Origin of the sequence: Pseudomonas sp. URIL14HWK12:I12 (assembly GCF_003097135.1) — a bacterium.
Classification (GTDB): domain Bacteria; phylum Pseudomonadota; class Gammaproteobacteria; order Pseudomonadales; family Pseudomonadaceae; genus Aquipseudomonas.
Window position 1 is genome coordinate 170,542 of record NZ_QEQL01000004.1, and the last position, 56,044, is coordinate 226,585.

The window sequence follows — 56,044 nt, forward strand, 5'->3', positions numbered from 1 at the left end:
CAGGTTATTGAAATCGTGGGCCAGGCCACCGGTCAGCTGCCCTACCGCCTCCATTTTCTGCGCCTGGCGCAGGTCGGCCTCAGCCCGCTCGCGCTCGGCGATCGCCGCGCTCACGCGTTGTTCCAGGCTATCGGTGAGGGCGCGCAGCATGGCTGTGGCACGGTCACGCTCAGCTTCTATGGTACGGCGGTGCTCGATATCCAGCAGCACGCCTGGAAAGCGCCAGGGGTTGCCCTGCTCGTCGAACTCTACGCGGCCGTTGGCCTCGATCCAGTGGTAGCAATCGTCGGCACGGCGCACACGGTACTGATAGGCATAGCTGCCACCGCGGGCGATGGCAGCGTTGATGGCCTCGATCAGGCCGGGGCGATCGTCGGGGTGGACGGTTTCGATAACCTGCGCCAACGGTAACCCATGCCGCAGGCCGCCGGGCGGCATGCCGAAGGAGGCAGCGAACTGCTCGTCGATGGTGAAGCTGTCGCTGGGCAGGTGCCAGAACCAAGTGCCAATGATGGCACCCGCCGCCAAGGCCAATTGAACGCGCTCTGCATCGCTGCCAGTGCCGTCCTGAAAACCATCGGGCGCTGCGTCGGGCGCAGAGGCCGCCTGGGTAGAAAAAATACTCATTCGATGCGCACTGAAAAGGCAGGCCGTTCCTGCCATGATGTTATACCGCCACTGCGCTTATCTAGCCAGTGACAACTGACGGCCGTGCCTCAGCACAACTGCACGCCACTCGCTGCTGGAGCCTATGCGGGGCTGGGATTACGAAACCTGACGAATTCTTGCCGGGGACGGTTGTGCCGGCGCTTGAACCGGCCGATGCTCGGGGTTCTGAACACTCGGAGCTCGCTTGAATGCCCTTTGCCGGAACCCTGCGCGATGCTCGCGCCGACGATTTGCCTTCGATCCAGGCCATCTACGCCCACCATGTGCTGCATGGCACCGCCAGTTTCGAGCTGGAACCGCCCAGCCTCGAAGAAATGCACAAGCGCTGGCAGACGATTACCGGCGCCGGCCTGCCCTATCGGGTCGCCACCGAAGGCGGCCGAGTCGTCGGGTATGCCTACGCCACCCCTTACCGCCCGCGCCCCGGTTACCGCTTCAGCGTGGAGGATTCGATCTATGTGCGCCACGACGCAGCCGGCCAGGGTATTGGCCGGGCACTGCTGGCCGAGTTGATCGCCGACTGTACTGCGCAAGGCTATCGGCAAATGCTCGCCTCCATCGGCGACAGCGGCAATGCCGCCTCCTGTGGCTTGCATTCCGCCCAGGGCTTCGAGCGAGCCGGGGTGTTCCGTTCAGTAGGGTTCAAGTTCGGCCGCTGGCTGGATGTGGTGCTGATGCAGCGCCCGCTCGGCGATGGAGACCGCAGCGCGCCGAAAGATTGAGGCTCTAGGGTGATGAAGATTTGAATAATGTTACTATATAACATATAAATTCATTCCTTCTTTGCCATAGGCCTTTCCGTCGAGCCGCCCCATGAACTTGCCTCTCCCTGATGTTGCCCGTTATGAACAACCCGTGCCGCTCGCTGCATTGGACGCCGTGGGCATGCGGGGTATCGACCTTCCGCTGTGGTTGGCCGAACCCTGTGCCCAGCATCCGGTGCACGCTCGGGCCGACTTGTTCGTCGACCTGCCCGACCCGCGAATCAAAGGCATCCACATGTCGCGCCTGTACCGCCTGCTGGCGCCGCTCGGCTCAGGCCAACGCCTGAGCCCGGCGGTGCTGAGCGAGCTGACGGCTGAAATGCTCCACAGCCATGCCGACTGCCAGGCCGGCAGCGCCCAAGCCTGCTTTCGCTTCGATTGGCTACGCCAGCGACCGGCGCTGGTAACCCCAGGGCTGGCTGGCTGGGCCGCTTACCCCATAGCGCTGACGGTCAAGCGCCAGGGGGCTTCACTGTCTCTGACCATGGAAGCCTGCGTGACCTACTCCTCCACCTGCCCCTGCTCAGCAGCCCTGGCCCGCCAGGTCATCGAGCAGCGGTTTCTGGCGGACTTCGCCGGGCAGAACACGTTACCCACCGAGTTCGTCGCCAACTGGTTGCGTGCCCACGCCAGCGCCGCCACCCCGCACAGCCAGCGCAGCGTGGCGCGTATCCGCGTGGCCGTGGCGCAGGATGCGCCAGGCTTTGGGCTCGAAGCGCTGATCGCACGGGCCGAACAGGCGCTGGGCACGCCGGTGCAAACGGCCGTCAAGCGCGCCGACGAGCAAGCCTTCGCTCAGCGCAATGGCGAACACCTGATGTATGTCGAAGATGCCAGCCGCGTGTTGCTGGAAGCCCTGCGCCCCCACTACGAGGGTTTGCAAGTACATGTCAGCCACCAGGAAAGCCTGCATCCGCATGACGCCGTCGCCTGGGGAGGCGCCGCATGAGCGCCCTGGCCGCGCCCCAGGCGCACACCCTGCAAGTAGTGGGCGACAACCTGCTCACCTTGACGCGTATTTTCGAAGACGACGTGAACCTCGCCGCCTGGCAGCGCTGCCTGAGCGAACCGGTGCAAACCTTCGCCCGGGCGTTGTCGGCACAGAGCCCGGGTTGGGGCGACAGCCTGAGCCTCGACGTCGCGGCCGATACCGCCTGTTGCGACTTGAGCCCCCTATTGCGCCACGCCGAGCACCTGCCCGGGCACGCAGCGTTTCTCAACGACCTGCAATGGGTCGCTGATGCATTCTGCTGCCTGCTTGGCGTGCGGCGGCTGGGCGTACGCCTGCGCGTGCTGGAAAAGGCCATGTGCCCACGCTGGCATGTCGATCATGTGCCGGTGCGGCTGATCACCACCTACACCGGCAGCGCTACCCAGTGGCTGGACGCGAGCGGGGCCCAGCAGCACCTGGCAGCTGGCGACCTGGCCCTGCTAAAAGGCGAGAAATGGATCGGTAATCAGGGCCGCGGCGTGCAGCACCGCTCCCCACCGCTGGCAGAAGGCGAACGCCGCTTGATCATGACGCTGGACTGGCTCGCTTGAGAAGATGGGCCGCAGGTGCTTAGATCAACAGCTGTTACCCCTTGATCGGAGCGCTCATGAGCCGCCCACCATTGCCACCTTTCACGACCCTGGAACAGGCCGCGCTAAAAGCACGCATGGCCGAAGATGCCTGGAACACACGCGACCCGGCCCGCGTAGCCCTGGCCTATACCGAAGACAGCCGCTGGCGCAACCGCGACCGGTTCATCCAGGGCCGCGCACAAATCGAGGCGTTCCTGCGCGCCAAATGGGTACGTGAGCAGCAATATCGGCTGATCAAAGAAGTCTGGGCCTATTGCGATAACCGCATTGCCGTGCGGTTTGCGTATGAATGGCACGACCATCAAGGCCGCTGGTGGCGCAGCTACGGTAACGAGAACTGGGAGTTCGACGAGCACGGCTTGATGAGCGCCCGCCACGCCAGCATCAACGACCTGGCGCTGAGCGGGGCGCATCAGCGGTTGTTCCTGTGGGAACAAGGCCCGCGCCCGGCTGACCACCCTTCTCTTTCCGAACTGGGCCTGTGAGCCAGGGAGCAGCGCCATGCCGAACCAACTCAGCGCCAAAGACCTGTCCCCTGAACTGCTCGAAATCTACGACGGCTACGTGCACGGCAGGGTGAGCCGCCGGCAGTTTCTCGATGGCGCTGCGGCGTTCACGGTGGCCGGCCTGACCGGCCCGGCCCTGGTAGCGGCATTGGCACCCAACTACGCACAGGCCGAACAGGTCCCGTTCACCGACCCGTCGATCGTCGCCGACTACCTGTACTACCCCTCGCCACAAGGTCATGGGCAAGTGCGGGCCTACCAGGTGCGCCCTGCTCAGGCCACCGGCAAAGTGCCGGCGGTGGTGGTGGTCCACGAGAACCGCGGGCTCAACCCCTATATCGAAGACGTCGCCAGGCGCCTGGCCAAGGCCGGTTACCTGGCCCTGGCACCCGATGGCTTGAGTTCGGTCGGTGGCTACCCCGGCAACGACGACAAGGGCCGCGAACTGCAAGCCAAGGTCGACCCACAAAAGCTGATGAATGACTTTTTCGCCGCCATCGACTGGCTGCGTGTGCACGAAGACAGCAGCGGCAAGGTGGGCATTACCGGCTTCTGCTACGGCGGCGGCGTGGCCAACGCGGCCGCCGTCGCGCACCCGGAGCTGGCAGCTGCGGTCCCCTACTACGGCCGCCAGCCTAAAGCCGAAGATGTGGCACGAATCAAGGCGCCCTTGCTGCTGCATTACGCCGAACTGGACAAGCCTATCACCGACGGTTGGCCGGCGTATGAGCAGGCGCTGAAGGCTCAAGGCAAGGTGTACGAGGGGTTCGTCTACCCAGGGGTGAACCACGGGTTTCACAACGATTCGACCCCACGTTACGACAAGGCCGCGGCGGAGCTTTCCTGGCAGCGTACGCTGGCGTGGTTCGGGCGCTATCTGGCCTGAGGCTGCCCTGTGCTGACGAGGCTCAGAGCAGCCGGTGTCATCGCCCCGGTACCTAAGCCGGATGATGAAACTGAACACGAAGGGCAGCGCGGGCCAACGGATGGATCTATCAGGATTGGCCAAGCGAAAAGACATTTTGCGAAGGCTGGCCCTTGAGCATCGGCAACGCCAGCACCACCTGCAACCCATCGGCCTGCGGCTGAAAACGCAATGCCCCCCCACAGCGGTGCACGATCGCCTTCACGATCGCCAGCCCAAGCCCGCAGCCGCTGCTGGTACTGGACCGCCAGAAGCGCTCGGTCAGGTGCTGCAGATCTTCATCACTGATGCCCGGGCCGAAATCGCGCACTTCGAACAGCGCCTCAGCGCCCTCGGTGCGCAGTGTCAGGTGCACATTGGTATCGGCGGGGCTATGGCGCAGGGCGTTATCGAGCAGGTTACGCAAAGCCGCGATTGCCAGTGCCGAGGGCAGGCCCAGTGCGGTGTCGGCCAGGCTACCCGGCAGCTCCAGCCGGATGCGCTCGCGGTCGCCGGCGCAGGCGTCATGGATCGCCGCACGGGCCACCTGCTCAGGGCTCAGCTGTACGCCATCGTCGAAAGAGAGGCTGCCTTCGACCCTGGCCAGCAGCAGCAACTGCTCCAGGGTGCTGTGCAAGCGGTCAGTGGCCAGCTCGGCATGCTCCAGGGCCTGGTCGCGCACCCTGGCATCGGTCATGCGCGCCACCTGCAGGTGTGTCTTGATCGCGGTAAGCGGGCTACGCAACTCATGGGCGGCATCGCCAGTCAGGCGGCGCTCGCGCTCCAATGTGCGGCCGATGCGCTGCAACAGCTGGTTCTGGCTTTCCAGCAAAGGCTTGAGCTCACTGGGCAGGTGGCCGATGGCAAGCGGCTCGAGTGCATCGGGGCTGCGTTTGAGCAAGGCATCGCGGATACGGTTGAGGGACGCCAGGCCCCGGCCCAGGCCCATCCACAGCATGCCCAGGCTGCCCAGCAGCGCCACCAGCACCGGGGCGGACGCCGCCAACAGGATCGAGCTGTTGAGCGCCTCGCGCTCCTGGGTGCGATCGGCGGTGGTAATGCGCACATCGCCTCGGTCCAACGTGTAAGTGCGCCAGGCCTCACCTTCGATGGTCTGATCATGAAAACCGCTGTGGGAAGCCAGGTCAGGCTCGGCGCCCGTATGGCTACGGGCGAGAATCTCCCCGCGCAGCGAGCTGACCTTGCAGGCCATGCCATCGGGGATGGTCAGGGCGCCGGCGGAGAAACGCGTGGTTGCACCACCTTGCGCTTTGGGCGGCAGTTGGTCGACCAGCCCGGCGACCATCCGCGCAGAGGCCACCAGCCGTTGATCCAGGGAAAACATCATCTGGTTGCGCAGGTCACGGAACATCCAGGCTGAGGCCAGTACCCAAATGAGAATGAAGCCCCCGCCCAGGATCAGCGACAGACGCAGGCGCAGGCTCATGGCTGCTCACCCTTGCCGGCGGGGCCCAGGCGGTAGCCCAGCCCGCGCACGGTTTCGACAATGCCGTTGCCCAGTTTGCGCCGCAGGTGGTGGATGTGAACGTTGAGCGCGTTGCTCTCGACGTCATCATCGAAGCCGTACACGCAGTCTTTGAGCTGGTCGGTGGACAGCACTCTGCCGGGGGCCTGCAGCAGGGCATGGAGGATGGCCTGCTCGCGCCGCGAGAGGTCTACGCCCACCCCGTCGAGCCAGGTTTCCCGGGTGCTGGGGTCGTAGCACAACGGGCCGTGCTCGATGCGGTTCTGCGCGCGCCCGGTAGTTCGGCGCACCAAGGTGTGCAGGCGCGCGGCCAGCTCGCGCAGGTCGAAGGGCTTGAGCAGGTAATCGTCTGCGCCGGCCTCCAGGCCCGCTACCCGGTCGGTGACCGCGTCACGGGCGGTGAGCACAAGCACCGGCAACAGGTTGCCAGCCTGGCGCTGGCGCCGTAGCAGCTTGAGGCCATCTTCATCGGGCAGGCCCAGGTCGAGGATCATCACATCGAAATGCCCAGCCTTGAGCAGCGCCTCGGCGGCGCTGGCGGTGGCGACCCGGTCGACTACTGCACCCTGGGCGGTAAGGCCGGCGGCGATCCCGCTGGCGATCAGGTCGTTATCTTCGCAAAGCAGTACGTGCATGATGCTCTCGGCGCGGGCCATCAGGGAACAGGCATCCTGTGCCTGGGGTATTAACGCCATATTATGCCCGGGGTGTCGATTAATAGCCGCTTAACCCGTCAGCGACATGATCCCAGCACTTTCGATGAGGACACCGGCATGCTGAGCCTGGCCCTGGGGCCCTTCACCCTTTCGATGCAGCACCTGGCGCTGTTGCTGGCCCTCGGCGCCGCGTTGTTGCTGGCCGCCAGGCTCGGCCCCCGCGGGCCGGGCGATGCCCAGGCCTGGGTATGGCGCCTGTTCCTGCTGTCGCTGGTGGCGGCACGGGCAGTGTTCGTGGTGCAGTACTGGCCGCAGTACAGCGGCCACGGCTGGCAGGTGATCGACCTGCGCGACGGCGGCTTCAGCCCGTTCAGTGGCCTGGCGTTCGCTCTGGCTGCCGCAGCGCTGTTGCTGTGGCGCCGCCCGGCGTTGCGCCGTGGCGTGCTGGCCGGTGGTGGCCTGGGTATAGGCCTGTGGCTGGCGGCAGGGGCGGCCCTGCCGTGGTGGCAACAGGGCTCGGCGCTGCCGGCCAGCGTGTTGCAGCAGGCCGACGGCCGCACCACACGCCTGGCGGCCTACCAAGGCAAGCCACTGGTGGTGAACCTGTGGGCGACCTGGTGCCCGCCCTGCCGGCGCGAGATGCCGGTACTGGTGGCCGCGCAGCAGGCACACCCCGAGGTAAGATTCGTGTTCGTCAACCAGGGCGAGAGCCTGGGGGTGGTGGCCAACTTCAGCGCCACCACCGGCCTTTCGCTGAGCCAGGTGCTGTTTGACCCCGATGGCGCGTTGGCCGCTGAAGTAGGCGCCCATGCCCTGCCCACCACCCTCTTTTACGACGCCGAAGGCAAGCGGGTGGGCAGCCATTTGGGTGAGCTGTCCGAAGCCTCACTCGCACACGCGTTGAAGATGCTCAAGCCGTCAATGCCCTGAAGACGAAGGCCCCGCCTTGGCCGTGAACGGCGGCTTGGCGAAAAACACCAGAATGATCAGCCCGGCGAAGATCCAGCCCAGCATCGTGAAGTAGTCCACGGTGGAGAACATGTAGGCCTGGCTGTTGACCATCTGCTCCAGCTGCGCATAGCTGCGCCCGCCAGCGCCCCCTAGCTGTGCCAGCGCCTGCTGGGTCTGCGGGTCGTAGACACTGACGTTTTCGGTCAGGTACGCATGGTGCATATCGGCCCGGCGAATCCAGATCCAGGTGGTCAGCGAGGCCGCGAAACTGCCACCGAGCGTGCGCAGGAAGGTCGCCAGCCCCGAGCCATCGGCAATCATCTGTGGCGGCAGGTTCGACAGCAGGATGCTGAGCGTCGGCATGAAGAACAACGCTACGCCTATCCCCATGAACAACTGCACCAGGGCCACATGAATGACATCCACCTCGGTGGTGAAGGTGGCGCGCATGAAGCACGAAAGCCCGATGGCGGTGAACGACAACCCCGCCAGGATGCGCAAGTCGAACTTATGCGCATAGCGCCCCACGAACGGCGACATGATCACCGGCAACAAACCGATCGGCGCCACTGCCAGGCCCGCCCAGGTAGCGGTGTACCCCATCTGTGTCTGCAGCCACTGCGGCAGCAGCAGGTTGATGCCGAAGAACCCGGCATAGCCGAACACCAGCACCAGGGTGCCCACGGCGAAGTTGCGGTTGGCGAACAGCCGCAGGTTGACCACCGGGTGCTCGTCGGTCAGTTCCCAGATCACGAACACCGCCAGCGCCACGGCCGAGATGGCAGTGCCGACGACGATGAAGGTGGACTCGAACCAGTCCAGGTCATTGCCCTTGTCGAGCACTACCTGCAACGCGCCCACGCCGATCATCAGGCTCACCAGCCCTACGTAGTCCATCGGCTGGCGGCTCAGGGTAACCGGCCGCGCCGCCAGTTGCTGGCGCACCACGGCGGCGGCAAACAGCCCTACGGGAATGTTGATGAAGAAAATCCACGGCCAGCTGTAGCTGTCGGTGATCCAGCCGCCGAGGATAGGCCCCGCGATCGGCGCCACCACCGTGACCATCGCCAGCAGCGCCAGCGCCATCCCGCGCTTGGCCGGCGGGTACACCGCCAGCAGCAGCGTCTGGGTCATCGGGTACAGAGGCCCCGCCACAGCGCCCTGCAACACGCGAAAGCCCACAAGCTCAGGCATCGAGGTCGAAATCCCGCAGAGAAACGAAGCCAGCACGAACAGCAAGGTTGCCCAGATGAACAGCTTGACCTCGCCCACGCGCCGGCTCATCCAACCGGTCAACGGCAAGGCGATTGCGTTGGCCACCGCGAAGGAGGTAATGACCCAGGTGCCCTGCTCCGAGCTCACGGCCAGGTTGCCCGAAATGGTAGGCAGCGCCACGTTGGCGATGGTGGTGTCCAGCACCTGCATGAAAGTCGCCAGCGATAGCCCGATGGTACTGAGCACCAGGCTGGGCGGCTTGAAGTAACCGTTATTGCTCATGTTCGATACCTGCGCGGGCCCCGCGGGCGGGGCCATGGGCGGCTCAACGCTGGGCGGCTTTGCCCATTGCGCTGTTGTCGTGGATCAACCGCGCGATCAGATCGTCGGCCTCGCCCAGTTGTTTGTCATACACCTGAGTGGTGAACGAAGCCTGCTGCGGCGGTTGCTGCGCCAGCATCGGGCCGCTGGTGTCATGCAGGTCCACATCCACCACGGTCGAAAGGCCTATGCGCAGCGGGTGGTCACGCAGGTGGTCGGGCTCGAGCTTGATGCGCACCGGCACCCGCTGGACGATCTTGATCCAGTTACCGGTGGCATTCTGCGCCGGCAGCAACGAAAACGCGCTGCCGGTGCCTGCGCCCAGGCTCTCGACGGTGCCCTTGTACTCCACGTCGTCGCCGTAGATATCGGCGGTGATGGTCACCGGCTGGCCGATGCGCATCTGGCGCAATTGGGTTTCCTTGAAGTTGGCGTCGATCCACACCTCATCCAGCGGAATCACGGCCATGGTGGTGGCGCCAGGCTGCAAGCGCTGGCCCAGTTGCACGGTGCGCTTGGCCACGAAACCGGTGACCGGCGCGACGATGGTGGTTCGTGCCTGTGCCAGGTAGGCATCGCGCACCTGCGCCGCGGCGGCCTGCACCTCAGGGTGCGAGGCAATCTGGGTGTCGTCCACCAGCGCCTGGGTGGTCGCCAATTGCTGCTGGGCGTTGTTCAACGCATTCTGCGCACTGGTCAGGTCGTCGCGGGCATGGGCCAACTCTTCCTGGGAGATCGCCCCGCTGGCGGCGAGGTTCTTGCGCCGGTTGAAGTTCTCCTGCGCGCGCTGTACATCGGCCTTGCGAGTGCCGACCTGTGCCTTTTGCGCATCGACATTGGTGTACAGGCCACGCACCTGCCGGACGGTGCGGGCGAGGTTGGCCTGGGCGCTCTGCAGCGCAATGCGCGCATCGGACGGGTCGAGCACGATCAAGGTTTGCCCTGCGTGCACCAGGTCACCGTCATCGGCGCCGATGCTGGTGACCGTGCCGCCGGTCAGCGGGGTGATCGACACCACGTTGCCGTTCACATAGGCATCGTCAGTGCTTTCGTACCACTTGCCGTACAGGCTGTGCCACAGCCATACGCCGGCGATGGCCAGCACCACGACCAGCACCAGGATGATCAGGAACAGCTTGCGCTTGCGCGGGTTGCTCTTGGGTTGCACGGAGGCATTGTCATCGGCCATGTTCAGTTACCTTGGGTGTCATTGGCGGCGAGCCCCTGGGCGGAGAAGCCGCCCCCGAGTGCCTGCATCAGTTGAATCGAGGTGTCGATGCGCTGGGCCTCAAGGCTCGCCAGCTGGCGCTGGGCCTGCAGCAATTGCTGCTCGACGGTCAATACGTCGAGGTAGTTGCCGATGCCTGAGGAGTAGCGCTGCGTCGCGGTGTCGAACGAGTGCTGGGCCACGTCGGCAGCATGGGCCTGGGCGGCCACCTGCCTGCCGATACCGTCGAGCTGGTTGATCGCATCGCTCACATCCGCCAACGCCTGGTTGAGCACTTTGTTGTACTGGGCGACCGCCAGGTCGTAATCAGCGTCACGGGCATCGAGGTTGGCGCGCAGCCGGCCGCCATCGAAAATCGGCAACGACAACGCCGGGCCAATGTTCCAGAACTTGCTGGCGCTGCCGAACAGCGCATCGCCCAGCACCGCCTGGGTACCGGCAGCGGCGCTCAGGTTGAGGTTGGGGTAAAAGCGCGTTGTGGCGGCCTTGATATCCTTGCTGGCCGCCTCTACCCGCCAGCGTGCAGCGGTCAGGTCGGGCCTGCGGCCGAGCAGGTCGGCCGGCAGGCTTGAGGGCAACTGCACTGCAGCAGGCACCAACACCTTGGGCCGGGCGAGCTCGGCGCTGCGGTCAGGGCCCTTGCCCAGCAGCACTGCCAAGGCGATCCGCGCGCTGCGCAGCTGGCGAGCGGTTTCCAGAGCCTGGGCCTGCGAGGTGGCTTGCAGGCTCTCGGTTTGTTGCAGTTGATACTGGCTGTCAATGCCCGAGGCCAAGCGGCGCTGGCCTAACTCAAGCAGCTGGCTGGTACGCTTGAGGTCTTCCTGGGCCAGGTCGTCCAGCACGTAGGCCTGGGCCAGGTTGCTGTAAGCGCGAGCCACATCGGCTGCCAGGGTCAGGCGCGCCGCCTGGCGGTCGACCTCGGCCGCGCGGGCCTGGCCCAGCGCCGCCTCCCAGGCAGCGCGCTGGCCGCCCCAGAGGTCGAAGGTGTAGCTGAAGGTCAGCTCGGCACTGCGCAGGGTGCCCAGGTTGCCGCCCTCGCCTCTTGGGTCTTGATAACGCGACACTCGCGAGCGCGTCACGCCGGCATCGGCGTTCACTTCAGGCATGCGGTCGGCATCGGCGGCGTAAGCGGCCGCCATGGCCTGGTGGGCGCGGGCGCTGGCCGCTTGCATGTCGGGGTTGTCACGCAGCGCTTCGTCGATCAGCCCGTCAAGCTGTGGGTCGCCCAGGGCCGCCCACCAGTTGGGCTGCGGCCAAGCGGCCGGGCTCAGGGCAACGCCGGAGAGCGTCTTGCCAGCGGCCAGGTCACCGGGTTGGTTGAGCTTCGAATCAGTGTGCAGGCCGTGGGTGCTGGCGCAACCGGCCAAGGCCATGGCCAGGCACAGCGGCGCGAACGTATGCAGCGAAGCTGGCAATTTCATGGTCGTTCATTACCCGGAAAACTGCAGGCGACCGAATCGCCGGCATGGATGAGAATCTTGCGCAGAATGCGCTGCAGCTCGTTGAATTCCGCAGGCTCCAGCATCGAGACCAGCTCATTGAGCGCTGCTGCGCCGATTTCCGGCAGGCGATCAGCCAAAGCCTGGCCTGCAGCAGTCAAGGCAAGGTGCACTTGGCGCCGGTCGGCAGCGCTGCGGGTTCGTTCGATCAGTTGCTTCTGTTCCAGGCGGTCGAGCATGCGGGTCATTGAGCCGCTGTCCAGCGCCAGGTAGCGACACAATTCAGCGGGCGTGTCGACATAGCCCCGGGCCACGATGATCAGCACCTTGAACTGCGCGCTGGTGATCTCGTAAGGCTCCAGGTGCCGGTCAAGGGTACGGTCCTTGAGAATGGCCGTGCGGCCGATCAGCATCGGCAGCTGGCAATCGCCAAAGGTTGCAGGAGTGAAATGCAGCATAAGTGTATGGGCAGTAACTGCCATGGCAGCGAATGTGTAACGTGATATTACTGCCTAGGCAGCGAATGTCAAGCACCGCTACCCCAGCCGACGAACGATGGCTTATTGCGTGAGGCCTGGCAGCCAGAGCGCGGCCTCAAGGCCGCCCCCTTGTCGATTGTCCAACTGCAAGCGCCCACCATGGGTGGTGGCGATACGCGCGGCGATACTCAAGCCCAGCCCATAGCCCCCTTGGCCTGAATTACGCGAGGCCTCGCCTCGGACGAACGGCTGCTCGATGCCGGGCAGCTGCGCCGGTGGGATGCCTGGGCCGCGATCAAGCACGGCGATACTGACCTGCGCACCCACGCGCCGCAGCTCGATACGCACATCACGGCCATAGCGCAGCGCATTCACCACGAGGTTCTGTACCGCACGTTGCAACAGCACCTCATTGCCCAGCACCTGCACCTCGCTGCCTTCGATCGGCAAGGGCTCAGCCGTGCTGGCCAACTCCGCGCCCAGCTGCACCAGCAGTGGCCGAACGGCCACAGGGCGCATCATTGGGGGTTCGGCGCTGTGCAGGTAATCCAGCACCTGGCCGATCATCCGGTCCATCTCGCGCACGTTGCGCCCCAGGCGTTGGCGTTGCTCGGGGTCGGCGACCTTTTCGATGCGCAGCCGCAGGCGCGTCAGCGGCGTGCGCAGGTCGTGCGACACCGCTGCGAGAAAGTGCCTCTGCTCACGGACCATGGCTTGCAGGCGTCGCTGCATGCTATTGAAGGCGCGCGACGCCTCCCGGACCTCGCGCGGCCCCTCTTCTGCCAGGGGCGGCTGCTCGAGGTCACTGCCCAGTGCCTTGGCCGCGCTGGCCAGGCGCCGCAAGGGGCGCAGGCACAAACGCGCGGCGATCAGGCAGATGCCCAGCACCGCCAGCAGCCGCAGCGCATACACCCGCAGCAGATAGTCGGCCAGCAACACCCAGGTCGACTCGCCGCTCCAGCCCTGCATCTCCTGGCCTTCGATCTGCAGCCAGCGGCCATCGGCCATTTGTACGGCAAAGCCCACATGCGCCCAGGCACTGCGGGGGGCGAACAAGCTGCGCCAAACCACCGGCTGGCCGGCCGCGTCGGTGAGGCTGGCGTCGGCCAGGCGTACCGCCCGCGTTTCGTGCATCTCGTAGGCGAGCGCTTCCTGCAGCAGGCGATTGATACGCCGGTGGCCAGGGCGGGCGTCCAGGTCGGTGCGAGGAGGCTCGGCGCTGCAGCGCCGGGTGTAGTGTGCGGGCATTGCCACGGGCTGCTCGCAGCCTGCGCGGATCAACGCGACGCTGCGCGCGGCCATCAGGCGCACCGGGGCTTCGAGAATCTGGGCGAAGCGCACATCGAACCAGATACTGCTGGAGAGGAGCTGGATCGCCAGCGTGCCGCCAGCCATGATCAGCGCCAGTTGCCCAAGCAAGGTGCCGGGCCATAGGCGGTGCCAACTCACTGCGTGCTGCCGGGCAGGCTCAGCAAGTAGCCTTCGTTGCGCACGGTCACGATCTCCACCCCTGCCACCGCGCCGCGGCGAAGATGCTGGCGCAAACGGCTGATGCACATGTCTACCGAGCGGTCTTCAGGCAGGAACTCACGCCCCAGGGCGGCGCGGCTGAGCCGGTCGCGGCCGAGCACCCGCCCAGGGTTGGCCAGCAGGTCACGCAGCACTCGGTAATCCGAGCGTGGCAGCACGGCCCTGGCGCCCCCGGGCAGCACCAGCTGGCGCCGTGAGTGCTCGAGCACAAAGCCGCAGAAGCGTTCGCCCGCAGGCGACCGGGCTGCGGGTGCGGGCGCGGCCACCTGTGCCCGGCGCAGAACAGCCTTGACCCGCGCCAGCAACTCGCGAGGCTCGAAGGGTTTGCACACGTAGTCATCGGCGCCCACCTCCAGGCCGACAATGCGGTCCATTGCCGAACCACGCGCCGACAGCATGATCACCCCTAGCCCCGGCCATCGTTGCAGCTGCCGGCACAGGCTCAGGCCATCCTCACCGGGTAGCATCAGGTCAAGCACCACCAACTGCGGCACGCTTTTGCGCAGGTGCGCCCACATCTGCTGGCCGTCGGCGGCCTCGAGCACGTGATAGCCCGCGTCGCTGAGGTAATCGGCCAGCAGCTCGCGGATTTCGTCGTCATCGTCGACCACCAGAACGGTGCTACGGGGGGTGAAGGCAGGCGCCGAGCCAAGGCTCGGTATCTCGTTACATTCCATTACATGCCCATACAAATGCGCGGTACAGCGGCGGGGAAAAATCCGAAGAATGATATCAAGAATCATACTCAAACACGACATTACCCCTCATGACCCATTCGATCCCGTTCGCCCGTTGCCCGCGCTACAGCGCCTTGACCCTCGCCCTCGCCCTGTCTGCCAGCGCCGCCGCTCATGCCGAGGAGCCAGCGCTTGACCTTGCGCCGATAGACGTCAGCGGTACCGCGCTGCCCAGTACCCCAGCCAGTGAGCAACGGGGCTATACCGTCAAGCGCACCACCAGCGCTACCGGCCTGAACCTTACGCCCCGGCAAACCCCGCAGTCGGTCAGCACCATCACTCAACAACAGATGACCGACCGCCAGATCGGCACCCTGGAACAGGCACTGGAAACCACGCCGGGGGTGAGCATGAGCAAGTCGGAGGTCGGCGGCCGCACCGATTACCGGGCCCGTGGCTATTCGATCAGCAACTGGAAAGTCGACGGCCTGCAGTACCAGGGCGCGACCGGCTTCTCCGGCGGCGGGGCGGCGATGAACATGGACCTTTACGAGCGCATCGACATCGTGCGCGGGGCCAACGGCCTGCTCGGCGGCACGGGCGACCCCTCGGCCACTGTCAACCTGATCCGCAAGCGGCCAACCCGTGAGTTCGGCGGCAGCGCCTGGGCCACCTACGGTAGTTGGGACAAGCAACGCACAGGCGCTGACCTGAACCTGCCCTTGTCGGCCGATGGGCGCCTGCGCTCACGCCTGGTAGTGACCGAGCAGCAGGCCAACGCCTTCCGCGACCAGCAGTCGGACCGCTCCCGCGCAGCGCTGGCAAACCTGGAGTTCGACCTCACCGAGAGCACCACCCTCGGCGCTGGCTTTCAGTACGAGTACTACAAGATCGTCGGCGGCGGCTGGGGCGCGAACATTCCCCTGTGGTACGGCAACGGGCAAAAGACCGACTTGCCGCGCAGTACCAATGTGGCGCCCAGCTGGAGCTTCGGCGAGTACACCACGCGCACCGGGTTCGCCTCGCTGGCGCACCGTTTCGACAACGACTGGTCGTTGAACCTGCGTGCGGCGCAAAGCGAGAGCGACGTGCTCAACCACCGTGGGGTCGCCAAGGTGAACTCCGCTGGCGCAGGCCGCTACGGCGGTTACTGGAACCAGGACGGTACCGGGGCGGTGCTCAACGCCTTGCACAGCTCTACCGACAGCACCCAGCAGTCAGCCCAGCTGGACCTCTCCGGGCCCTTTCAGGCCCTGGGCCGCGAGCACCAGGCAATGTTCGGCTACAGCGACAGCCGCACCGTCGACTGGACCCCGCAGTACAACTGCCGGATGTTCAACGCCACGCGCACCAGCGCCGTGTCGACCAACTGCCAATTCCGCGCCAACAATGGCTTTGCCATCAGCGACTGGGGCAATGGCGTAGATGACGACATCCGGCTCGACGCCTGGAAAACCGGGCTGCACAGCAAAACCGTGACCCGCCTCAGCGGCCTCTACGGCGCCACTCGCCTGAGCGTCACCGACCCGCTGTCGATCATCATCGGCGCCCGGGTCAGTGATTACAGCGCCACCACCACCGCCACCAGCGGCAGCCGTGCCACCGGCCATGAAAGCGGCATCGTCACGCCTTACCTGGGCGCGGTATACGACCTGAACGCGCACTACTCGCTCTATGCCAGCTACACCGACATTTTCACCCCGCAAACCTCGCAGACCACCGGCGGCAGCCCGGTGGAGCCCATTCGGGGTAAAAGCTACGAAACCGGCATCAAGGGTGAATGGTTCGATGGCGGGTTGAACGCACAGGTCGCGTATTTCCGCACCCAGCAGCAAAACAAAGCGGTGATGGACGGTGCCAATACCACCCCCAGTGGCGCACAGGCGTATGTGGCCGGTACAGGCGTGGAAACCGACGGCATCGACCTGGAGCTTTCCGGTGCGATCACACCGGCCTGGAACGTTTACGCCGGCTACACCTGGCTGCACTTCAGGCGTGTAGACAGCGACGGGCGCAGCGACCCCTCGCACTTGTTCAAGCTCTCGAGCACTTACCGGCTGCCGGGCAGGCTCGACCGCCTCACACTCGGCGCAGGCGTCAATGCCCAGAGCAACATTCGCGCCCTTTCAAGCCCGGCTGGGCAGCCGGCCAATGGTACGAGCTCAGGAACCACCGAGGTTAACTGGTCCGGCTATGCGATCTGGAATGCCATGGCCCGCTATGACCTGACCGACAACACCACCGTAACGCTCAATGCCAACAACCTCTTCGACAAGCATTACTACACCCAATACGGGTTCTATGCCGGAGCGATCTATGGTGACCCGCGCAACCTGCAGGTGACGGTACGCACCCGCTTCTGAACCGCGCACCAGGGTGCAAGGCGGCGCGATGCGCCGCCTTGCACACCCTCAGGGATGCAGCCGCCCAAGGCCCGGCGGCACGCCGCTGCTGTCGGTGCCCTGCCACGGGCCGTTCGGGCTGGTAGCCCAGGCCCAGCCGTTGTCGTACCGGTAATAAGTACGCTGGCGGTAATACAAGCCGTCAGTGCCCTCCAGCACATACACCCCCAAGCTGGCATCCCAATGGCTGGGCCCGCTCGGCGGCGGCGCAAAGCTTGCGGAAGTGCGCGGCGCGGGCTTGGCCGGTGTGGGGGTGGCTGGGGTTGCCGGGCCACCCGGTGTGACCGGTGTGCTGGGCAGGCTGCCCGGGTTCGGCGGCACACTGGGCACCGGCGGTGCCGGTTGCTGCATGGGCTTGTGCACGGAGCAGGCCGACAGGCCCATGGCCAGGCAGATCAGCGCGGCGCGGGCGTAACGGTCAAACGGCAAGGCTAGGGTCATGGGTCTGGGCTGTCGATGATCAGGAATTGAAGCGCCTCCTCGCGAGGGGCGACCGTTGCGCCGCGCCCGAGCCATTCACCCTGGGTGGGCTGGCCCTGTCGGCTGATGCGCGCACCGAGTTGGACTTGCGTGGCGCTCGACAGTTTCAGCGAAGGCTGCATGGCATCGGCATCGCTGAGGGTGAGCGTAGCGGGCAGCTGGGCAACCGTCAGGCGCTTGACCGCCAACGGCAGCGGCGGGCCGTTCAATGCGCGGGCGAAGACGAACACGGTGTCTGTCGGCTGCACCGCCCTGGCCACGGCCGGCGCCAGGCTCACCCGTACTCGCAAGCCTGGCGCTCCGCTGACGCCCGCGCGCTCACGGGCGCGGTCTATCCCGCCTTGCAGCGCGAGGCGGGCCGGGTCGTTCGGCGCCATTTGCGCCTGCAACCGCGCCCACCAACCGGCAGCGTCGGCGTAGCGCTGGCTTTCGAATGCGGCGATGCCGAGCAGCCCGAGCGTGGTGGCCTCATTGGGGTTCGCCCGCAGAGCTTCGTCGGCCAGGGCCTGAAGCGCCGGTGACCACTGTTTGTTGGCGGCAAAATAGCGAGCCTGCGCCCACTGGCCCAACAGCTCGGGGCTACGACCGGTCAGGGCCACTGCGCGCTCGAACAGCGCCGCCGCATCGGCAGGGCGATTTTCGGCCATGTAGGCGCGCGCCAGATAATAGAGCGCCTCTACCCCGTCTGGCTGCGCCCTGACCACCGCCTCGAGGCGTTCGCGCATGTCTGCCGCCGAGGTGGGCGGGGTGGCAAGCCGCTCACTTAAGGCCACCTTGGCGCCGGCCCCTACACCGGCGTACAACCCCGCCGCAACCAGTGGCATCAGCAGTGCCAGTACCACCGGCAGGCGACGGTCAGCGCGGCCGGCCGGGCTATCCACGGCGGCGCTGTCGGCCAACAAGGCACGCGCTGCTTCTACCTTTGCCGCTTCCAGCCCTTGCGGGTTGACGCTGCCCTCAGCCGCCTCAGCTTGCCACTGCGCCAATTGCTCCCGATACAGCGCTACGTTCTGCGCCTCACGCGCTGGCGCCGGTAACGGGCGCGGCGCCTGCAGCAGCGGCAGCAGCACAAAGCCCATAGCCAACAAGGCCATCGCCGCCAGGGCGCCCCATAACAGCATCATCGTGAGTGCTCATCCAGCAAGCGTGCCAGACGGCGCTGTTCATCGGCAGACAACGGCACCGGCCCGGCGGCCATACGGCGCCGACGCACGATCAGGGCAATACCACCGGCCCCTATCAGCAACGCGATCAGCGGCCCGAACCAGAGCAGCCCGGTGCGCGCCTCCAGCACCGGGCGATAACGAATGAACTCGCCATAGCGCGCTACCAGATACGCAACGATCTGCTGGTCACTCTTGCCCTCGCTCATCAGCCGCTGAATCTGCTTGCGCAGGTCGCCGGCAATGGGCGCATCGGAGTCGGCCAGGTCCTGGTTCTGGCATTTGGGGCAGCGCAACTGGCGGGTCAGGTCGGCAAAACGCTCGCGCTGCGTTTCACTCTGGAAGGGTGTGGCATCGATGGCCGCTTGCGCCCACGGCAGGTTCAGCAGCAAAACCGCCGCCAGCGCCCCATCACGAAGCCTCATTGGGGCGCCTCCAGCAACGCCTGGTAACGGCTGGCCAGCTCGTCGCGCCAGACCTGCTCGGTAATCGCCCCCACATGCTTGTAGCGGATGATGCCCTGCGCGTCGATCAGGTAGGTTTCGGGAGCGCCATACACGCCCAGGTCAAGCCCCAGGCTGCCGTCTGCATCGTCGGCGTTCAGCGTATAGGGGTCTTGGAATTCGGCCAGCCAGCGGCGGGCGGCGGTGTTGTCGTCTTTGTAATCGATGCCGTAGATCAGCACGCCCTGGGCCTTCAACCCGTTCAACACCGGATGCTCCTCGCGGCAGGCCACGCACCAGGTACCCCACACATTAACCAGCGCCGGCTTGCCCAGCAGCGCCTGGCGGTTCACTGGCGGCCCGCCCTGCACCGCCGGCAACTCGAAGGCCGGTAGCGGCTTGCCGATCAGCGCCGACGGCAATACCTCAGGCTGGCCGTACAGCCCTCGGTAGAGAACGACCGCCAGCAACAGAAACAGTGCCAGCGGCACCAACAGGACCGCCCGCTTCATTCGGTGCCCTCCAACGGTTGAACGCCACGCCGCAGGCGAAGGCGCTGGCGGTAGCGGCCATCGGCGGCGGCAAGCAGGCCCCCAAGGGCAGTGAACAAGCCGCCCAGCCAGATCCAGCGCACGAACGGCTTCACATGCAAGCGCACCGCCCAGGCGCCGCCGTCGAGCGGCTCGCCCAGGGCCACGTACAGATCACGCCACAGCCCAGGGTCGATCCCCGCCTCGGTCATCACCGAACCCTGAGCGTCGTAGTGGCGCTTTTCCGGGGCCAGCAGGGCTACTGGCTTGCCGCCCTGGGTCACGCGGACCAGCGCGCGGTCGGCCATCCAGTTCGGCCCGCGCACTTGCTGTGTGCCTTCGAAGCTGAAGCGGTAGCCGCCAAGCTCCACCGCCTCCCCCGGCGCCATGCGTACATCGCGCTGGGCGTTGTGCTGGCTGCTCAGCACCACGCCCAGGGCGCACAGTACCAGCCCCAGGTGTGCCAGGTGCATGCCCCAGTAGCTGCGGCGCAGCCCACCCAGGCCGACATGGCGGCACTTGGCAGCGATGTCGCGCAGGCTTGCGCCGACCACCCAGAAAGCCAGGGCGAATACGCTCAGCACTGGCCAGTCGAAGCCGCCGACCAGCCCGCCTACGAGCAGCGCCAGCGGGGCCGCCGCACCCATCACCGGCAACAGCAGGCCAGCAAGCCAGCGCCCAGGGGTCTGCTTCCAGCGCACCAGCACACCCACCGCCAAGAGCACCATCAACAGTGCCATCAGCGGCAGGAACAGCAGGTTGAAATAAGGGGGCCCGACCGACAGCCGCGCGCCGGTCAGGGTCTCGATCAGCAGTGGATAGAGAGTACCCAGCAAGATGGTCGCGGCAGCCACCACCAGCACCAGGTTGTTGCCCAGCAGCAGGGTTTCCCGCGACCACAGGCCAAACTGCGCCCGGCTGCGCACCACCGGCGCGCGCACAGCGAACAAGGCAAGCGAGCCGCCCACCACCAACAGCAGAAACGCGAGGATGAACACCCCTCGGGTCGGGTCTGCGGCAAAAGCATGCACGGAGGTCAGCACGCCCGAGCGCACCAGAAAGGTGCCCATCAGGCTCAACGAAAATGCGCCGATGGCCAGCAGCACGGTCCAGCTCTTGAACACCCCGCGCTTTTCGGTGGCGGCCAACGAGTGGATCAGCGCCGTTCCCACCAGCCAGGGCATGAAGGAGGCGTTTTCCACCGGGTCCCAGAACCACCAACCGCCCCAGCCCAGCTCGTAATACGCCCACCAGGAGCCCAGGCAGATGCCAACGCCCAGGAAACTCCAGGCGACCAGCGTCCACGGCCGTGACCAGCGCGCCCAGGCCGCATCCAAACGGCCGCCCAGCAGCGCCGCAATGGCGAAGGCAAAGGCCACCGAGAAGCCGACATACCCCATGTAGAGCATCGGCGGGTGCACGATCAGGCCGAAGTCCTGCAGCAAGGGGTTCAGGTCACGGCCCTCCAGCGGCACCTGCGGGAGGATGCGCGCAAACGGGTTGGAGGTCAGCAGCACGAAGAGCAAGAACCCCGTGCTGATCAGCCCCATCACCCCCAATACCCGCGCCAGCATCTCCCGCGGCAACTGCGCCGAGCACAGTGCCACGGCAAGCGTCCAGCCCGCCAGGATCAACACCCACAGCAGCAGCGAGCCCTCGTGGGCACCCCACACCGCGCTGAGGCGGTAATACCAGGGCAGCGCGGTATTGGAGTTGGCCGCCACGTAGGCCACTGAGAAATCGTTGGCCATGAAGGCGTGCGCCAGGCACACGAAGGCCCCCAGCACGAACGCGAACTGCCCCACGGCCAATGGCCGGGCCAGCGCCATCCAGTGCACCTGCCCACGCCAGGCGCCGAGCAACGCGAGCGTACCCAGCAATGCCGCCAGGCACAGCGCCAGGATCAATGCCCATTGCCCCAGTTCCGGGATCATCGCTGCACCTGCACGGCCTTGGCATCCTTGAGTGCCTTGTTCACTTCCGGCGGCATGTACTTCTCATCATGCTTGGCCAGTACCTCGTCGGCCTCTACCTCCCCTGCGGCGTTCACCTGCCCCAGGGCAACGATACCCTGCCCCTCGCGAAACAGATCCGGCAGGATGCCGCGGTAGGTGACCGTGACGGAGCGATTGAAATCGGTGACCACGAAGCGCACCGCGAGCGAATCGGCAGAACGCACCAGCGAGCCGCGCTCGACCATGCCGCCCGCCCGTATACGCACCCCCGGGGGCACCTCGCCGTCGGCGATCTGCGTGGGGGTATAGAACAGGTTGATGTTCTGCTGCAGCGCGCTCAGGGCCAGTGCCAGTGCCCCGCCCAGGCCGGCCAGCAGGCCCAGCACGAGCAACAACCGCTGCTTGCGTTGGCGGTTCATGGCCGGCGCTCCCGCCGCGCATGGCGAGCCTGTTGCTCAAGATAACGGCGCCGCGCTCGCCATTGGCTGGCGATGTTCCAGGCCAGCACCAGCACGAACAGGCCATAGGCCGCCCATACATAGGCCCCGTGATGGCCCATGGCGAAGAACTCGCCCATCGATCCGAAGCTCATTCCCGCCCCTCCAGCGCCTGGCGCACCACCGCCTGCGCCCAACCGCTGCGCGCCTCGCGCTGCAGCACTTCAAGGCGCATGCGCGCCAGCAACAGCGCACCGAACAGACAATAGAAGCCCAATACCGTGAACAGCAACGGCAGCCACATCTGTGCCGGCATCGCCGGCTTCTCGGTCAGGGTGAAGGTCGCGCCCTGGTGCAGGGTGCTCCACCACTGCACCGAATACTTGATGATCGGAATATTCACCACGCCGACGATGGCCAGCACCGCACAGGCCTTGCCGGCGCTGTCGCGGTTGCCGATGGCGTTGCCCAGGGCGATCACCCCGGCATAGAGAAACAGCAGGATCAGCATGCTGGTCAGGCGCGCGTCCCACACCCACCATGTGCCCCAGGTCGGTTTGCCCCAGATCGAACCGGTAACCAGCGCCAGCGCGGTCATCGACGCACCGATGGGTGCAGCACAGCGCAGCGCGACATCGGCCAGCTTGAGCTTCCACACCAGGCTGACCACCGCGGCCACGGCCATCAACACGTAGCAGCTTTGCGCCAGCATCGCGCTGGGCACATGAATATAGATGATGCGAAACGCGTTGCCCTGCTGGTAATCGGGCGGCGCAAAGGCCAGCCCCCACACCACGCCCACCCCCAGCAACAGCGCGGCACCCAGCGCCAGCCAAGGGTGCAGGCGCCCGGCCAGTGTGTAGAACCACTTGGGCGAGCTCCAGCGGTGGAACCACGCCCAGCCCTTGCTCGAAATGCTCATCAGGGTTTCTCGGTCATCGTTCTAGTCACTCAGCCACGCTGATGCGCAAACCGGCGGCGATCGCCAGCGGCGCCAGGGTTATCGACAGCATCGCCAGGCAGCCCAGCCAAAACAGGTACCCGGCCACCGGCAAGCCTTGCAGCGCAGCGCGCAACGTGCCGCTGCCGAGGATCAGCACCGGGATATACAGCGGCAGGGTCAACAACGCCAGCAACAGGCTGGCGCGCTTGAGGCCCACCGTCAGGGCGGCGCCTACCGCGCCGATCAGGCTCAGTGCCGGCGTACCCAGCAAAAGCGACACCATCAGCCACGGCAGGCAATGGTGCGGCAAGCCCAGCATCAGCGCCAGCAGCGGCGCGACCAGCACCAGCGACAACCCGCTGAGCAGCCAGTGCGCGAGTATCCGCATCAGCACCAACAAGGCCAAAGGCTGCGGTGCCAGCACCATCTGCTCGAGCGAGCCGTTGTCGAAGTCGGTGCGAAACAGCCCGTCCAGCGACACCATCACGGCAAGCAGCGCCGCTACCCAGATCAGGCCGGGGGCGATGTCGCGCAGCATCGCAGGCTCGGCGCCCATCCCTAAAGGGAAGAGCGTGATGACCAAGGCGAAGAACACCAGCGGGTTGAGCCAGTCGCCTGGGCGGCGGCACAGCAAGCGCAGCTCGCGGCGCAGGGTGGGCAGCAGGGCACTCATGTGGCCAGCTCCCGCTCGCTGTACAGCGCCGGCCGCACAGCCAGGGCGTGGTGAGTGGTCAGCACCACCGCCCCGCCCCGCTCGCAATGCGCGGCCAGGTGCGCTTCGAGCGCTGCAATCGCCTGGGCATCGAGCGCGGTGAAAGGTTCGTCGAGCACCCAGAGCGGTGCGCCGGGCAAGTGCAGGCGCGCCAGCGCGACGCGGCGCTTCTGCCCGGCTGACAGCGTATGGCACGGCGCATCTTCGTAGCCGGCCAGCCCGGCAGCCGCCAGTGCCCGCCACAGTGCTTCGCGCCCGGCACGCTCACCTGCCAAGGCGGCGGCCCAGGCGAGGTTTTCCTCGGCGCTCAAGTGCTCATTGATGCCTGCAGCATGGCCCAACCACAGCACCGGGCACAGCCGCACTACCTCACCTTCGGTGGGCGGCATCAGCCCGGCCAGCACGCGCAGCAGGGTGCTCTTGCCGGCACCGTTGGGCCCGCGCACATGCAGCAGGGCACCAGCCGGCAGCGCAAGGCTCAGCGAGTCGAACAGCAGGCGGCCGTCGCGTTCGCATGCCAGCTGATGGGCTTTGAGGTACGTCGTCACGAAATGGCCTTTGGATCAGGGCGGGCGGCTCAAGGCTTGGGCACGCGGGCCGATACAGGTGCATCATGTAGCGGCCGGCAATGATACCCGAGCCGGGCCCTGAACAGGGCGCAAATCAGCCCCCAGGTAAGCCGATGACTTCAGAAATAAGCAGCGTAGCGGCCTCCGCCTCGGCCCTGGCCTCCGCCCAGCGCGGCGCGGCGCTCACCGGGCAGCTTCTGAACCTGCTGCAGCCGGCCGCAGGTGCGCTGGCACCGGGGCAGACCGCCCGCGCCGATGTGCTGCAGGTCCGCCAGGGTGCCCAGGACTTCCAGGTACTGCTGGCGCTGACGCTCGACAACGGCAAATCCCTGAATTTGCAGGTGAGCACCAGCCAACCGCTGGCCCAGGGCACGCAACTGCTGGTGCAGAAGCTGTTCAGCAACCAGTTGGCAGTCACCAACCCGGGTGCCGGCAGCCTCACCGAGCTCGACACCCGCCAGGTGCCGCCGGGCACGCTGCTCCAAGGCAAAGTGATCACCAGCGTGGCACTGCCCGCTGACCTCCCCGGCGCCCCGATGCAGTACCGGGCCACGGTTGCGCTGCTGGGCAGCGCACTGGCCGGGCAGAGCCTGACCCTGGACAGCCCCCAACCCCTGCGCCTGGGCAGCCTGCTCAGCGCTGTGGTGCAGGGGCCGCAGGCGCTGCGTTTCGTGCAGGTGGGCCAGCAGTTCGACCAGTTGGCGCTGAGCCAGCAGCTCAACACCCAGCAAAGCCGCCAGGCCTCGTTGCCCAGCCTGCTCGGCCTGCTGCAAAACGCACAGGCAGGTGGGGCGCTGCCGCCGGCGGTAGCCAGCCAGGCCCGGGCGCTGCTGGCCAGCCTGCCCAGCCCAGCCGACCTCACCGACCCCAAGGCCGTGGCCCAGGCCTTCCAGGCCAGCGGCCTGTTCATGGAAAGCCGGCTGCTCGCCGGCAGCCTGGCCACCGAGCAACCGGCGCCTGACCTCAAGAGCGCGCTGCTGCGCCTGGTCGCGCAATTGCTGCCGAACCTGCCTGAGGGCGGGTCGATCAACCCGGCCACGCTGGCGGTCATCGCCCAGAACCTGGCCCGCGCGCAGCAATCGAACCGGCTTCGCAACGCTTTGGGGGTGCTCGGGCAGGTCAGCGCCAAGCCTGATCTGGACAGCGATTTCCCGCTGCCCTCGCGTAATGCCGAGGCCCAGGACGGCGAAGAAGACCTGCACGCGTTGTTGCGGCTGGCCTCGGCGGCCATTTCACGGCTGCAGACCCACCAGCTCACCAGCCTGGAACACAGCGGCGTGCAGGCCGACGGCAAGGTACTCACTACATGGCAGCTGGAAATCCCGATGCGCTACCTGGATGGGTTGATTCCCTTGCAGGTACGAGTACAAAGCGAGGGGCAAGAAGGCGAAGAGGAAACCGACGCCGAGGGCCGCCCTCGGCCCAGGCGCAAACTCTGGCGCCTGGAGCTGGCCTTCGATCTGGACCCCTTGGGCCCGCTGCAGGTGCAGGTAGAGCTGCTGGAAAACCAGCTGACCAGCCAGCTATGGGCCGAGAACCCGCGCACTGCGGCGCTCATCGAGCAACAGCTGGGCTACCTGCGGCAGCGCCTGAGCGACGCCGGCCTCGAAGTGGGCGAGCTCAACTGCCACACCGGCAAACCCGCGCGCGGGCCGCGCACGCAATTGGACCAACGCTGGGTGGATGAAACCGCATGAGCACCTCTTTTACCCGCCAGGCCATCGCGCTGACCTACGACGGTGAGCGTGCGCCCAACCTTTCGGCCAAGGGCGACGATGAGCTGGCCGAGGCGATCCTGGCCTTGGCCAAACAGCATGAAATTCCGATTTACGAGAATGCCGAGCTGGTGAAGCTGCTGGCGCGCCTGGAGCTGGGCGAGGAAATACCGGAGGCGTTGTACCTGACCATCGCCGAGATCATTTCCTTTGCCTGGTACCTACAGGGCAAGCGCCCGCCTGGCTTCGAGATGCCTGGGCCGAAGCCCGAGCGCGACGTGACGCCCTCGTTGCCACGCCTCTTGGGCCCCGCCAAAACCTGAAGCTCAGGTATGCTTGCGTCTGTTGATAACACCGAGGCCGTTCCGCATGACCCACCTGCGCCCGATGCTGGCAGCTGATTTCGACCGTTTCTGGCCCACTTTCCAGGCCGTAGTGCAGGGCCAGGCCACCTATGCCTATGACCCCGCCACCACCCGCGAGCAAGCTGAGCACCTATGGCTACATTTGCCGCTGCAGACCTGGCTGGCCGAAGACGATGACGGCACCCTGCTGGGCAGCTATTACCTCAAGGCCAACGCTGCAGGGCCTGGCGGCCACGTTAGCAATTGCGGCTACATGGTCAGTGCAGCCGCCCGTGGCAAGGGGGTGGCGCGGCTGATGTGCGAGCATTCGCAGGCGCAGGCGCGTGCGGCGGGGTTTCTGGCGATGCAGTTCAATTCGGTGGTCAGCACCAATGAAGTCGCTGTGGCGCTGTGGCGCAAGCTGGGCTTCGAGGAAGTCGGCAGGCTGCCCAAGGCTTACCGCCACGCCACCGAAGGGCTGGTGGATTGCCTGGTGATGTACAAGTGGCTGGAGGAGCCGGCGCCCGTGCGGTTGATCGGGCGCAAGAACATCGAGTCGGTGGTATCGCGCCCGCGCCGCCCCTAGGCGTCAGGCCTGCGGCGTGGCCCTCAGGGGCCGGCGCAGCGCTTGCCCCAGCCACACCCCCAGCAGTGCCAGCGCACCGCCCATCGCGTGATAGGGCGCCAGGCGCTCACCCAGCCAGCCCACCGCGACCAGCGCGACGATCAACGGGATCAGGTTGAGAAACAGGCTGGCCCGGCTCGGCCCTACCGCCTGCACACCGTTGATCCACAGCCAGGGCGCCAGAATCGAGGCCAATAGCCCTGCGTAGAGCACCAGCGGCAGGCTCTGCGCGGTAATGCCAGAACGCTCGCCCAGGAGGTACCAGGGCAGCAGGCACACCAGCGCGCAGGCAACCTGCACCGTCAGTTGCAGCCAGGCGCCCAGGGGCAACTGCCAGCGCCGCAACAACACGCCATACAGGGCGTTGGCCAGCACCGCCACCAGCATCAACCCGTCGCCGCCGCTCAGGCGCAGGTGCGCGATATTGCCCGGCTCGCCTCGGGCGATCAGGCACAACACCCCGGCGAACGACACCAGCCCGCCCAGCAGCGCACCCCAGGTCAAGGGCTCGCGCGCCAGCAGGCTGCTGAGCAGCGCCGACATAAGGGGCGACAGCGCGATCAGGATGCCCATGTTGGTGGCGCTGGTGCTCTGCGCGGCGCTGTAGGCAAGGCCCTGGTAGATCACCATGCCCAGCAGCCCCAATGCGGCCAGCTGTGGCCAGTGCCGGCGCACGCTCCGGCGCTCGCGCCACAACCCGGCAGCGGTGAACGGCAGCAGCAGCAACAAGGCCAGCGCCCAGCGGTAGAAGGTGATCGAAGCCGGGGCGATGAGCCCGGCCGAGAGCTTGGTGACCAGCGTATTGCCTGCCCACAACACCACGGTAAACAGCGGGAACAGCGCGTGCAGCGATGAGTGGGTACCAGAAGGTTGTGGTGAGGCCATGGTCAGGTCCATTGAGCGCAAGGGGCCGCCGATTTAGCCAGAGATAGCCGGCCGGCGAAACCCCGGCGGCAGACAATACTGTATATCCATACAAATTTTCGCTTGCTCGCCTTGCCGGCCTGTCGCATCCTTGCGCCACGTTCCCCAGCCGGCCCGCTACCATGCGCCTGTTCCTCTGCGAAAAACCCTCCCAAGCCAAGGACATCGCCCAGGTACTGGGCGCGCGCCAGCGCGGTGAAGGTTGCTGGCAGGGTAATGGCGTTCGCGTCACCTGGTGCATCGGCCACCTGCTCGAAACCGCCCCGCCCGATGCCTACGACGCCCGCTACAAGAAGTGGGCCCTGGCCGACCTGCCCATCGTGCCAGGCCAGTGGAAGCTGCAGGTCAAGCGCAAAACCGCCGCCCAGTTCAAGGCTGTGAAGCGCCTGCTGGGCGAAGCCTCGGAGCTGGTGATCGCCACCGACGCCGACCGGGAGGGCGAGATGATCGCCCGCGAACTGGTCGAACATTGCCGCTACCGCGGCCCGGTTCAACGGCTGTGGCTCTCGGCACTGGATGACGCCTCCATTCGCAAGGCCTTGGCGAGCCTGCGGCCAGGCGCGGCCACGTTCAACCTCTATCAGTCTGCCCTTGGCCGCTCCCGCGCCGACTGGCTGATCGGCATGAACATGAGCCGGTTATTTACGCTGCTCGGCCGCCAGGGCGGTTACGACGGGGTGCTGAGCGTGGGGCGCGTGCAAACCCCAACCCTGCGCCTGGTGGTCGACCGCGACCGCGCCATTGCCGATTTCGTCCCGGTCCCCTTCTGGGCCATCGACGTGCCCTTGAGCACGGCCGAAGGCCATTTCACCGCGCAGTGGCAGGCCCCCGAAGCCCACTGCGACGACCAGGGCCGCTGCCTGAAGCAGGAAGTGGCCCAGGCAGCCGCCCGAGCGATCGAGAGCGCCGACGACGCGCAGGTGAGCGAGGTCAAGGTAGAGCGGGTAAAAGAGGCCGCCCCCCTGCCCTTCGACCTCGGCACCCTGCAGCAGCTGTGCTCGAAAAAGCTGGGCCTGGGCGCCCAGGAGACCCTCGACATCGCCCAGGCGCTTTACGAAACCCATAAGCTGATCACCTACCCGCGCAGCGACTGCGGCTACTTGCCCAACAGCCAGCACGCCGAGGCGCCGGCGATTCTCAAAGCTCTGGCCGCCGCCGACCCTGCGCTTGAGGTGCTTGCCCCCCACCTGCAACCGGGGCGCCGTTCACGGGCCTGGAACGACAGCAAGGTCACCGCCCACCACGGCATCATTCCCACTGCCGCAGCGCGCGGCCTGGGCGCCCTGAGCGGCAAGCATCGGGCGGTCTACAGCCTGATCCGCGCCCGTTATCTCGCGCAGTTCTTGCCCGATCACGAATACGACCGCACCCGGGCGCGCTTGGTGTGTGCTGGCGAACCGCTGCTGGCCACCGGCAAGGTGGTGGCTGAGCCCGGCTGGAAACGCGCCCTGCCCGAGGCCCTTGCGCCCAGCGGCAACCAGCCTACGGTGCAGGTGCTGCCGCCGCTCAAGCGCGGGCAGGCCTGCGACGCGGGCCAACCTCGGCTCAAGTCGCTCTTCACCCAACCGCCCAAGCCCTTCACCGAGGGCGACCTGATCAGCGCCATGAAGAATGTCGCCAAGCTGGTCAGCGACCCGGTGCTCAAGCAAAAGCTGAAAGAAACCACCGGCATCGGCACCGAGGCCACGCGCGCGAGCATCATCCAGGGCCTGCTCGACCGCGGTTATCTTCTGAAAAACGGCAAGGCGCTGGCGGCTACACCAGCGGCCTTCAGCCTGATCGACGCGGTGCCCAGGCCTATCGCCGACCCTGGCACCACCGCCATCTGGGAACAGGCACTGGACATGGTGCAAAGCGGCGAAATGGCACTGGAAGAATTCGTTGCCCGCCAGTCAGCCTGGATGGGCAAGCTGGTCGAGCGCTGCAAAGGGTTGCGGTTGGCCATCAGCGGGCCGGCGCCGGCTTCGGTCAAAAAACCCTGGCAGAAGAAACGAGGCGCCCGCTCGGCAGCGGGTGCACCTCGGCGCCGCAAGGGCGCCAAGGCTTGAGCAGGCTCACGCCAAGCTCTTGCTCACCACCTCGAACACATCGCTGCTCAGTTCACCCGAATCACGGATCCGCTCCAGCTCACCCTTCATCAGCGTCTGGCGGGCGCTGCCGTACTTGCGCCAGCGGGTCAGCGGCGCCAGTAGGCGGGAGGCGATCTGCGGGTTGGTCTTGTTCAGTTCCAGGATGATGTCAGCCAGGAAGCGATAGCCGGTGCCGTCGGCTGCATGGAAGTTGACCAGGTTCTGGCCGGCGAAGGCACCGATCAGGGCGCGCACCTTATTGGGGTTACGCAGGGTGAACGCCGGGTGCTGCATCAGCGCTTTGACCCTTGCCAGGCCGCCAGGCTGCGTATTGGCCGCCTGCACACTGAACCATTGGTCCATCACCAGCGCGTTGTTGGCGAATTCACTGGCAAATTGCGCAAGCACTGCATCGCGCTCCTGCTGGAACGGCGAATTGACCAGCACGGCCAGGGCGGTCAGGCGCTCGGTCATGTTGTCGGCGTGCTCGAACTGTTCCTGGGCGGCAGCCACCCCTTCGGCCTCTTCCAGCAGCATGAGGTAAGAGAGCGCGATGTTCTGGAGGGCGCGGCGGGCGAAATGCTCGGCGCTGGCGAGGTAAGGCGTGGTACGGGATTGCGCGCGAGCGGCCTGGTAACGGCGCCACAGCGGCTCACGCAGGGTCTTGGCCAATTGCAGGCGGGCAGCGTTGCGGGCGGCGTGGATCGCCTCCACATCGGCCACCTCGCTGATCTCGGTGAGGTACGCCTCGCCAGGCAGTGAAAGCATTTCAGCGACCATGGCCGGGTCCAGGCTTTCGTCGGCCAGCAGTGCAGCGAACGCTTGCACCAGGCGCTGGTCAGCGACTAGAGGCTGGCCGGCCTGGTATTGGCCGATCATTTCTTGCAGCACCTGCACGGCCAACTGTTGGCCGGCTTCCCAGCGGTTGAACCCGTCGCTGTCGTGCTGCATCAGGAACATCAGCTGATCGCGGGTGTAAGGAAAGCTCAGCTTCACCGGCGCACTGAAACCGCGCAGCAGCGAAGGCAGCGGCTGTTGCGCCAGGCCTTCGAAGGTGAAGGTTTGCTCGGCTTCGGTCACCTGCAGCACACGCTGCGTGGCCTGGGCGCTGGCTTCACCTTTCAGGCGCAGCGGCAGGTCCTGGCCATCGGCGCCCAGCAAGCCCAGCTCCACGGGGATCACGAACGGCAGCTTATGGTCGCTCTCAGGCGTTGCGGGGCAGCTCTGGCGGAAGGTCAGGCTGTAGCATCCGGCTGCGGCGTCGTAATGTTCGCTGACGGCCAGGCGCGGGGTACCCGCCTGGCTGTACCAGCGTTTGAACTGGCCAAGGTCTACGCTGTTGGCCTCTTCCATGGCGCTGACGAAGTCGTCGCAGGTGACCGCCTGGCCGTCGTGCCGCTCGAAATACAGGTCGCTGCCCTTGCGGAAACCTTCCGCACCCAGGAGGGTACGAATCATCCGCACCACCTCGGCGCCCTTCTCGTACACCGTCAGGGTGTAGAAGTTGGAAATCTCGATGAAGCTGGCTGGGCGCACCGGGTGGGCCATGGGGCCGGCGTCTTCGGCGAACTGGTGAGTGCGCAGGTAAGCCACATCCTCGATGCGCTTGACGGTGCGCGAGTTCATGTCCGCGGAGAACTCGGCATCGCGGAACACCGTGAAGCCTTCCTTGAGCGAGAGCTGGAACCAGTCGCGGCAGGTCACCCGGTTACCCGACCAGTTGTGGAAGTACTCGTGCGCCACTACGGCCTCGACACGTTGGTGCGCAGCATCGGTGGCGGTTTCGGCACGAGCCAGCACGCAACTGGAGTTGAAGATGTTCAGGCCTTTGTTTTCCATGGCGCCCATGTTGAAGTCGTTGACCGCCACGATCATGAAGATGTCCAGGTCGTATTCGCGGCCGTAGACTTCTTCGTCCCAGCGCATGGACTTCTTCAGGCTGTCCATGGCGTGCTGGCATTTGTCGATGTTTTCCGGCTCCACGTAAATGCGCAGGGCCACGTCACGGCCGCTGGCCCGGGTGAAGCTGTCTTCGACGCACCACAGGTCACCCGCTACCAGGGCGAACAGGTAGGCCGGCTTCTTGAAGGGGTCTTCCCAGGTCGCCCAATGGCGCCCATCTTCGCTGTCACCGCTGGCTACCGGGTTGCCGTTGGAGAGCAGCACCGGGTATTTCTGCTTGTCGGCCGAGAGCGAGGTGGTGAAGCTGCTCATCACGTCGGGGCGGTCCAGGTACCAGGTGATCTTGCGAAAGCCTTCGGCTTCGCATTGGGTGCAAAACATACCGCCCGACTTGTACAACCCTTCGAGCGCAGTGTTGGTCTCGGGGTGAATACGCACAGTGCTGTCGAGGGTGAACTCGGCCGTGGTTGGCTGCAGGGTCAGGTGGCTGTCGCCAAGCTGGTAGTCGCCAGCGGCCAGCGCCTGGTCATTCAGGGCAAGGCTCAGCAGCTCGAGCTGCTGGCCGTCCAGCACCAGCGGCGGCAGCCCCTCACCGGCGGCAGGGTTGCGGCGCATCACCAGTTGCGCGTGCACCAGGGTGTGGTCGTCGTGCAGCTCGAAGGTCAGGTGCGTCTCATCGATCAGGTAGTCGGGCGCGGTGTAATTCTTCAGGTAGATGGTACGAGGCTGCTCGGTTCGCATAACGATGTCCTTACTGATGCACGGCCAGTTGATAGGCGGTGTACTTGCGAATGTTGATCACGCCGGTGTCGAAGATCAGGTATTGGCCCTTGATGCCCATCAGGGTGCCTTCGGCCACGGGCTGCTTGTCGAGATTGAAACTGGCCACCTTTGTAGGGTAGGCGCGCACGGGGTAGTTCATCTGCACCAGCGCAGCGTCGGGCAGCGGCTGGATGGCCTGAAGGCCAAAGCGCGCCTGCAGGGCAGCCAGGCCTTCGGCGCAGCGGTCGAAGAGCATTTCGCGTACGGCGGGCAGGTCCACCTCCGGCGCCGGCCCCTTGAGCAGCGCGCGCCAGTTGGTGCGGTCCGGCACATGGGCGCGCAACAGGTCTTCGACCAACCCGGACTGCTGCCGGGTAGCCACCCGCAGAATCGGCAAGCCCTGGCTGGCGCCCTGGTCGAGCCAGCGGGTAGGCAGCTGGCTGGCGCGGGTGATGCCGACCTTCACGCCCGAGGAGTTGGCCAGGTAAACGATGTGATCGGTCATGCAGAACTGCTCGCCCCAGACGGGCTCGCGGCAGGTGCCGTGTTCGTAATGGCATTTTTCCGGGGCCATGATGCAGACATCACACGCGGCCAGCGCCTGCATGCAGGGGTAGCAATAGCCCTGGCTGAAACTGGTGCGGGTACGCCGGCCGCAATTCACGCAGTGAATCTGGCCGAGGTACTCGAGTTTGAGGTGTTGCCCAATCAGCGGGTTGAGCTCGATGGCCTGCTCGCCGAGGCGAAGGCTATAACGCACTTCAGGCGCCTCCAGGCGCACAGCCATCTTTTGTACGGCACCGCGAAACTGTTCGATCAATGGATGGCATCCGATTTGAACAGAATGTTGGGCACCGGCGCGCTCTTGCTGCTGCACTCTTGCGGGCCCATGTAGCCGGTGCGTTCTTCTTCGGGCAGGTTTTGCATCTCCCAGGCGATCACCGCCTGCAACGACAGCTCCTTCTGTTCCTGCGTGAGCTTGCGCCCGTCGGACCATTTGCCGATCTCGATGGCGGTTTTCAGGCTCTGGTAGATGTCGGGAGTGATGTTCTCGATCAGCTTTGAGAATTGGGTCATCGGAGCGTCCGCGTTGATGAAGGGAAAACAGTTACCGTAGTTTACGCCAGGCCAGCGTGCCGCCCAACAGGCCGGTGGCGCAACCGGCCAGCAACCCGCCCACATGCGCACCGTTGGCGATCTCGCCAAAACCCAAGGCCGAGACCGCACCGGTCAGGCACAGCCCCAGCCAGGCCAGCATCATCACCAGCACCCCCTTGGGCAGCCGGTACAGGGGCGCCGGGGCTCGCCACTGGTAAAGCCATACATGCCCGAGCAGGGCGTAGAGCACACCCGAGAGGCCACCGAACAGGCTTGCCCCGCTCCAGGCGTACTGCGCCAGGTTGGATACCACACTGAACACCAACACCAGGCCCAACAGCCGAGCGCTGCCCTGGCGCCATTCCACCCGCCGGCCCAGCTCCCAGAACCACAGGCTGTTCATCGCCAGGTGCAGCACGCCGAAATGCAGGAACATCGGCGTGACCAGGCGCCACACCTGGCCAGCGGCCAGGCTGTCGAGCCAGGGCCGAAACCAGATGCGCTCGCCGTCTGTGATGAAATCCTGAAAGGTCAGCCAGCGCAGGGCCTGCAGGTTGTCGCCGAGCAAGCTCACGGCAGCGACGATCAGGCAGGCCAGCAACACAGCGGCGGTCACCGGGCTTGCCTTGAGCTGGCGGCCAAGGCCCGGTCGCACGACCGGCGGCGCAGCAGGGGCCGCGCCGCCTTCGGGATAACGCTGGTAAAGCTCGCGGATGCTGGCCGCCTGCGCTTCATCGAGCGCCCACAGTACCTGCTCGCCGCCGGCCTCGCTGACACGGTGCGGTATCTGCAGGCGTTTGAGCAGGTTGATGAAACCGCCCAGGTCGACCGACTGTGGCAGGCGCAATGCTTCTACCGGGGTCACGGTGCAGCACCTGAGCGTTCGACATCGACCCATACGAACTTGCGGGGGTCGATAGCGGTTTCGTCGTCGAGCCGGTACGCCACCAGCTTGCCGTAGAGCACCGCGCTGTAGTCGAGGCAGGCGAGGTTCGGCCGCAGCGGCGCGGGTGGGCCATCGCGCCAGTAGTGGCCGACGAACAGCAGCGGCTGGTCGGCGCCATAGCACAGCAACGCCTGCTTCTGCGCCGGCGTCAGGCGCTGGCTGGCGACCTCTTCGGGCAGCGCATCGGGCTGGAAGACCACGTCGCCATAGGTTTGCGGGTTTTCTTCCCAGAATTTGGTGCGAAAGAACGCGCGTGTCAGGCCATCGCCGCCGGTAAGGGTGAGCCCGCCCGGCAGGCGCATGTCGGTGCCGCGCAGCAAGCGGTCAAACGTCTTGCAGGCGAAGCTGCCCGGCACGCAGGATTCCTGGATGAACGTTTCATCGACACACCCGCCACCGAAGCGCTGGCTCAGCGGGATGATGAACTGCTCGTCCCAGCAGGCGTGCACCAAGCGGAAGCGGCCGGCATCGATGAACAGGGGCAATTCATAGAACCAGCCCAGAAAGGCTTGCCAGTCGGCCGGATGCTGCTCGAACTGATCCAGCGTTGCACCCAGCAGGCGCCGGTGCCGCGGCGTGTGTTCACGCACCCACGTCTGGCCACTGCCCACCGGGGCCGGGGTATGCCAGCCGATGGCGTTGTATTCGTGATTGCCCATGATGCAATGCGCCTGGCCGGCCTCGACCATGCCGTGCACGATGTGCAATGCCTCGCGGATGCGCGGGCCACGGTCGATGATATCGCCCAGAAACAGCGCCTGGCGCCGCGGGTGGCGCCACACCCCGCCGTGCTGCCGGTACCCGAGCACCTCCAGCAGGCGCTCCAGGGTCTGGGCGCATCCATGCACATCGCCGATCAGGTCGTAGCCGCGCGCCGGGTCGAGCATCAGTCGCTCCCCCCGCCGCCCAGGCGGCTGCCCCACCCCAGCTTGGTGCGGCACACCTCGTAGTAGTTGTGATCCAGCGGGTGAATCAGGCGCAGTTTCTGTGACTTCTTTTTCACCGTGATGGTGTCGCCGGGGGCACAGGTGAAGTGGTTCTGACCATCGCAGCTCACCTGTGGGTAGATGGTCATGTCCTTGGCGACCACGATCTTCAGCTCACTGTTGCCGTCGACCACGATGGGCCGGCCCGAAAGCGTGTGCGGGTACATCGGCACGATGACGATGGCGTCGAGCTTGGGGTGCATGATCGGGCCGCCGGCCGACAACGCATAAGCCGTGGAGCCGGTAGGCGTGGCCACGATCAGGCCATCGGCCTTCTGGCTGCAGACGAACTGCCCGTCGATCCAGATTTCGAATTCGATCATGCGCGTGGACTTGCCCGGGTGCAGCACCACGTCGTTGAGCGCATCACCCTGGCCGATGGCCTCGCCATGGCGGCGCACTTCAGCTTCGAGCAGAAAGCGGTTTTCCACCAGGTAATGGCCATCGAGCACCTCGCCGACCTTCGCTTCCAGCTCGTCGGGGCGGATGTCGGTGAGAAACCCGAGGCTACCTCGGTTGATGCCCAGCACCGGGGTGTGATGGCGTGCCAGCGCGCGAGCTGCGCCCAGCAGGCTGCCGTCGCCGCCGACCACGACCACCAGGTCGCACACTTCCCCCAGCAATTTACGCGCGCTGATCTGCAAGCCGTGGCCGGGAAGCACTTCGGCAATGCCTTCGTCGAGAATCACGTGCAGGTGGCGCCCAAGCAAAAAGCGCTTGAGACGGCGGATGGTGTCTACGACCTGGGTGCTGCCCAGGCGGCCGATGATACCGATATTGCGAAATTGCTCCATGGGGCTTCCGGGGCTACAGGCTGGCGTTGCGGGGGATTATGGAGCAAAGCGGGCAACGGCGACAAAAAATGCGTGGTGCGCAGGTATCATCGCGGCATGAACCCTTTCAGTGACCTTGCCCCTCTCCCCCGCCAGCTGCACGTGCCCTGCGTGCGCGACCTGGCCTGGGCCCTGACCAGCCCACCCCTGCTGGCCCAGGCGCCGGCCGCCCAGCGCCACCCGCTGGCCGGCAGCGAATGGGCGGCCGACCCCGATCGGCTGGCCGCCTGGTTACGCATGCAGGACACCGAGCCGGAGCGGCTGCAAGCCTTCCTGGCACAAGGCCCGGTGCGCCGGCTGGGCATGTACTACGAGCAATTATGGCGATATGCGTTGGCCGCTGCGCCCGGCGTGACGGTGCTGGCCGCCGGGTTGGCCGTGCGCGAGGCCGGCCGCACCCTGGGGGAGTTCGACCTGCTGCTGGCCGACGCCACCGGCATTCACCACCTGGAACTGGCCGTGAAGTTTTACCTGGGCCCACCCGAAGGAGGCGGCCAGGCCGCTGCACAATGGCTGGGCCCAGGCTGCCACGACCGGCTGGACAAGAAACTGGCGCACCTGGCAGAGCGCCAACTGCGGCTGGGCCAAGCGCCAGCAGGGCGAGCAGCACTGGCCAGGGCCGGTGCGGCGCTCGCGCGGCCGGCCATGTGGCTGGGTGGCTACCTGTTCTCACCCTGGCCCCAGGGTTGCGCCACACTAAGCGACGCGCACCCGCAACATTTGCGGGGCCAGTGGCTGCCAGCCAGTGCATGGCCGGCATATGCCGCCACCCAGCCAAGCGCACGCTGGAGCCCACTGCCACGCGCGCGTTGGCTTGCCCCGGCCAACGGCCTGGAGCCGCTCGACGCACGCGGCGTTGCGCAGTGGCTACAGGGTGATGAGCCGATGATGCAGGCACGCATGCTGGCCAAGATCGATGAGGGTGGGAGCGAGGTCGCTCGCCTGATGGTAGTGCCGCAGGCCTGGCCGCAATTGCCGAAACGTTATTGAGAGGAGAACGCCGGGCGGCCTGGCCAGCAAGGAAAAAAATGGCGGCCGAAGCCGCCTCAAGTGCCTTGCGTGCCCGAGGACAGCCAGCGCTGTGGCCGTCTCGATGGGGGTACTTTACCGCCGGCGAACCCAGGCACCTTGATGCAAATCAACGCTTCTTGGGTTTCTTCTTCGGCTTTTTGCGCCCCGGCAGCGGCATGGCCTGCTCGAAGGCCTGGCGCACCTCGTTCAAACGCTTGTCGTTGAGGTCGTGAACGCGCTTGGCGCGCTCCTGGGAAAAGTCGATGAGGTTGTCATCCTGGCTCATGGGCATACGCCGTTTCGCTTAGAAGAGCTCATCATGCCAGCCTTATATCTTGAGGTCGATCAAGCGGCCGGGGCGCGGTTCGCCGTCGATCAGCGCGACCGCCGGCACCGTATCGTCGGCGTTGAGCTCATCGCCCGGCACCACCAGGGGCGCCTCGGGGTCGCGCGGGCGGCCCTGGCGCCGTCGCTGTTCATCGCGCAGGCGGGCCTCTGCCTCCTGCTCGCGCTGGCGCAGGTCGATGGTGCTTTCGGTGCCGCTCGCCTGCGGCGGTACCACCGGCGTGATCTGCGGGGTGGGCTTGACCGGGTCGAGCTGGGGGTTGACCGGTACGTGCACGGCCGGCGTAATCGGTGACAGCATGGGCGGTTCTCCTCTTGCCGGGGCATCGGCAACGGCCGGCATAACTTGAGGCGTTTTGTCGCACAACCGTTTCTATAATAAAAGCCCAGCACAGGCACGCGAGGTTTGGGCAACGCCGCGCGTTCCTGTAGAATCCACGGCTTTTCGCGAGCGGAGCAAGGCATGGCGCAGCAGTATCAACCGGGGCAACGCTGGATCAGCGACAGCGAAGCGGAATTGGGGCTCGGCACCGTGCTCACCCAGGACGGCCGCCTGCTGACCGTGCTCTACCCCGCCACCGGCGAAACCCGCCAGTACTCGCTGCGCAACGCCCCCCTGACCCGCGTTCGCTTCTCGCCGGGCGATGTGATCACTCATTTCGAAGGCTGGAAGATGACCGTGCGCGAGGTCGACGACGTCGACGGCCTGCTGGTTTACCACGGCCTCGACGGCAAGAACGCACCGGTCACCCTGCCCGAAACCCAACTGTCGAACTTCATCCAGTTCCGCCTGGCCAGCGACCGCCTGTTCGCCGGGCAGATCGACCCGCTGAACTGGTTCTCACTGCGCTACAACACCCTGCGGCACAACAGCAACAGCCTGCAGTCCTCGTTGTGGGGCCTGGGCGGTGTGCGTGCCCAGCCCATTCCGCACCAGTTGCACATCGCCCGCGAAGTGGCCGACCGCATCGCGCCGCGGGTGTTGCTCGCCGACGAAGTGGGCCTGGGCAAAACCATCGAAGCCGGCATGATCATCCACCGCCAGTTGCTCAACGGCCGCGCCAGCCGCGTGCTGATCCTGGTACCGGAGAACCTGCAGCACCAATGGCTCGTAGAAATGCGCCGGCGCTTCAACCTGCAGGTGGCCCTTTACGATTCCGAACGCTTCGCTGAAAGCGATGCCAGCAACCCCTTCGAAGACACTCAGCTGGCACTGGTGTCGCTCGACTGGCTCAGGCACGACGACAAGGCCCAGGACGCACTGTTCGCCGCCGGCTGGGACCTGCTGGTGGTCGACGAAGCCCACCACCTGGTATGGCACGAAGACAAGGCCAGCGCCGAGTACTCGCTGGTCGAGCAACTGGCCGAGGTGATCCCGGGGGTGCTGCTGCTCACCGCCACGCCCGAGCAACTGGGCCTGGACAGCCACTTCGCGCGCCTGCGCCTGCTCGACCCCAACCGCTTCCACGACCTGGCCGCCTTCCGCGCCGAGAGCGAACATTACCGGCCAGTGGCCGAGGCAGTGCAGGCGCTGCTCGACAAGGGCAGCCTGCCAGCCAGTGCCCAGGCCACTATCGAAAACTTCCTGGGCAGTGAGGCCACGCCGCTGCTCGCTGCACTGCAGGCCGGTGACGAGCAGGCCAAGGCGCGCCTGGTGCGCGAGCTGCTCGACCGTCACGGCACCGGCCGCGTGCTGTTTCGCAACACCCGCCAGGCTGTTCAAGGCTTTCCCGAGCGCCAGCTGCACCCCTACCCGCTGCCGCTGCCCGAGCAGTACGTGGGCAGCGAAGACCTCTACCCCGACCTCGCCTGGCAAGGCGACGCCGATGCCGAGCAAGACCGCTGGTGGCGCTTCGACCCTCGGGTGGAGTGGCTGATCGACACCTTGAAGATGCTCAAGAAAACCAAGGTGCTGGTGATCTGCGCCCACGCCGAAACCGCGATGGACCTGGAAGACGCCCTGCGGGTGCGTTCAGGGATCCCGGCCACCACCTTCCATGAAGGCATGAGCATCCTGGAGCGCGACCGCGCCGCTGCCTACTTTGCCGATGAAGAGTTCGGCGCCCAGGTGCTGGTGTGCTCGGAGATCGGTTCCGAAGGCCGCAACTTCCAGTTCGCCCACCACCTGGTGCTGTTCGACCTGCCCTCCCATCCCGACCTGCTCGAACAGCGCATCGGCCGCCTTGACCGTATCGGCCAGAAGCACACCATCCAGCTGCATGCGCCTTACCTCGAAAACACCCCCCAGGCGCGGCTGTTCCAGTGGTACCACCAGGCGCTTAACGCCTTCCTGGCCACCTGCCCGACGGGCAACGCCCTGCATCACCAGTTCGGCGGCCAGTTGCTGAGCCTGCTGGGCAGCGACGATGACGAGGCCTTCGAGGCACTGGTCGCCCAGGCCCGCGCCGAGCGCGAGCGCCTGGAAGCCGAGCTGCACAGCGGCCGTGACCGCCTGCTGGAGCTCAACTCCGGGGGTGGCAGCGAAGGCCGGGCGCTGGTAGAGGCCATTGAGGAGCAGGATGACCAGTTCGCCCTGCCTATCTACATGGAAACCCTGTTCGACGCATTTGGTATCGACAGCGAGGATCACTCTGAAAACGCCCTGATCCTGCGCCCTAGCGAAAAGATGCTCGACGCCAGCTTCCCGCTGGGCGACGACGAAGGCGTGACCATCACCTACGACCGCAACCAGGCGCTGTCGCGCGAAGACATGCAGTTCCTGACCTGGGAGCACCCGATGGTGCAAGGCGGCATGGACCTGGTACTGGCCGGTTCCATGGGCAATACCGCCGTCGCCCTGATCAAGAACAAGGCACTCAAGCCCGGCACCGTGCTGCTGGAGCTTCTGTATGTGAGCGAAGTGGTCGCGCCGCGCCATCTGCAACTGGCCCGCTACTTGCCGCCAATCGCACTGCGGTGCCTGCTCGACGCCAACGGCAACGACCTGGCCGCGCGGGTGAGTTTCGACACCCTCAATGACCAGCTCGAAAGCGTACCGCGGGCCAGCGCCAACAAGTTCATCCAGGCTCAGCGCGATGCCCTGTCGCCACGTATTGCCGCTGGCGAGGCCAAGGTCGCCGAGCAGCACCAGGCGCGCGTGGATGAAGCACGCCGGCGGCTGGTGGCTGAGCTGGACGAAGAGCTGGCGCGCATGGTGGCTTTGCAGGCTATCAACCCGAGCGTTCGCGACAGCGAGATCGAAGCGTTGCGCGAGCAGCGCGAGGACGGCCTGGCCATGCTCGAAAAGGCCGCGCTACGGCTCGAAGCGATTCGGGTACTGGTGGCAGGCTGACCGGCTTCGCGCGGCCGGGCGGCCTGTGCCTGCCTGGCCGTTTCAGGGCGACGCTGCATATCCAACTGCACTTTTAGGCTGTGAGCGGTCTGTGTAAAAGCGCCCCGCTCTGGCCTGCCGTCCTGCGCCTATGCACTATCTCCGAGTGGCCGGGGCTTTCCCCCTCACAAGGAGATCCCTGACATGGCTTCGTTGATATCCGCCCGCACGGGCAAATTGGTCGTCGACATCGATGGCACCCAGGACTTTGCCCTGGCTGCCGCCGCTCAACGCACCGGCGGCCTGTGGCTTGCCGGCCTGAGCAATCATGAGGGGCATTTCGATGTTGCTCAGGCGCAGGTCACTTCGCTGGGCACGCTCGACATGAATTATCGCGGCACCGGCTCAAGCCGGGAGCCGGCCAACCTCGACAACCTGGGAAGCCTCAGCACCAACGTGACCGTCACCGCCGGCGGTACGCTCTTGCTGAGCCAGGTCGTGACCGAACGCGGCGTCGATTACCTCCAGGCCAGCGCATTCTACAATCTGCAGGGCCCGCCCACGGTCATCGGCCAGCCTATCGCCCTCCCTGAAAGCAGCACCGCCTGGTACACCCGTATCCAGATCCTCGACAGCGGAAAATGGGTGCTGGCCGCCGGCAGCGGCGATCACCTGAGCGTGGCCCGCTTCAACGCCGACGGCAGCCCCGACCTCACGTTCGCCCGCACCGGCCATGCTCAGTTCGACCTGGCAGAAGGGGTGGGTGGCTTCCAGGCGGGAAATGCCGTCACGGTGCAGAATAACGGCCAGGTTCTGGTCGCGGGGTACACCGGCAATGGCGACTACCTGATCCAGCGCTACAACAGTGACGGCAGCCTCGACCCTCACTTCAGCAACGCTGGCCTGGCGCAGGTCGACCTACTCGGCGACAGCGCCGCCCAAGCCATCGCCGTGCAGCCCGACGGCAAGGTGGTGGTAGCCGGCCAAACCATGGGCGACTTCAGCGTGGTCCGGCTAAACCTCGACGGCAGCCTCGACACCACCTTTGGCGATAACGGTCGCGCGCAGGTTGATGTAGACGGCCGCAGCGACAGCGTCGAGGGCATTCAACTGCTGGCCAACGGCAAGATCCAACTGGTCGGCAGCGCCGGGGTCGGCGCCGACAAGGATTTCGCCAGCGTACGCTTGAACGCCGATGGCAGCCTCGACAGTACTTGGGGCGCGCTTGCCGACGGCAAGCACCACATTGACGGCAGCAACAGCGACAACATCATCATCGGCACAGACGGTGACGACATCCTGTTCGGCGCAGGGGGCGACGACCTGCTCGATGGCGGCCTCGGCCGGGATATCCTCACCGGCAGCGTGCGCAATGACACCTTCCGTTTCAGCGCCCTGGACGACAGCTACCGCACTGCCGACCAGAGCTTCGCCGACCGCATCACCGACTTCGACCCTGGCCAGGATTTTCTCGACCTGAGCCGGTTAGGGCTCAACGGCTTCGGCGATGGGCATAACGGCACCTTGAAGGTCCAGGTCAACGCAGCGGGCACGGTGACTTACCTGAAAAGCCTTGATGCTGACGCCAACGGCCATCGTTTCGAGGTCGCGATCGACGGCAACGTGGCGAGCAAGCTCTACGCCGATGCCAACGTCTACTTCAGCCCGCAGGTGCTTGCAGGCGGCAGCGGCAATGACCTGCTGCAAGGCAATACGCTCAGCGGCATCCTCACCGGCTACGATGGCGACGACCGCCTGCGTGGAGGCGCGGGCGATGAAGTCCTCGATGGCGGGCAAGGCCGCGACATCATGAGCGGCGGGATGGGCCATGACACGTTCCGCTACACCTCTATGTTCGACAGCTATCGCGACGCCACCACCAGCCACGCCGACCGCCTGCTGGATTTCGACACCTTCACCGACAAGATCGACGTGTCCCAGGTGGGCTTCACAGGTTTGGGGGATGGCCATAATGGAACCTTGGCCGTTGCGGTCGATGGCCGAACCACCTACCTGAAAAGCTACGACGCAGATGCCGACGGCAATCGCTTCCAGATCAGCCTGGCCGGGGATCTCTCAGGGCACCTGAGCGAGAGCAACTTCGTGTTTGCGCCCGTGGCGGTGGTGGGAGTCGCCGAGGAGCCGCAGGTGGGTTGAACGGCCCCGTGGTGCAGCTAACCGCCCTCGCCCCGAACTGCGCCGTGCAGTTCGACAAGCAGGGGCGGCTAGCCGCGCGACGCGACGCCCATCAGGCTTTTTTGTAACGCAACCAGACGGCCCCACTTTCCTGGGGCGTTGCCGACTCAAGCTTGAGGTAGATCGGCTGTTGCCACCTCTGCTGGTCCATCTCGAACGACGCCGGGTGCTCACCGCGCCCATCGACCAGCGGCAGAATCAGCACACTAAGCTCATCGACCAGCCCGGCCTGCACGAACGCCCCGCTCACATGCGGGCCACCCTCGACGATGAGCCGCTTGCAGCCCAGCACCGACCCCAGGGTGTCGACCACTTGCGTAAGGTCCAGCTCACGTTGGCCGGCGAAGAAATACGACACCCCCACCGATTGCAAGTAAGCCAGGTAATCGTCTTCTACCTGCTCGGTGAGCACCTCTACCACATGAGCACCAAGCGCCTCGTCGCTCTGCCAGCCCACCTTGCCATGGGGGTCGATGGAGATCGCATAACAGTCGGCATCGGTACGGGCAAAATGCGCCTCACGCGCAATGGGTTGCTTGGCCAGCCCCTTCGGATAACCCGTGTCGTGGGCAATTTCCTGCATGGTCACCCGGCCACAGATCCAAGCGTCGAAACCGAAGCTCTCGGCCTGTTTTTCATAGAGCTCATCGGCCTGGCGCTTGAAATCGCGGTCCCAGCCGTCGGTCAGGGCGTGGCCGTCCACAGACGACATCATATGGCAGATGACATAGGGCTTCATGGTGGCACCTCGTGCAATGGTCGATCTATCAACGACCCGCGTGACCGGTGCCCGGTTCAGCCGGTGTGACCGGCCGCCCGCTGCGCGCGGCGCGGCGGCAGCGCTCGGAGCAATAGCGCACCTCGCCCCAGCAGCGCGCCCACTTCTTGCGCCAGGTGAATGGCAACCCACACGCTGCACATACCTTGCGCGGCAACTCGCTTTTTTTCAAACCGTGCTTTCCCCTATCATTGGCGCCCTTTGGCAAACGATGCAGCCACGACCATGCATACTCTTCAAGCCCTGGAGGCCGGCGACCTGGCTGGCATCACCCGGCTCGACCTCGCCGGCGGGCTGCGCGAGTTTCCCGAAGCAATCTACGGCCTGGCTGACAGCCTGGAGGTGCTCAACCTCTCGGGCAATGCCCTCACCTCTTTGCCCCATGACCTGCATCGCCTGAAAAAACTGCGCGTGCTGTTCTGTTCTGACAACCCGTTCGAGCGATTGCCTCCGTGCCTGGGCGATTGCGAGCAGCTGAGCATGGTCGGTTTCAAGGCCAACCGTATCGAGCACGTGCCTGCCGAGGCGCTTCCCGCCCAGCTGCGCTGGCTGATCCTCACCGACAACCGGCTCGAGCACCTGCCCCAAGCCCTGGGCGAGCGCCAGGCGTTGCAAAAGCTGATGCTGGCTGGCAACCGCCTGAGCGCCCTGCCCGGCAGCCTCGCCGGCGCCGCCAACCTCGAGCTGCTGCGCATCGCCAGCAACCGGCTGGTCGAGCTGCCGGCCTGGCTGGGCGAGCTGCCGTCGCTGGCGTGGCTGGCGTACTCGGGCAACCCCTTGCCCAGCGCCTGGCGCCGGCCTGAGGCACCCGCTGCCACACCTGCCGTGCCTTGGGCCAGCCTGGTGCTCGGGCAGCGACTGGGCGAAGGGGCCAGTGGGCTGATTATGCAGGCGCAGCAGGCCGGCCAATCGGTGGCGGTGAAGCTCTACAAAGGCCAGATCACCAGCGACGGCTCGCCGCTGGACGAAATGGCCGCGTGCCTGGCGGCCGGCCAGCACCCGGCGCTGATTCCGGTACGGGGCCCCATCAGTGGCCACCCCGAGGGCGCCGAGGGTTTGGTGATGGACCTGATCGACCCCGCCTTCACGCCAATGGCCGGGCCGCCGAGCCTGGCCAGTTGCACCCGCGACTGCTACCCGGCCTGGCTCGAATTCGAGGCCGGCGCCCTGCGCAGCATGGCCGCACGGCTGGCCTCGCTGTGTGCACAGTTGCACGGCCGCGGGCTGATGCACGGCGACCTGTACGCCCACAACCTGCTGTGGCGCCCCGGCGGCCAGTGCCTGCTGGGGGATTTCGGGGCCGCCTCGTTCTACGCCAAAGGCGACACCGCGATGCAGCGCCTGGAGGTCCGCGCGTTCGGCATCCTTCTGGGCGAATGGCTGGAGCGCTGCCGGCAGCCGCTGGAGGACCTGCAAGCGTTGCAAAGGGCATGCATTGGCCCGGTCAACCAACGCCCCTTGTTTGCAGGACTCGCCGCTCAGCTGAGCGGCTGAAGCCTAGCCAGCTGAGTTTCCAGCCAGCTCGCCGCACGGCGGGCCGCTTCAGGGTCGGCCCACTGCCGCCAGGTGCGGCCGTTAAGGGTGCGTGCCCGTGCCAGCAGTGCAGGCCATCGCTCGGCCGCCGGCCACCCCTCCTCCAGCCCCAGCGCCGCATTGCAGGCGCTAAGCCGCCGGGCCTGATCGCGCTGCTCGGCGAACGGCCGCTGCTCACCCACCGCGACATAGCGGCAACCCAAGGCCGCTGCCTCACTGACCAGGCTGTCGCTGGCACTGCCCACCACCACCTCGGCGCGCTGCATTTCGTCGGCCGGGTCGGCGAGCACACCTAGCCAGTGCAGGTTCGCGCCGCCCGAAGCCGCCGGCGTCGGCCCAGCGACGCGCACCTGCCAATCCGGGCACTGAAGGGCCACTGCCTGGGCGTACTCGGCCGACAGGCCACTGCCGCCATGCCCGCTGATCAGCAGCACAGTGCCGCCGGCGGCTTCACCCGCCGGCCGGCCGTTATAGCGGGACAACCAACCGCTGTGATACGTCTTGGCCGCCCACGGATCACCCGGCGTAGCCATGGCTTGTGGGTAGGGTGCGAGCAAGCCTTGGGCTGTTTCATAAGCGAGGCGGTGAGCCGCGTCATCGCGTGTACCGTGCTGGCGCAGGTAAACGGTGGGCACCGAACATAAGCGTGCCAGCAGGGCCACCTCCACCGACACGTCCACCACCAGCAGGCAGGGCCAGTGCTGCTCGAACCACTGCGCGAGGATCGCCATGCGCTGATTGAGCCCGCGCACGCCCAGTGGGGCGTAATGGAGGCTCTCGATGGCCGGGCTCGACACGCCCTCGGCGTAATCCATCGGCAACTGCACCCACTGCACATTCGCCGGCAACACCCCGTCAGGCCGGCGGCTGCCGAACAAGGTCACCGGCACCTGAAGTGCACTGGCGATGGCCACGGCCCGCGCCCCATGGCCGGCACCGTGGTGATGAACGTAGTAACCCAGCTCAGCCACGGGCGACCTCCGCCAGCAGGCGTTCGTAGTGCTCCAGCATGCGCGGCAACCCCCACAGGGCTTCGGCACGTTCGCGGCAAGCGGCGCGCGAGCATTGGCGTGCGAGCGCCAGCGCCTGCGCCAGCGCCGCCACATCCCCGCCCGGGGCCAAAGCGCCAGTGCGCGTGTCAATCAGCTCCGGCATCGCACCACGGGCGAAAGCGGCCACCGGCGTGCCGCAGGCCATGGCCTCGGCGACCACCAAACCGAAAGGCTCCTCCCAGCAGGGCGTGATCAAGGCCACGGCCGCCTGGCTGAGCTGCGCCCGGATCTGCTCATGGCCCAGGTGGCCAAGGTACTCGACCCCGTCTCCCAACCGAGGCGCCACCTGCTCATTGAAGTAGGTGCGGTCTGCCACATGGCCCGCCAGGCGCAACGGCACCCCTGCCTGGCGCGCCGCATCGATCGCCAGGTGCGCGCCCTTGTCCGGCACCAGGCGCCCGAACCAGAACGCGTGCTCGCCCGGTGTGCCTTCGGGCCGCCACGCCTCCAGGTCGATGCCGTTGGGTACAACCGCACATGGCTGAGCCCATGGCTGCCAACTGCGGGCATTGGCGGCGGAAATCGTGGCGAAGCGCCCGTGATTCGAGCGCGCAGCCAGCGCGGTGGTCATCTCGAAGAATGGCGGAGTGTGCAACACCGTGAGCATAGGGGTACGCAGCACCGAAGCCATGGTCACGGGCACGTAGTGCAGGCTGTTGTTGAAGATCACATCGAAACCGTGGTCGTCGAGGGTGGCCATCACCTTGAAGTAGGCGTGGTGCTCGGCCACGTACTCGCTCGACAGGCTCGGGTGCCGGCAGCGGTCCGGCGCCTGCATGGGCACAAGGTTCAGGGCCGGGTCGCTGTCTTCATGGGCGAACAGCGTTACCTCATGGCCGCGTTGGGCAAGGCCCTGCACCACGGCGTGCGTGAAAGCCTCCAGGCCACCGGCGAAGGGCGCACGGACGGGGAACTTGATATGGGTGAGTACACCGATGCGCATGTGGGCGAGTCCTTGCTCGTGGGGGCCTCATCGCCAAGCAAGCCGGCGTTCCACAGATCTTGGGCATGATCTGGGTGGGGGGGCCGGCTTGCCGGGCGACGCGAAAATCTTCGTCTCCTGATGGAGGCTTGCCCTCCTGCATTGGTTCCAACCAGAACACACCCCTGCCCAGCGCGGTAACGATCAGTTACGCTTACAGGCTCATACACCTGACAGGAGCCTTCTCATGGCCCGTGCCACCGCTCGCCACATCCTGGTATCCACCGAAGCCAAGTGCAACGAACTGAAGAGCCAGATCGAAGGCGGCGCCGATTTCGCTGAACTCGCCAAGCAGAACTCTTCCTGCCCCTCCAGCCGCCAGGGCGGCGACCTGGGCAGCTTCGGCCCCGGCCAGATGGTCAAGGAATTCGACCAAGTGGTGTTCAGCGCCCCGGTCAACACCGTACAGGGCCCGGTCAAAACCCAGTTCGGCTACCACCTGCTGGAAGTGACCAGCCGCCAGGACTGACCCCCTACGTGGCGCGCCCGGCGCGCCACCTCTTTCGCATGATGGGGCGGCCAGTCTCGATGACCCGATTGTTGCTCGCGCTGTGCCTGCTGCCGTTCGCTTGCCTGGCAGCCCCACAAAATGCCTTGACCGTTTACGGCGAAGCCCCCAAGTACGGCCCTCAGTTCCAGCATTTCGACTATGTGAACCCCGACGCCCCCAAAGGCGGCAGCGTACGGCGTTCGGCGCTGGAGATCGGTGGGTTCGATCACCTGATGCCTTTCATCGACAATGGCACAGGCGTCAGCCAGGTCGAGGGGCTGGTGTACTCGCCACTGGCAGTGCGCAGCTTCGACGAACCCTACACCGTCTACGGCCTGATCGCCGAAAAGATCGAACGCGACCCTCAGGAGCGCTTCGTGCGCTTCTATCTGAACCCCAAAGCGCGTTTCGCCGACGGTACCCCCATCACCGCCGAAGACGTGCGCTATACCTACGACCTGTTGATGCACAAGGGCAGCCTGCAGTACCGCACTCGCTTTGCCGATGTGGGCGCTGTGACGGTGGAGGGCGAACGGCAGGTGCGTTTCGACCTGGCCGAAGGCGCCAGCCATAGCCTGGCGCTGGACCTGGCCAGCTTGCCGGTGTTTCCCGAGCATTGGTGGAAAGGCCGCGACTTCGAGAACGGTGGCGGCTTCGAAGCGCCGCTGGGCAACGGCCCCTATCGGGTGGCCAAGGTCGACAACGGCCGCAGCATCACGTTCGAACGCAACCCCGACTGGTGGGGCAAAGACCTGCCAGTGGCGCGCGGTATGTACAACTTCGACAAGGTAACGGTGGAGTACTTCGGCGACACCGAAGTCGCGCGCCAGGTACTGCGCGGTGGCGGCTTTGACTACAACCGCGAATTTTCCGCCACCGCCTACACCATCGGTTATGAGAGCCCCGCACTCACCGACGGCCGCCTGCAACGCGGCCACTTGGCGCCCAAGGCCGTGCAGCCGGCGCAGGGCTACCTGTTCAACCTGCAACGGCCAGTGTTCAAGGATCGCCGCGTGCGCCAGGCACTGGCGATGCTGTGGGACTTCGAATGGAGTAACCGGCAGATGATGCGCGGCATGTACATCCGCCAGCGCAGCTACTTCTCCAACAGCGAACTGGCTGCAACCGCACCGCCCACGCCCGAGGAGCTCAAGATCCTGGAGCCACTGCGCGGTCAGGTGCCCAACGAGGTGTTCGGGCCGGCCTTCGCGCCACCGAAGACCGACGGCAGCGGTAACTTGCGCCCCCAGCAACTGCAAGCGCTGGCCCTGCTCGAACAGGCGGGCTGGCACGCCGACGGCGACCGCCTGGTGAACGCCGAGGGGCAACCGCTGACCTTCACCTTCCTCAACGCCCAGAACGGTGTGGAGCGCCTGCTGCTGCCGTGGAAACGAACGCTCAAGCAGATCGGCATCGACCTGCAGATCCGCCGCATCGACCCTTCGCAGTACATCAACCGGTTGATGGCACGCGACTACGACATGATCGTCAGCGGTTACCAGATGAGCGAATCGCCGGGCCTTGAGCTGTACAACTATTTCGGCTCGCGCTCGGCCAGCGACAGTGGCTCAAGCAATTACCTGGTGCTCAAAGACCCGGCCGTCGACCACCTGATCGACGGCCTGACCCGTGCACGTACCCATGATGAGATGGTCACCTGGGCGCATGCGCTGGACCGGGTGCTGCAGTGGGGCTACTACTGGGTGCCCAACTATTACCCGCCCGGCAGCTCGACGGTGTGGTGGAACCGCTTCGGCATCCCCGAGCACCCGGCCCCCCAGAACGAGGCCCTGGACACCTGGTGGGAAGTCAGCCCCACCGCCCTGACCAACGACCAGATGCGCGCGCTCAAGGCGCGGGAGGGGCACTGATGCTTGCTTATACCTTACGCCGGCTGGTGCTGATCGTGCCGACGCTGCTGATCATCCTGATCGTCAACTTCGTGATCGTTCAGGCCGCCCCCGGTGGCCCGGTGGAACAGGCCATCGCGCACCTGCAGGGCATTGGTGGCCCCTCAGGGGTAGCGGGCAGCGCAGGGGATGCGGGCGGCGCCAGCTCGCGCGCCAGCCGCGGGCTCGACCCCAAGCTGATCGAGGGCATCAAGCAGCACTATGGCTTCGACAAGCCGGCCCCCGAGCGCCTCTGGCTGATGCTCAAGCAATACGCGGTGCTGGATTTCGGCAACAGTTTTTTCCGGGGTGCGAAGGTCACCGACCTGATCCTGCAGAAGTTGCCGGTCACCCTTTCGCTGGGGTTGTGGGCCACGCTGATCACCTACCTGGTGTCGATCCCGTTGGGCATTCGCAAGGCGGTACGCCACGGCAGCCATTTCGACGTGTGGAGCAGCACCGCTATCGTGGTGGGCTATGCAATGCCGCCATTTCTGTTGGCGATATTCCTGATCGTGCTGTTCTGCGGCGGCACGGGCCTGAACTGGTTCCCGGCGCGCGGCCTGACCTCGGATAACTTCGAGCAGCTCAGTTTCGTGGGCAAGCTGGCCGACTATTTCTGGCACTTGGTGCTGCCGGTGCTTTCGTTGGTGCTTGGGGGCTTCGCCACGCTCACGGTGTTGGTCAAGAATGCCTTTCTCACCGAGGTCACCCGCCAGTACGTAGTCACCGCCCGGGCCAAGGGCCTGACCGAACGGCGCGTGCTCTACGGCCACATCTTCCGCAACGCCATGCTGCTGGTGGTGGCGGGCCTGCCGCAAGCGCTGATTACCGTGTTTTTCGCAGGCTCGCTGCTGATCGAGGTGGTGTTCTCCCTCGACGGGCTGGGCCGGCTCAGTTACGAGGCGGCCGTGGCCCGGGATTACCCGGTGGTGTTCGGCACGCTGTTCATCTTCACCCTGGCGGGCCTGCTGATCAAATTGCTCGGTGACCTGTGCTACCTGCTGGTGGACCCACGCATCGACTTTTCCGCGAGGAGCGCCTGATGCCGTTATCCCCTCCGGCGCGCCGGCGCCTGGCGCGCTTTCGCGGCAACCGCCGCGGCTGGTGGTCGCTGTGGCTGTTCGTGGTGCTGCTGTGCGCAAGCCTGGGCGCGGAGCTGTTGGCCAACGACAAGCCGCTGCTGCTCAAAGCAGGCGGGCACTATTACTTCCCGGTGTTCAAGCGCTACACCGAGCAGCAGCTGGGGGGCGTGCTGCCCTTTCAGCCCGATTACCGCAGCGACTACGTCCGCCAGCTCATCCAGAGCCAAGGCGGTTGGATGTTGTTCCCGCCGATCCCGTTCAGTGCCGACACCCCCAACTACGACCTGGGCCGGCCCGCGCCCAGCCCACCCACTGCGGTGAACTGGCTGGGCACCGATAACCAGGCGCGGGACGTCGCCGCGCGGGTGCTGTACGGCACCCGGGTGTCGGTGCTGTTCGCACTGGCGCTGACACTGGTCAGTACGGTGATTGGCGTGGCCGCCGGTGCCCTACAGGGTTTCTACGGCGGCTGGGTCGACCTGATCGGCCAGCGCCTGCTGGAAGTGTGGTCCGGGCTGCCAGTGCTGTATCTGCTGATCATCCTTTCAGGCTTCGTCGAGCCCAACTTCTGGTGGCTGCTGGGGATCATGGCGCTGTTCAACTGGCTGGCGCTGGTGGACGTGGTGCGCGCCGAGTTCCTGCGCGGGCGCAAGCTGGAGTACGTCAAGGCCGCACGAGCGCTGGGCTTGCCGACCCGCCGGGTGATCCTGCGGCACATCCTGCCCAACGCCATGACCGCCACCTTGAGCTACTTGCCATTCATCCTCACCGGGGCCATCTCTACCCTGAGCGCGCTGGACTTCCTGGGCTTCGGTATGCCGGCGGGCAGTGCTTCGTTGGGTGAGCTGATCGCCCAGGGCAAGGAAAACCTCACCGCGCCCTGGCTGGGGCTGACGGCGTTTTTCACCCTCGCGGTGCTGCTGAGCCTGCTGGTGTTCATCGGCGAGGCGCTGCGCGATGCCTTCGACCCGCGCCACTGACGGAGACCCGCGATGAGCGAAGCGTTGATTCAGATCCGCGACCTGACCGTAACCTTTCAGGGCCTGCCAGCGTTGGCCGGCGTTAACCTGGACATCCAGCAAGGTGAGTGCCTGGCGCTGGTGGGCGAATCCGGCTCGGGCAAGTCGGTGACGGCGCATTCGATCCTGCAGTTGCTTAGCCCTGAGGCGTGCACCTGCACCGGCAGCATTCGCTACCGCGGCCAGGAGATGCTCGGCGCCAGCGCACACGTCTTACGGCATATCCGTGGTAACCGGGTGGCGATGATTTTCCAGGAACCGATGACCTCGCTGAACCCGTTGCACACAGTGCAGCGGCAGATCGGCGAAACCTTGCTGGTGCACAAGGGCCTCAGTGGCAAGGCCGCCACCCTGCGCAGCCTGGAGCTGCTTGAACTGGTAGGCATCAGCGCACCTGCCCAGCGCATGAAGCAGTACCCGCACCAGCTTTCCGGAGGGCAACGCCAGCGGGTGATGATCGCCATGGCGCTGGCCTGCGAGCCTGACCTGCTGATCGCCGACGAACCCACCACGGCCCTGGATGTGACCGTGCAGCAGAAGATCCTGGAGTTGCTGCGCGAGCTGCAGCAGCGGCTGGGGATGTCGTTGCTGTTGATCAGCCACGACCTGAACCTGGTGCGCCGGATCGCCCAGCGCGTGTGCGTGATGAAACAGGGCAAGGTCGTCGAGCAGGCCCCCTGTGAGCAGCTGTTCACTCACCCCCAGCACCCCTACAGCCGGTTGCTGCTGGATGCGGAACCGGCCGGCTGCGCAGTGCCGGCAGCCGATGCGCCGGTGGCACTGGAAGTGAAGGGCCTGAAAGTCTGGTACAGCCTCGGTGGCGGTTTTTTGCGTGGCCCTTCGCAGGTAATCAAGGCGGTCGATAACGTGAGCCTGCAGGTGCGCCGTGGGCAAACGCTGGGTATCGTCGGTGAGTCAGGCTCGGGCAAATCCACCCTTGGCCAGGCCATCCTGCGCCTACTGCCGGCGCAAGGGCTGATCCATTTCAACGGCCAGCCGTTGCAGAACCTGAGCGAGAAACAGCTACGGCCCTGGCGCAAGCGCATGCAGGTGGTGTTCCAGGACCCCTACGGCAGCCTCAGCCCACGGCTGAGCGTGGCGCAGATCGTCAGCGAAGGGCTCGAAGCCCATGCCCAACTCAGCGCCAGCGAGCGTGAACAACGGGTGATTCAAGCGCTTGAGGAAGTGGGCCTGGACCCAGCCAGCCGCCACCGCTACCCCCATGAGTTCTCCGGGGGCCAGCGCCAGCGCGTGGCCATTGCCCGGGCGCTGGTGCTCAAGCCCGAGTTGATCCTGCTCGACGAATCCACTTCGGCACTGGACCGCACCGTGCAAAAGCAGGTGCTGGCGCTGCTGCGCGACCTTCAGGCGCGCCATGGCCTGACGTACCTGTTCATCAGCCACGACCTGGCGGTGGTGCGTGCGCTGGCTCACGAAGTGATCGTGATCAAGGACGGGCAGATCGTCGAACAGGGCACCACCGCCCAAGTGCTGCATGCGCCCGTGCATGCCTACACCCAGGCGCTGCTGCGCGCTGCGCAACTTTAAGCCAGCCCCTCAAGACGCTGCCCGCACCGTCTCCAGATGGATGCTGGTTTCCGACTGGCTGATGCCCTTGATCAGGCGGATACGCTCCAGCGCTCGGGCCAGCTCCGGCAGCGTCGACACCTGCAGCTCGGCGAGCAGGTCCCAGCGGCCGTTGGTTGCGTGCAGCGCCAGCACGCTGGGCTCGCCCAACAGCGATGCCGTCACGCGCCGGGCGTCGTTGCCCTCGATGGCAATGCTCATCCAGGCCTGCAGCCCGCCGGTGTCGGCCTCCGGGCGAAGGCGCACCGTATAGCCCACGATCATCCCGGCATCTTCGAGCCGGCGCAGGCGGTTGTTCACGGTGCCGCGTGAGACGCCCAAGCGCGTAGCCAAGGTGGCGATACTTTCACGGGCGTTATGGCGCAGCAGGGAGATGAGTTTCTGATCGATCTGATCGAGGTTGTACATATCGCTATTCTCGCCAATCAAAATGCCAAAAATCATGCTGTTTTAACACAAAGTTGCCGATTTGGATTGCCGCCAGGGCATGAGAGCCTTTTGCATCACACAAGCAGGAGGCAGCATGCCCATAACCACAAGAACCCTCTCCCCTGTTCACGCCGCGCTGATTGGCGTACCCACCGATGTCGGCGCCGGCTGCCTTGGGGCGGCCATGGGCCCGGCTGCGCTGCGCGTGGCCCAATTGGTACCGGCGCTGGCGCAGTTTAACGTGCAGGTGCTCGACACCGGCGACCTCACCGGCCCGGCCAACCCCCGTTCCGGCCGTGAGCCGGCCAACGAGGGCCTGCGCAACCTGGCCGAATGCGTCGCATGGAACCAGGCCACCCATGACGCGGTGTATGCGCAGCTGCGCCAGGGCCGCGTACCGATCATGGTCGGCGGCGACCACACCCTGGCGACCGGCTCCATCAGCGCGGTCGCCCGCCACTGCCGCGAGGCCGGCAAGCGCCTGCGAGTGATCTGGCTGGACGCTCACTCCGACTGCAACACGCCCGACATTTCCCCCAGCGGCAATGTGCACGGCATTCCGGTAGCCAGCCTCTGCGGCCTCGGCCCGCAGGCCCTGGCGAACCTGGCCGGGCACCTGCCCGCGCTCGATGCCCGCGACATCCGCCAGGTCGGGCAGCGCAGCGTGGACGATGCAGAGAAACGAATGATCCAGCAGTTGGGCCTGGAGGTGTACGACATGCGCGCGGTGGACGAGCTGGGCATGCGTGCGGTGATGCAGCGCGCCCTGGCCGACCTCACTGACGACTATCACCTGCACGTGAGCTTCGATGTCGACTTCCTTGACCCGGACATCGCCCCCGGCACCGGCACCACCGTGCGCGGCGGCCCGAACTACCGGGAGGCGCAACTGTGCATGGAGATGATCGCCGACACCGGGCTTCTGGCCTCGCTGGACATCGTCGAGCTGAACCCGGCGCTGGACATTCGCAACCAGACGGCCGAGCTGATGGTGGACCTGATCCAGAGTCTGTTCGGCAAGAGCACCCTGGCCAGGCCCACGCGCTGAGCACCCCGCCCAGCCCTCGTACCTCATCGACGCCCCACAACCAACAAGAGCCCGACCATGGCCCATAGCATCGATCAGCGCATCACCTCGGTACCTGAACCTGAAGCGCCGCACCTGCAACGCAAGCTCAAGGCGCGCCACCTCACCATGATCGCCCTGGGCGGGGCCATCGGCACGGGGCTGTTCGTCGCCTCCGGCGCCACCATCGCCCAGGCCGGGCCCGGCGGCGCCCTGCTGGCCTACGTGCTGATCGGGGTGATGGTGTACTTCATCATGACCAGCCTGGGTGAGCTGGCGGCCTTCATGCCGGTGTCCGGCTCATTCGCCACCTACGGGGCCCGTTACGTGGACGAAGGCTTCGGCTTCGCCCTGGGCTGGAACTTCTGGTATTCCTGGGCCATTACCGTGGCGGTGGACCTGGTAGCCGTGCAACTGGTAATGGCCTACTGGTTCCCGGGGGTGCCCGGCGCCGCCTGGAGCGCTCTGTTCCTGGCCTTGATGTTCGGCCTGAACGCGGTGTCGGTCAAAGGCTTCGGCGAAAGCGAATACTGGTTTTCGCTGATCAAGGTGGTGGCGGTGGTGGCGTTCATCGTCACCGGGATTGCCATGCTGCTGGGCATCATTCAGGGCGGTGAGCACGCCGGGGTGGCCAACTGGACGATCGGCGAGGCGCCGTTCGCCGGCAATTTCGCGACCCTGCTGGGGGTGGCGATGATCGTGGCGTTTTCCTTTCAGGGCACCGAATTCGTCGGTATCGCCGCCGGCGAGTCGGAAAACCCACGGGTTAACGTGCCCAAGGCGGTGAACCAGGTGTTCTGGCGCATCCTGCTTTTCTACGTGCTGGCCATCGTGGTGATCGGCCTGCTGATCCCCTATACCGACCCGCAGCTGTTGCGCAACGACGTTGGCGACATCGCCGTGAGCCCTTTCACCTTGGTGTTCGAGCATGCCGGGCTGCTCAGTGCAGCGGCGGTGATGAACGCCGTGATCCTGACCTCGGTGCTTTCGGCAGGCAATTCCGGCCTCTACGCGGCCACCCGCATGCTCTACAACCTCGCCCGCGAGGGCAAGGCACCACGGGC

Annotated in this window: 55 protein-coding genes (2 of these 55 running past the window's edge); 22 read left to right on the forward strand and 33 right to left on the reverse strand. The window is 65.9% G+C overall.

The window, feature by feature from the left end:
* Nucleotides 1-627: the 5' end (the start) of an ATP-binding protein gene (locus F474_RS13475; RefSeq protein WP_371916139.1), read on the reverse strand. The gene continues 1,077 nt to the left of window position 1, outside the view; only the first 627 of its 1,704 coding nucleotides appear in the window; its start codon is at nt 625-627; its stop codon lies beyond the left edge, outside the window.
* Nucleotides 628-857: 230 nt separating this feature from the next.
* Here F474_RS13475 and F474_RS13480 point away from each other — a divergent pair, with 230 nt between their 5' ends.
* The 5 genes from F474_RS13480 (at nt 858) to yghX (ending at nt 4,409) form a co-directional block, all read left to right on the forward strand.
* Entirely contained in the window at nt 858-1,391 is a 534-nt protein-coding gene (locus tag F474_RS13480; RefSeq protein WP_097085105.1) for a GNAT family N-acetyltransferase, read from the forward strand.
* A 91-nt stretch (nt 1,392-1,482) separates the two neighbouring features.
* A complete protein-coding gene (folE2, locus tag F474_RS13485; protein ID WP_097085104.1) occupies nt 1,483-2,382 on the forward strand; it encodes a GTP cyclohydrolase FolE2 in 900 nt (299 codons plus the stop codon).
* Nucleotides 2,379-2,975: a DUF1826 domain-containing protein gene (locus F474_RS13490; RefSeq protein WP_097085103.1), complete on the forward strand. Its 597-nt coding sequence runs from the start codon at nt 2,379-2,381 to the stop codon at nt 2,973-2,975. Before folE2 ends, F474_RS13490 begins: the two co-directional genes overlap by 4 nt.
* Nucleotides 2,976-3,031: 56 nt before the next feature.
* A complete protein-coding gene (locus F474_RS13495) occupies nt 3,032-3,502 on the forward strand; it encodes a nuclear transport factor 2 family protein (RefSeq protein WP_097085102.1) in 471 nt (156 codons plus the stop codon).
* A gap of 16 nt (nt 3,503-3,518) precedes the next feature.
* A complete protein-coding gene (gene yghX, locus F474_RS13500) occupies nt 3,519-4,409 on the forward strand; it encodes a YghX family hydrolase (RefSeq protein WP_097085101.1) in 891 nt (296 codons plus the stop codon).
* Between the two features lie 109 nt (nt 4,410-4,518).
* Here yghX and F474_RS13505 read toward each other — a convergent pair whose 3' ends face one another.
* Both F474_RS13505 and F474_RS13510 read right to left on the reverse strand, forming a co-directional pair.
* On the reverse strand, nt 4,519-5,874 hold the full coding sequence (locus F474_RS13505; protein WP_097085100.1) for a sensor histidine kinase: 1,356 nt from the start codon (nt 5,872-5,874) through the stop codon (nt 4,519-4,521).
* Nucleotides 5,871-6,548: a response regulator gene (locus F474_RS13510; protein WP_097085262.1), complete on the reverse strand. Its 678-nt coding sequence runs from the start codon at nt 6,546-6,548 to the stop codon at nt 5,871-5,873. The genes F474_RS13505 and F474_RS13510 overlap by 4 nt, the downstream gene beginning before the upstream one ends.
* A gap of 138 nt (nt 6,549-6,686) precedes the next feature.
* On the opposite strand from F474_RS13510, the gene F474_RS13515 reads away from it, so the two are divergent.
* Nucleotides 6,687-7,499 carry a TlpA disulfide reductase family protein gene (locus F474_RS13515; protein ID WP_097085099.1) on the forward strand — a complete coding sequence of 271 codons (813 nt, stop codon included), beginning with the start codon at nt 6,687-6,689 and terminating at the stop codon, nt 7,497-7,499.
* Here the strand turns inward: F474_RS13515 and F474_RS13520 are convergent.
* From F474_RS13520 to F474_RS13545, 6 genes are all read right to left on the reverse strand, one after another.
* A complete protein-coding gene (locus tag F474_RS13520; protein ID WP_097085098.1) occupies nt 7,488-9,017 on the reverse strand; it encodes a DHA2 family efflux MFS transporter permease subunit in 1,530 nt (509 codons plus the stop codon). The two genes, F474_RS13515 and F474_RS13520, sit on opposite strands and share 12 nt — an antisense overlap.
* Before the next feature lie 43 nt (nt 9,018-9,060).
* Nucleotides 9,061-10,245 (reverse strand): HlyD family efflux transporter periplasmic adaptor subunit, encoded by a 1,185-nt coding sequence (locus tag F474_RS13525; protein WP_097085097.1) that lies wholly within the window; start codon nt 10,243-10,245, stop codon nt 9,061-9,063.
* Nucleotides 10,246-10,247: 2 nt separating this feature from the next.
* Nucleotides 10,248-11,705, reverse strand: a complete 1,458-nt coding sequence (locus tag F474_RS13530) for an efflux transporter outer membrane subunit (RefSeq protein ID WP_097085096.1) — start codon at nt 11,703-11,705, stop codon at nt 10,248-10,250.
* A complete protein-coding gene (locus F474_RS13535) occupies nt 11,702-12,181 on the reverse strand; it encodes a MarR family winged helix-turn-helix transcriptional regulator (protein WP_097085095.1) in 480 nt (159 codons plus the stop codon). Before F474_RS13535 ends, F474_RS13530 begins: the two co-directional genes overlap by 4 nt.
* 102 nt (nt 12,182-12,283) lie before the next feature.
* On the reverse strand, nt 12,284-13,651 hold the full coding sequence (locus F474_RS13540) for a cell wall metabolism sensor histidine kinase WalK (protein WP_097085094.1): 1,368 nt from the start codon (nt 13,649-13,651) through the stop codon (nt 12,284-12,286).
* Nucleotides 13,648-14,409: a response regulator transcription factor gene (locus F474_RS13545; RefSeq protein ID WP_097085093.1), complete on the reverse strand. Its 762-nt coding sequence runs from the start codon at nt 14,407-14,409 to the stop codon at nt 13,648-13,650. Before F474_RS13545 ends, F474_RS13540 begins: the two co-directional genes overlap by 4 nt.
* Before the next feature lie 89 nt (nt 14,410-14,498).
* Here F474_RS13545 and F474_RS13550 point away from each other — a divergent pair, with 89 nt between their 5' ends.
* The gene (locus F474_RS13550; RefSeq protein WP_097085092.1) at nt 14,499-16,772 is read left to right on the forward strand and encodes a TonB-dependent siderophore receptor; all 2,274 of its coding nucleotides are present in this window, start codon (nt 14,499-14,501) and stop codon (nt 16,770-16,772) included.
* Between the two features lie 48 nt (nt 16,773-16,820).
* On the opposite strand, the gene F474_RS13555 is transcribed toward F474_RS13550, so the two are convergent.
* From F474_RS13555 to ccmA, 10 genes are read right to left on the reverse strand one after another with little or no spacing between them, the layout of a single operon-like run.
* On the reverse strand, nt 16,821-17,252 hold the full coding sequence (locus F474_RS13555; protein ID WP_097085091.1) for a hypothetical protein: 432 nt from the start codon (nt 17,250-17,252) through the stop codon (nt 16,821-16,823).
* Nucleotides 17,249-18,415 (reverse strand): c-type cytochrome biogenesis protein CcmI, encoded by a 1,167-nt coding sequence (gene ccmI / locus F474_RS13560; protein ID WP_097085090.1) that lies wholly within the window; start codon nt 18,413-18,415, stop codon nt 17,249-17,251. The genes F474_RS13555 and ccmI overlap by 4 nt, the downstream gene beginning before the upstream one ends.
* On the reverse strand, nt 18,412-18,879 hold the full coding sequence (locus F474_RS13565; protein ID WP_097085089.1) for a cytochrome c-type biogenesis protein: 468 nt from the start codon (nt 18,877-18,879) through the stop codon (nt 18,412-18,414). The genes ccmI and F474_RS13565 overlap by 4 nt, the downstream gene beginning before the upstream one ends.
* On the reverse strand, nt 18,876-19,409 hold the full coding sequence (locus tag F474_RS13570) for a DsbE family thiol:disulfide interchange protein (protein WP_097085088.1): 534 nt from the start codon (nt 19,407-19,409) through the stop codon (nt 18,876-18,878). The genes F474_RS13565 and F474_RS13570 overlap by 4 nt, the downstream gene beginning before the upstream one ends.
* Nucleotides 19,406-21,361: a heme lyase CcmF/NrfE family subunit gene (locus F474_RS13575; protein ID WP_097085087.1), complete on the reverse strand. Its 1,956-nt coding sequence runs from the start codon at nt 21,359-21,361 to the stop codon at nt 19,406-19,408. The genes F474_RS13570 and F474_RS13575 overlap by 4 nt, the downstream gene beginning before the upstream one ends.
* On the reverse strand, nt 21,358-21,801 hold the full coding sequence (gene ccmE / locus F474_RS13580) for a cytochrome c maturation protein CcmE (protein ID WP_097085086.1): 444 nt from the start codon (nt 21,799-21,801) through the stop codon (nt 21,358-21,360). Before ccmE ends, F474_RS13575 begins: the two co-directional genes overlap by 4 nt.
* Nucleotides 21,798-21,974, reverse strand: a complete 177-nt coding sequence (ccmD, locus tag F474_RS13585; protein WP_097085085.1) for a heme exporter protein CcmD — start codon at nt 21,972-21,974, stop codon at nt 21,798-21,800. The genes ccmE and ccmD overlap by 4 nt, the downstream gene beginning before the upstream one ends.
* Nucleotides 21,971-22,741, reverse strand: a complete 771-nt coding sequence (locus F474_RS13590) for a heme ABC transporter permease (protein WP_097085084.1) — start codon at nt 22,739-22,741, stop codon at nt 21,971-21,973. Before F474_RS13590 ends, ccmD begins: the two co-directional genes overlap by 4 nt.
* Before the next feature lie 25 nt (nt 22,742-22,766).
* The gene (gene ccmB / locus F474_RS13595) at nt 22,767-23,435 is read right to left on the reverse strand and encodes a heme exporter protein CcmB (RefSeq protein ID WP_097085083.1); all 669 of its coding nucleotides are present in this window, start codon (nt 23,433-23,435) and stop codon (nt 22,767-22,769) included.
* Nucleotides 23,432-24,022 (reverse strand): cytochrome c biogenesis heme-transporting ATPase CcmA, encoded by a 591-nt coding sequence (gene ccmA / locus F474_RS13600; RefSeq protein WP_097085082.1) that lies wholly within the window; start codon nt 24,020-24,022, stop codon nt 23,432-23,434. Before ccmA ends, ccmB begins: the two co-directional genes overlap by 4 nt.
* 134 nt (nt 24,023-24,156) lie before the next feature.
* Here ccmA and F474_RS13605 point away from each other — a divergent pair, with 134 nt between their 5' ends.
* From F474_RS13605 to F474_RS13615, 3 genes are read left to right on the forward strand one after another with little or no spacing between them, the layout of a single operon-like run.
* Nucleotides 24,157-25,740, forward strand: a complete 1,584-nt coding sequence (locus F474_RS13605) for a flagellar hook-length control protein FliK (protein WP_097085081.1) — start codon at nt 24,157-24,159, stop codon at nt 25,738-25,740.
* A complete protein-coding gene (locus F474_RS13610; RefSeq protein ID WP_097085080.1) occupies nt 25,737-26,081 on the forward strand; it encodes an EscU/YscU/HrcU family type III secretion system export apparatus switch protein in 345 nt (114 codons plus the stop codon). Before F474_RS13605 ends, F474_RS13610 begins: the two co-directional genes overlap by 4 nt.
* 46 nt (nt 26,082-26,127) lie before the next feature.
* On the forward strand, nt 26,128-26,688 hold the full coding sequence (locus F474_RS13615; protein WP_097085079.1) for a GNAT family N-acetyltransferase: 561 nt from the start codon (nt 26,128-26,130) through the stop codon (nt 26,686-26,688).
* Between the two features lie 3 nt (nt 26,689-26,691).
* Here F474_RS13615 and F474_RS13620 read toward each other — a convergent pair whose 3' ends face one another.
* Nucleotides 26,692-27,576, reverse strand: coding sequence for a DMT family transporter (locus tag F474_RS13620; RefSeq protein ID WP_218191657.1), 885 nt, complete (start codon nt 27,574-27,576; stop codon nt 26,692-26,694).
* Between the two features lie 197 nt (nt 27,577-27,773).
* On the opposite strand from F474_RS13620, the gene F474_RS13625 reads away from it, so the two are divergent.
* Nucleotides 27,774-29,699, forward strand: a complete 1,926-nt coding sequence (locus tag F474_RS13625; protein ID WP_097085078.1) for a DNA topoisomerase III — start codon at nt 27,774-27,776, stop codon at nt 29,697-29,699.
* Between the two features lie 6 nt (nt 29,700-29,705).
* Here F474_RS13625 and pepN read toward each other — a convergent pair whose 3' ends face one another.
* The 6 genes from pepN to F474_RS13655 are packed head-to-tail and all read right to left on the reverse strand — an operon-like array spanning nt 29,706 to nt 36,208.
* Nucleotides 29,706-32,363 (reverse strand): aminopeptidase N, encoded by a 2,658-nt coding sequence (pepN, locus tag F474_RS13630; protein WP_097085077.1) that lies wholly within the window; start codon nt 32,361-32,363, stop codon nt 29,706-29,708.
* A 10-nt stretch (nt 32,364-32,373) separates the two neighbouring features.
* Complete coding sequence (locus F474_RS13635; protein WP_176510724.1) at nt 32,374-33,204, reverse strand: DUF2797 domain-containing protein; 831 nt, start codon at nt 33,202-33,204, stop codon at nt 32,374-32,376.
* Complete coding sequence (locus F474_RS13640; RefSeq protein WP_097085076.1) at nt 33,201-33,461, reverse strand: YeaC family protein; 261 nt, start codon at nt 33,459-33,461, stop codon at nt 33,201-33,203. Before F474_RS13640 ends, F474_RS13635 begins: the two co-directional genes overlap by 4 nt.
* Before the next feature lie 31 nt (nt 33,462-33,492).
* Nucleotides 33,493-34,347 carry a rhomboid family intramembrane serine protease gene (locus F474_RS13645; protein ID WP_097085075.1) on the reverse strand — a complete coding sequence of 285 codons (855 nt, stop codon included), beginning with the start codon at nt 34,345-34,347 and terminating at the stop codon, nt 33,493-33,495.
* Nucleotides 34,344-35,315: a metallophosphoesterase gene (locus F474_RS13650; RefSeq protein WP_097085074.1), complete on the reverse strand. Its 972-nt coding sequence runs from the start codon at nt 35,313-35,315 to the stop codon at nt 34,344-34,346. The genes F474_RS13645 and F474_RS13650 overlap by 4 nt, the downstream gene beginning before the upstream one ends.
* On the reverse strand, nt 35,315-36,208 hold the full coding sequence (locus F474_RS13655; protein WP_097085073.1) for an NAD(+) kinase: 894 nt from the start codon (nt 36,206-36,208) through the stop codon (nt 35,315-35,317). Before F474_RS13655 ends, F474_RS13650 begins: the two co-directional genes overlap by 1 nt.
* A gap of 96 nt (nt 36,209-36,304) precedes the next feature.
* Between F474_RS13655 and F474_RS13660 the strand changes: the two genes are divergently transcribed.
* Nucleotides 36,305-37,237 (forward strand): DUF1853 family protein, encoded by a 933-nt coding sequence (locus tag F474_RS13660; protein WP_097085072.1) that lies wholly within the window; start codon nt 36,305-36,307, stop codon nt 37,235-37,237.
* 148 nt (nt 37,238-37,385) lie between these two features.
* Here F474_RS13660 and F474_RS22680 read toward each other — a convergent pair whose 3' ends face one another.
* Both F474_RS22680 and F474_RS13665 read right to left on the reverse strand, forming a co-directional pair.
* A complete protein-coding gene (locus F474_RS22680) occupies nt 37,386-37,544 on the reverse strand; it encodes a hypothetical protein (protein ID WP_097085071.1) in 159 nt (52 codons plus the stop codon).
* 42 nt (nt 37,545-37,586) lie between these two features.
* Nucleotides 37,587-37,904 carry an aspartate-semialdehyde dehydrogenase gene (locus tag F474_RS13665; protein WP_097085070.1) on the reverse strand — a complete coding sequence of 106 codons (318 nt, stop codon included), beginning with the start codon at nt 37,902-37,904 and terminating at the stop codon, nt 37,587-37,589.
* A gap of 162 nt (nt 37,905-38,066) precedes the next feature.
* On the opposite strand from F474_RS13665, the gene rapA reads away from it, so the two are divergent.
* Nucleotides 38,067-40,895, forward strand: coding sequence for an RNA polymerase-associated protein RapA (rapA, locus tag F474_RS13670; RefSeq protein WP_097085069.1), 2,829 nt, complete (start codon nt 38,067-38,069; stop codon nt 40,893-40,895).
* Between the two features lie 183 nt (nt 40,896-41,078).
* Nucleotides 41,079-43,031: a M10 family metallopeptidase C-terminal domain-containing protein gene (locus tag F474_RS13675; protein ID WP_097085068.1), complete on the forward strand. Its 1,953-nt coding sequence runs from the start codon at nt 41,079-41,081 to the stop codon at nt 43,029-43,031.
* A gap of 91 nt (nt 43,032-43,122) precedes the next feature.
* Here the strand turns inward: F474_RS13675 and F474_RS13680 are convergent, their stop codons facing one another.
* Both F474_RS13680 and F474_RS13685 read right to left on the reverse strand, forming a co-directional pair.
* Complete coding sequence (locus F474_RS13680) at nt 43,123-43,809, reverse strand: dihydrofolate reductase family protein (protein ID WP_097085067.1); 687 nt, start codon at nt 43,807-43,809, stop codon at nt 43,123-43,125.
* A gap of 28 nt (nt 43,810-43,837) precedes the next feature.
* Nucleotides 43,838-44,020 (reverse strand): DUF2256 domain-containing protein, encoded by a 183-nt coding sequence (locus tag F474_RS13685; protein WP_097085066.1) that lies wholly within the window; start codon nt 44,018-44,020, stop codon nt 43,838-43,840.
* Nucleotides 44,021-44,073: 53 nt separating this feature from the next.
* On the opposite strand from F474_RS13685, the gene F474_RS13690 reads away from it, so the two are divergent.
* Nucleotides 44,074-45,342, forward strand: coding sequence for a leucine-rich repeat-containing protein kinase family protein (locus tag F474_RS13690; RefSeq protein WP_097085065.1), 1,269 nt, complete (start codon nt 44,074-44,076; stop codon nt 45,340-45,342).
* On the opposite strand, the gene F474_RS13695 is transcribed toward F474_RS13690, so the two are convergent.
* Together F474_RS13695 and F474_RS13700 are read right to left on the reverse strand one after the other, a co-directional pair.
* Nucleotides 45,327-46,352 carry a hypothetical protein gene (locus F474_RS13695; RefSeq protein ID WP_097085064.1) on the reverse strand — a complete coding sequence of 342 codons (1,026 nt, stop codon included), beginning with the start codon at nt 46,350-46,352 and terminating at the stop codon, nt 45,327-45,329. The genes F474_RS13690 and F474_RS13695 overlap by 16 nt on opposite strands.
* The gene (locus tag F474_RS13700; RefSeq protein ID WP_097085063.1) at nt 46,345-47,376 is read right to left on the reverse strand and encodes a glycosyltransferase family 4 protein; all 1,032 of its coding nucleotides are present in this window, start codon (nt 47,374-47,376) and stop codon (nt 46,345-46,347) included. The genes F474_RS13695 and F474_RS13700 overlap by 8 nt, the downstream gene beginning before the upstream one ends.
* A gap of 226 nt (nt 47,377-47,602) precedes the next feature.
* Here F474_RS13700 and F474_RS13705 point away from each other — a divergent pair, with 226 nt between their 5' ends.
* From F474_RS13705 to F474_RS13725, 5 genes are read left to right on the forward strand one after another with little or no spacing between them, the layout of a single operon-like run.
* Complete coding sequence (locus F474_RS13705; protein WP_097085062.1) at nt 47,603-47,884, forward strand: peptidylprolyl isomerase; 282 nt, start codon at nt 47,603-47,605, stop codon at nt 47,882-47,884.
* Nucleotides 47,885-47,925: 41 nt separating this feature from the next.
* Nucleotides 47,926-49,776, forward strand: a complete 1,851-nt coding sequence (locus F474_RS13710) for an extracellular solute-binding protein (protein ID WP_371916143.1) — start codon at nt 47,926-47,928, stop codon at nt 49,774-49,776.
* Entirely contained in the window at nt 49,776-50,840 is a 1,065-nt protein-coding gene (locus tag F474_RS13715; protein ID WP_097085061.1) for a microcin C ABC transporter permease YejB, read from the forward strand. Before F474_RS13710 ends, F474_RS13715 begins: the two co-directional genes overlap by 1 nt.
* Complete coding sequence (locus F474_RS13720; protein ID WP_165830324.1) at nt 50,837-51,859, forward strand: ABC transporter permease; 1,023 nt, start codon at nt 50,837-50,839, stop codon at nt 51,857-51,859. The genes F474_RS13715 and F474_RS13720 overlap by 4 nt, the downstream gene beginning before the upstream one ends.
* A gap of 12 nt (nt 51,860-51,871) precedes the next feature.
* Nucleotides 51,872-53,446: an ABC transporter ATP-binding protein gene (locus tag F474_RS13725; RefSeq protein ID WP_097085059.1), complete on the forward strand. Its 1,575-nt coding sequence runs from the start codon at nt 51,872-51,874 to the stop codon at nt 53,444-53,446.
* Between the two features lie 9 nt (nt 53,447-53,455).
* On the opposite strand, the gene F474_RS13730 is transcribed toward F474_RS13725, so the two are convergent.
* A complete protein-coding gene (locus tag F474_RS13730) occupies nt 53,456-53,893 on the reverse strand; it encodes an Lrp/AsnC family transcriptional regulator (RefSeq protein ID WP_097085258.1) in 438 nt (145 codons plus the stop codon).
* Nucleotides 53,894-54,008: 115 nt separating this feature from the next.
* On the opposite strand from F474_RS13730, the gene rocF reads away from it, so the two are divergent.
* Nucleotides 54,009-54,962, forward strand: a complete 954-nt coding sequence (rocF, locus tag F474_RS13735; protein ID WP_097085058.1) for an arginase — start codon at nt 54,009-54,011, stop codon at nt 54,960-54,962.
* 81 nt (nt 54,963-55,043) lie between these two features.
* A protein-coding gene (locus tag F474_RS13740; protein WP_371916142.1) for an amino acid permease crosses the window boundary here: on the forward strand, nt 55,044-56,044 show its 5' portion. The gene runs 463 nt beyond the window's last position; the window shows 1,001 of its 1,464 coding nt (coding positions 1-1,001); the start codon lies at nt 55,044-55,046; its stop codon lies off the right edge, out of view.

Excerpts from the sequence above, each read along its gene's own strand:
- yghX (WP_097085101.1), top strand. The coding sequence starts at position 3,519 with ATGCCGAACCAACTCAGCGCCAAAGACCTGTCCCCTGAACTGCTCGAA.
- ccmE (WP_097085086.1), bottom strand. The coding sequence starts at position 21,801 with ATGAACCGCCAACGCAAGCAGCGGTTGTTGCTCGTGCTGGGCCTGCTG.
- F474_RS13710 (WP_371916143.1), top strand. The coding sequence starts at position 47,926 with ATGGGGCGGCCAGTCTCGATGACCCGATTGTTGCTCGCGCTGTGCCTG.
- F474_RS13625 (WP_097085078.1), top strand. The coding sequence starts at position 27,774 with ATGCGCCTGTTCCTCTGCGAAAAACCCTCCCAAGCCAAGGACATCGCC.
- F474_RS13480 (WP_097085105.1), top strand. The coding sequence starts at position 858 with ATGCCCTTTGCCGGAACCCTGCGCGATGCTCGCGCCGACGATTTGCCT.
- F474_RS13655 (WP_097085073.1), bottom strand. The coding sequence starts at position 36,208 with ATGGAGCAATTTCGCAATATCGGTATCATCGGCCGCCTGGGCAGCACC.
- F474_RS13565 (WP_097085089.1), bottom strand. The coding sequence starts at position 18,879 with ATGAGGCTTCGTGATGGGGCGCTGGCGGCGGTTTTGCTGCTGAACCTG.
- F474_RS13715 (WP_097085061.1), top strand. The coding sequence starts at position 49,776 with ATGCTTGCTTATACCTTACGCCGGCTGGTGCTGATCGTGCCGACGCTG.
- rocF (WP_097085058.1), top strand. The coding sequence starts at position 54,009 with ATGCCCATAACCACAAGAACCCTCTCCCCTGTTCACGCCGCGCTGATT.
- F474_RS13575 (WP_097085087.1), bottom strand. The coding sequence starts at position 21,361 with ATGATCCCGGAACTGGGGCAATGGGCATTGATCCTGGCGCTGTGCCTG.
- F474_RS13650 (WP_097085074.1), bottom strand. The coding sequence starts at position 35,315 with ATGCTCGACCCGGCGCGCGGCTACGACCTGATCGGCGATGTGCATGGA.
- F474_RS13515 (WP_097085099.1), top strand. The coding sequence starts at position 6,687 with ATGCTGAGCCTGGCCCTGGGGCCCTTCACCCTTTCGATGCAGCACCTG.
- F474_RS13525 (WP_097085097.1), bottom strand. The coding sequence starts at position 10,245 with ATGGCCGATGACAATGCCTCCGTGCAACCCAAGAGCAACCCGCGCAAG.
- ccmI (WP_097085090.1), bottom strand. The coding sequence starts at position 18,415 with ATGATGCTGTTATGGGGCGCCCTGGCGGCGATGGCCTTGTTGGCTATG.
- folE2 (WP_097085104.1), top strand. The coding sequence starts at position 1,483 with ATGAACTTGCCTCTCCCTGATGTTGCCCGTTATGAACAACCCGTGCCG.
- F474_RS13725 (WP_097085059.1), top strand. The coding sequence starts at position 51,872 with ATGAGCGAAGCGTTGATTCAGATCCGCGACCTGACCGTAACCTTTCAG.
- F474_RS13605 (WP_097085081.1), top strand. The coding sequence starts at position 24,157 with ATGACTTCAGAAATAAGCAGCGTAGCGGCCTCCGCCTCGGCCCTGGCC.
- ccmD (WP_097085085.1), bottom strand. The coding sequence starts at position 21,974 with ATGAGCTTCGGATCGATGGGCGAGTTCTTCGCCATGGGCCATCACGGG.
- F474_RS13535 (WP_097085095.1), bottom strand. The coding sequence starts at position 12,181 with ATGCTGCATTTCACTCCTGCAACCTTTGGCGATTGCCAGCTGCCGATG.
- F474_RS13700 (WP_097085063.1), bottom strand. The coding sequence starts at position 47,376 with ATGCGCATCGGTGTACTCACCCATATCAAGTTCCCCGTCCGTGCGCCC.
- F474_RS13705 (WP_097085062.1), top strand. The coding sequence starts at position 47,603 with ATGGCCCGTGCCACCGCTCGCCACATCCTGGTATCCACCGAAGCCAAG.
- rapA (WP_097085069.1), top strand. The coding sequence starts at position 38,067 with ATGGCGCAGCAGTATCAACCGGGGCAACGCTGGATCAGCGACAGCGAA.
- F474_RS13570 (WP_097085088.1), bottom strand. The coding sequence starts at position 19,409 with ATGAAGCGGGCGGTCCTGTTGGTGCCGCTGGCACTGTTTCTGTTGCTG.
- F474_RS22680 (WP_097085071.1), bottom strand. The coding sequence starts at position 37,544 with ATGAGCCAGGATGACAACCTCATCGACTTTTCCCAGGAGCGCGCCAAG.
- F474_RS13495 (WP_097085102.1), top strand. The coding sequence starts at position 3,032 with ATGAGCCGCCCACCATTGCCACCTTTCACGACCCTGGAACAGGCCGCG.
- pepN (WP_097085077.1), bottom strand. The coding sequence starts at position 32,363 with ATGCGAACCGAGCAGCCTCGTACCATCTACCTGAAGAATTACACCGCG.
- F474_RS13690 (WP_097085065.1), top strand. The coding sequence starts at position 44,074 with ATGCATACTCTTCAAGCCCTGGAGGCCGGCGACCTGGCTGGCATCACC.
- ccmB (WP_097085083.1), bottom strand. The coding sequence starts at position 23,435 with ATGAGTGCCCTGCTGCCCACCCTGCGCCGCGAGCTGCGCTTGCTGTGC.
- F474_RS13680 (WP_097085067.1), bottom strand. The coding sequence starts at position 43,809 with ATGAAGCCCTATGTCATCTGCCATATGATGTCGTCTGTGGACGGCCAC.
- F474_RS13530 (WP_097085096.1), bottom strand. The coding sequence starts at position 11,705 with ATGAAATTGCCAGCTTCGCTGCATACGTTCGCGCCGCTGTGCCTGGCC.
- F474_RS13555 (WP_097085091.1), bottom strand. The coding sequence starts at position 17,252 with ATGACCCTAGCCTTGCCGTTTGACCGTTACGCCCGCGCCGCGCTGATC.
- F474_RS13590 (WP_097085084.1), bottom strand. The coding sequence starts at position 22,741 with ATGAGCATTTCGAGCAAGGGCTGGGCGTGGTTCCACCGCTGGAGCTCG.
- F474_RS13520 (WP_097085098.1), bottom strand. The coding sequence starts at position 9,017 with ATGAGCAATAACGGTTACTTCAAGCCGCCCAGCCTGGTGCTCAGTACC.
- F474_RS13675 (WP_097085068.1), top strand. The coding sequence starts at position 41,079 with ATGGCTTCGTTGATATCCGCCCGCACGGGCAAATTGGTCGTCGACATC.
- F474_RS13550 (WP_097085092.1), top strand. The coding sequence starts at position 14,499 with ATGACCCATTCGATCCCGTTCGCCCGTTGCCCGCGCTACAGCGCCTTG.
- F474_RS13615 (WP_097085079.1), top strand. The coding sequence starts at position 26,128 with ATGACCCACCTGCGCCCGATGCTGGCAGCTGATTTCGACCGTTTCTGG.
- F474_RS13545 (WP_097085093.1), bottom strand. The coding sequence starts at position 14,409 with ATGGAATGTAACGAGATACCGAGCCTTGGCTCGGCGCCTGCCTTCACC.
- F474_RS13640 (WP_097085076.1), bottom strand. The coding sequence starts at position 33,461 with ATGACCCAATTCTCAAAGCTGATCGAGAACATCACTCCCGACATCTAC.
- F474_RS13510 (WP_097085262.1), bottom strand. The coding sequence starts at position 6,548 with ATGCACGTACTGCTTTGCGAAGATAACGACCTGATCGCCAGCGGGATC.
- F474_RS13610 (WP_097085080.1), top strand. The coding sequence starts at position 25,737 with ATGAGCACCTCTTTTACCCGCCAGGCCATCGCGCTGACCTACGACGGT.
- F474_RS13505 (WP_097085100.1), bottom strand. The coding sequence starts at position 5,874 with ATGAGCCTGCGCCTGCGTCTGTCGCTGATCCTGGGCGGGGGCTTCATT.
- F474_RS13660 (WP_097085072.1), top strand. The coding sequence starts at position 36,305 with ATGAACCCTTTCAGTGACCTTGCCCCTCTCCCCCGCCAGCTGCACGTG.
- F474_RS13490 (WP_097085103.1), top strand. The coding sequence starts at position 2,379 with ATGAGCGCCCTGGCCGCGCCCCAGGCGCACACCCTGCAAGTAGTGGGC.
- F474_RS13730 (WP_097085258.1), bottom strand. The coding sequence starts at position 53,893 with ATGTACAACCTCGATCAGATCGATCAGAAACTCATCTCCCTGCTGCGC.
- F474_RS13665 (WP_097085070.1), bottom strand. The coding sequence starts at position 37,904 with ATGCTGTCACCGATTACGCCGGCCGTGCACGTACCGGTCAACCCCCAG.